Raw genomic sequence first — 56,530 nt, 5'->3', positions numbered from 1 at the left:
GCTCTCCTCCTCGTCGACGCCGAGGAGAGCGGCCGGTTCGGGATGGCGTTCGCAGACGTCGGCGGCGGCCAGCAGGTTCGTGCGGGCCATGAGGTTGGTGTACAGGTTGTCGTCGGCGACCGCGCTGTACTCGTCGGGGCCGGTGACGCCGTCGATGTGGAAGACGCCGTGGGGGTCGTGATGGCCGAGCGAACGCCACAACCGCGCGGTCTCCACCAGGAGTTCGACGCCGGTGTCGCGTTCGAAGCGGGTGTCGCCGGTGGCCGCCGTGTAGCGCACGACCGCGTCCGCGATGGCGGCGTTGACGTGGAAGGCTGCCGTACCGGCGGGCCAGTACGCGGACGCTTCGGAGCCTTCGATGGTCCGCCAGGGGAACGCGGCGCCGTCGAGGCCGAGTTGGGTCGCGCGTTCCCGGGCGGCGGGCAGGGTCTGCTGCCGCCAGCGCAGCGCTTCGGCGACGGCGTCGGGGGCGGTGTAGGTGAGCAGGGGCAGGACCAGGGTCTCGGTGTCCCAGAAGGAGTGGCCGTCATAGCCGGATCCGGTCAACCCCTTGGCGGGGATGGCCCGTTGTTCGGCGCGGGCGCCGGCCTGGAGCACATGGAAGAGGGCGAAGCGGACGGCCTGCTGGATCTCCTCGTCGCCGTCGACCTCGACGTCGGCGCGGGCCCAGAAGTCGTCGAGGTACGCCCGTTGTTCGTCGAGCAGACCCTGCCAGCCGCTGTGCGCCGCCGCTGCCAGCGCCGCGTCGACCTGGTCGCTCATCGCGGGCCGGGAACGGACCCCGGACCAGCCGTGGGCGACGACCTTCTCGACCCGCAGCCGCTGTCCGGGATCCAGGACGGAGGTGACGGTCAGCCGGGAGACGTCCACGTCGCTCTCGCTCCTGGTGGTGGTTCCCTCGGGTCCGTCGATGACGTGGTCGGCGGCCACGGCGACCCGGAGGCCGCTGCGGCGGGTGCGGTGCACCAGGCGCAGCCGAGTCCCTGAGGCGAAGTCCTCCTCCGGCTCCAGCGGTGACTTCAGCTCGCTGGCGGCACGCGGATCTCCGCTCGACTCGGGCAGGCTCTCGTTGGCGACGAGTTCCGACTGGATGACCACCCGGGTGCGGCTGTCGACGGGCTCCACCTCGTACGCCACCGCGGCGATCGCCCGCTGGGTGAGGGAGACGAGCCGAGTCGACCGCACCCGGATCCGGGAGCCGGCCGGCGAGATCCACTCGCAGGTCCGCTCCAGCACTCCCGCGCGCAGGTCCAGGGTGCGCTCGTGGTTGACGAGGCGGCCGTAGCGCAGGTCGAACGGCTCGTCGTCGACCAGCAGCCGCAGCACCTTGCCGTTGGTGACGTTGATGACGGTCTGGCCGGACTCCGGGTAGCCGTAACCGGCCTCGGCGTAGGGCAGCGGGTGCAGTTCGTGCACTCCGTTGAGGTAGGAGCCGGGCAGGCCGTGCGGTTCGCCCTCGTCGAGGTTCGCGCGCCAGCCGACATGGCCGTTGGACAGCGCGAACACGGACTCGCTCTGGGCGAGCACATCGAGGTTGAGGTCGGTCTCGCGGACCGCCCAGGGTTCGACGGTGTAGGACCGGTGGCTGATCACGCCGTGCCTCCCAGCTCGGCGAGGTCCTTGACGACCACGTCGGCGCCGTGCGCGTACAGGGCGTCGGTCTGTCCGACACGGTCGACACCGACGACGTATCCGAAGTGGCCCGAGCGGCCCGCGTCCATGCCGGCGAGGGCGTCCTCGAAGACGGCTGAGCGCGCGGCGTCCACGCCCAGGTCCCGTGCGGCGGCCAGGAAGGTGTCGGGTCGCGGCTTGCCCGGCAGCGCGCGCTCGGCGGCGACCACTCCGTCGACGCGTACGTCGAAGAGGTCCTCGGCGTCGATCGAGCGCAGGACGTCGCGGCAGTTGGCGCTGGAGGAGACGATCGCGGTGCGCAGGCCCCGGGCGCGTACCGCCGCGAGGTAGCGCAGGGTGCCGTCGTAGGCCTCGACGCCGTCGGTGCGGATCTTCTCCAGGACGCGTTCGTTCTTGCGGTTGCCGAGTCCGTGGACCGTGGGGGCGCTCGGCGGGTCGTCCGGGCGTCCCTCGGGCAGCTCGATGTCCCGGGAGGCGAGGAAGGTGCGGACACCGTCGGCGCGCGGGCGGCCGTCGACGTACTCGCCGTAGTCGCTGTCGTCGAACGGCCTGAACTGTTCGCCGTCGCGTTCCCGCAGGAACGCGTCGAACGTCTCCTTCCAGGCGGCCGCGTGCACGACGGCCGTCCTCGTGACCACACCGTCGAGGTCGAAGAGGCAGGCCAGTATGTCTTCGGGTAGTCCGAGCTCCGTCATACAGGACCCGGTTCCCCGCAGGGCCGCATCCAGTGGGTGGCGCACGCCACAGGGGGACCTTCACGACAGGTTCCGCCCGATCTTTGGCACACTCGGCTCTGTGCCGCTGACCTTCGAAGACCTCCTCACCCGGGCCCGCGCCCTCACCCGGCCCGGCCACCGTGCCCTGCTCGGCATCGCCGGCAGCCCCGGCGCGGGCAAGTCGACCCTGGCCGAGCGGCTGGTGGCCGCGCTCAACGACTCCGGGGACCCGTGGGTGGCGCACGTCCCCATGGACGGCTTCCACCTCGCCGACATCGAGCTGGACCGGCTCGGGCTGCGGGACCGCAAGGGTGCGCCGGACACCTTCGACGCGGCCGGGTACGCGGCGCTGTTGCGGCGACTGCGCGAGGAGGAGGACGGTGACGTCGTGTACGCGCCCGGCTTCGAGCGGGTGCTGGAGCAGCCGATCGCGGGGGCGATTCCGGTGCCCTCGACGGCTCGGCTGGTCGTGACCGAGGGGAACTACCTGCTCCTCGACACCGGAGCGTGGGCCCGGGTCCGGGCGCAACTGGACGAGGTGTGGTTCTGCGAGCCGGACGAGGAGGAGCGCGTCCGGCGGCTGGTGGCCCGGCACGAGGAGTTCGGCAAGAGCCACGAGGAGGCGGTGGACTGGGTGCTGCGCTCGGACCAACGCAACGCGCGGCTGGTCGCGGCGACCCGTGAGCGGGCGGACCTGGTGGTGCGGGGCGTCGTAGGGTGGCCGGATGGGGCTGGACATCACCGTACTGGCGGCGGACTGGGGCCGGTTGGAGCGGACGCCGGCGGCTGAGCGGGAGGGCCTGTTGTACGAGGCCGGCTGTCCCGAGAGCGACTTCGGTCCGGCCACGGAGCCCGAGGCGGGCTGGGTGTTTCCCGCCTCTCCGAAGGTGCCGTGGAGTGGGCGGTACGAGTTCCGCGGCACGCTCGGCTCGTACAAGCCGCACTTCTGGGCGGCGGACGGCTGGGACAGGGCTCGGGAGTTCGCCGAGCCCGCGCTGCGCGAGCCGCTGGACGGCTTCCTCGTGGGCCTGATCTGGTGGGGAGCGGACGAGGACTCCGCAGACGACGGGGACAACGGAGCCGACGAGGCCGACGGGGCCGACGAGCCGGAGGCCGGCCTCTTCCCCTCGGATCCCGAGCCCTGGCGGCCGCACCGGACACTCGTCCGCCCACCGCCCGCCGTGACCGCGCTCGCCGCCCACTGGGCGCGGGCCGACGCCCTGTTGGAAGGGCTCCGCGAGACCTATGACCTCCACGCCTCACGCCCGGAGGGATGGATCGCGGACTTCGACGCGTTCGACGCCCTGGTGCGCCAGTGGGCCGAGGTGGTCGACGAGACCGCACGGCGCGGCTGGGGACTGCTGGGGCTGCCCGTCTGAACCGGGCGGCCTCCGGCGCGCGATGACCTCAGCCGCCGGCACGGCGCAGTGACAGCGTCGGCTCCGCGTGGGCGTCCTCGGCCCCGATGACGGCCGTGAAGGCGTCCGTCCGTACCGTCAGCCCGTCCTCGCCCCGCCGCACGGGCACCGTGCATGGCTCCTCGGTGCCGTACCGCACCGCGAAGCCATGCAGGTCGTCCGGTGCGTCCGTGATCGGGCCGGCCTCCAGGGCCGTCGAGCTGACCAGGTGCCGCCAGCCCGCGTCCGGGTTGCCGTAGCCGCACGGGTCCTCGGCGAGGGCGAACGCGGCCTGCTCCTGGGTGAGTTCGGCACGGGCGTCGAAACCCGGAGTTGGTTGAGACAGGACAGTAGAATCGCACGCCTGCCTGATGTCCACCTGTGCCGTACCGGCGGGCTCGCCGTGCCGGACCGGGAAGGGCAATGTGGCCATCCAGTACCACACGGCCCGCTTCCGGCTCGTGCCCCAACTCGCCAAGGTGCTCAGCGTCCCGACCCTCGCCGTACGGAAACCGGGCTCGGTGTGGACCGAGCTGCCCCGGCCTGCGGACGCCGGCGCTGCCCCGGTCGGACACGTCCGTCTCGGATACGCCCGCGCCTCCACCGCCCGGCAGTCCTTGGACGCACAGCTGGACTCCCTCGCCGAAGCCGGAGTCACCCGCGTCTTCTCGGAGAAGATCTCCACCCGCGCCACCCAGCGCCCCGAGTTGGAGGCCGCCGTCAGGCTCGCCGGAGAGATCCGTTCCTCCGGCGTGCGCGTCACCCTCGTCGTCCACACCGGCCGCCGACCAGCGCGAGCACGGCAAGATGCGCGACCAGACCCATGACCCGCAACTTCACGATGCACGCCGCTTGCTGCAAACCGAGGGCTCGCCCTCGGTTTTGCAGCAAGCGCTCGACGGTCGTACGGTCGAATCAAGGCGAATGAACGCTCGTCTTTACGTGGCGTGGATCGAGCTGAAGGAGATCACCATGCGCCTACCGCTCCTGTCCCCGGCGGAGCTGACCTCAGAGCAGCTCCGCCTCTACGAGAACTACGAGAAGATGACCGAAGCCGAGGAGTACCAGGGTTTCGAGGTCAAGAACTCCGACGGCGCCTTCGTCGGGCCCTGGGGAGTCATGCTGCACTTCCCTCAACTCGCGGTGCCGCTGGGCCAGTTCATCGGTGTGGCCCAGAAACTGGACGGCATCAGCGAACGGGCGCGCCAGGTCGTCATCCTCACGCTCGGAGGACGCTTCAACGTCGCCTACGAGCTGTACGCGCACACGGCACTCGCCGTTCGCGCCGGGCTGCGCCCGGACCAAGTCGCAGCCCTGAGCGCCGGTGCGCGGCCGGCCGACCTGAGTGAGGACGAGTTGCTCGCCGCGGATATCGCCTGCGCGCTGACCCGCGGTGGACCGGTGCCGGGGCCGCTGTACGACGCGGCGGTCGCGAAGCTGGGGCAGGACGGCTTCGACGCGGTGGTGTTCATCACGATCCACTATCTGGCGCTCGGCATGCTGCTCAATGCCTACGACGTGCCGACCGGGCGCCCCGTGACCCCGATCGCCTGAGGAGAACTGATCATGCCGAATACCGATGAACTCAAGGCCATGCTCGACAACCCGGACGACTTCGGCACCTTCGGCCGCTTCGTGGAGACGCCGGTCGAGGAGATGCCGCCGCAGATGCGCGAGGCGTTCGACTTCACCGAGAAGCTGCGCGGCCTGGTCCCCGGCCCGCACAAGATCTGGGCGGCGAATCCGTCGCTGCTCACGACGATCGCGCCGATCGGCGCCTACTTCCAGACGAAGTCAACGTTGTCGAAGGCTGAGATCGAGATCGCGACCTGCGTCGTCTGCGGACACTGGAGGTCCGCGTACAGCAGCTACGAGCACGAAAAGATCGCCGAGGCCCTCGGCAAGCTCGACCCCGCCAATGTCGAAGCCCTCATCGCGGGCCTGCCCACGGTCTTCGACGATCCGCGCCAGCAGATCGTCTACGAACTCTCCTCCACCCTGGCCGCAGCACGCGTGGTGCCCCAAGGGCTGTTCCGCCGGGCACAGCAGCTTCTCGGCGACGCCGGCATCAGCGACGTCACGGTCCTGATGGGCTGGTTCACCGCGGTCTCGCTCACCCTGATGGCGTACGACGTCCCGTCGAACGCCACCGGACTCGACCAGTAAACAGAGCACTGCAAGTCAGCTCTTTCAGAGTAAAAGTAAGGAGTTCGCCATGGCCATCGCGCCGCTTCCCAAGGTCACCCTGATCCCGGTCGCCCATTTCCCGGAAAAATTCTTCCTTGAGAACCTCGTCGTGCGCGCCGACGGCTCCGTGTTGATCACCGCCGTGCTGCAGAAGCAACTGTGGTACGTCCCAGGCCCAGCCCGCACACTCACCGACCCAGTACTCGTGCACACCTTCGACCACCCGGTCACCGGCATCGTCGAGGTCGAGCCCGACGTATACGTACTCAGCCTCACCGAGGCCTACACCACGCACGAGTCCCATCTGATCCGGCTCGACCTGAGCAGCTGGACGCCGGGCGCCACGGTCGATCCGGTGATCATCTTCGATTTCGACGACCGGGTGCGCGGCCTCAACGGCGCCTGTCTGCTCGGTCCCGGCGTGCTGGCCCTCGCCGACTGCTTCGCCGGCCTGATCTGGCGCGTCGACCTGGGCCCGGGGGCGCACAGCGCGACCGCCCGGGTCTGGGCGGAGCACGACACCATGGGCGACGATCCGGACGGCGGGATCCCGTGGCCGCCGCAGCCGGGCGTCAACGGCGTGCGCTACGGGCCGAGGACCGGCTACCTCTACTACACCTCCACCGCCCAGAAGGTGTTCATGCGCGTCCCGGTCGACCCGGTCACACTCGACGCGACCGGAACCCCGGAGTTCGTCGCAGCCCTCACCGACGGCGACGACTTCTGCATCGACGAGGAAGCCGGCTTCGCCTACGTCAGCCGGCACCGCGCCAACACCCTCGACCGGGTGCCGCTCGTCCCGCGCCGCGGCAGCGAGGTTCGCCACCTGGCCGGAGACCCGTTCGACCCGGTGATCGTCGGTCCCTCCAGCGCCTACTGGGGCGCCGAACCCGGAGACGAAGGCAAGGTCATGTACGTCACCACCGACGGCGGCACGACCGCCCCGCCCGAAGGCGTCGTGCGCAACGCCGCCCTGCTGCGCGTCGAACTCAGCCCCCCTACCGAGCCCCGATGAGCAACGTGCCAAGCCAGAGGGAGCATCCTTTCACCCCGCGCAGCACCATGCCGGGTTCTCCCGCGCACACCGGGAGCGCTGCGTTCCACCGCGCGAGCTCTCAAAGAATCCAGACACTCGGCCGAACTCGACGCAGAAGGACTGGTCATGCCCCGCGTCAGTCAGCAACACAAGCACCGTCAACGCACAGAAATCCTGCAGGCGGCCCGGCGATGCTTCGTGCGCAACGGCTTCCACCGCACCTCGATGCATGACGTATGCACCGAGGCGGGTCGGTCCCCGGGGACGGTGTACCAGTACTTCTCCAGCAAGGACGAAATGATCCTCGCCGTCGCGACACAGAACCTCGCCGACGTCACCGAAGCGCTGCACACCGCCGTGCGCTCCGGCGGAGCCCAGACCGAGCCCGGGCAGGTGATGGCGACGCTGCTGGACGAGGTCACCGCCCGGCACACCAACGACCAACTGGCCACGGTGGCACTCATGGTCTGGTCCGAAGCCCTGCGCAACCCGGAACTGGCAGACCGGCTCCGGCAGGCCGGGGCCACCATGACCCGAGACCTCGCCGAACTCGTACGCGAACGCCAGACCGCAGGCGCCGCGCCCGCTCTCCCGGCCGAAGCAGTCGCCAAGGTGATCCTCGCGGTCCTACCGGGATACCTGCTGAACCTGGCACTGCTCGACCCCGGCGCGCCGGACGACTTCCCCGGGATCCTCCGGGCACTGTGGCCGAACCACACATCCCCGGGGGATCAGACTTCACCCGTTGTCCGACCCGGAAACTGAATGAATCAGCACCCAGATCGCATCTCCGTCTCCGAAGCCGAAGTTGCAGGTCGTGGGCGGTGGCCGTCCGCGCCATCGTCGGCAGGCGCAACCTGCTCAACCTCGTGGCTGTGGTCGCCGACTGCCAGGACGGTCCCGGGCGGCCTGTTGTCGGCGACGGTCGATCGGATCATCGCGGCGGTGTGGAGCTTCTACGAGGGCGATTGTTGCCGAGGAGTACGAGCGCGGTCTCCCGCCGGTGCAGATGCGGCCGGGCGGTGCCGGCCGGGCATCGGGGTTGTAGTCAGGTCCGTGCGTCGGCGTGGTGGGTAAGCGGGGTACGGGGTTTGTGCCGTGCGGCAGGTGATCGGTGTGAACGGTGGCGGCGGTCAGCCGTGGCACGGCGTGAGCGAGGAGAAGTGGCAGAAGCGGCTCACCGACACCGACCGGCGCGCCCTGTCCCCGCTGTTCTGGACCCACGTGAACCCCTACGGCCGGTTCGAGCTGGACATGAACTCCCACCTCGCCCTCGCCGCCGCGGCGGCCACGCTCCCCGGCCTCCGAGCCCCGCCCGATCGGCGGCGGACGGTAGCGAGTTCCCGCTCGACTTGCTCGCCGACGAGGAGTAGACGGGACACAGGTCGACGTGTGGTTCGAGCCCAGCGTTTCCCCGGGCGCCGCCGGTCTCCTGCCGGAACCTCCTGGCAGCTACCCGGGCCGGACTCCAGAACCTGATGTGGAGGTCCATGTACAGGAGCTTTGGCCGAAATCGCGAGGTCCGGTTCACGTCGACCGCCTGGAGCAGCGCCCACACCGTGCTCGGCCAGTCCCCGATCGGGTGCGCGCCCGGCGCGAGGGTGTAACGGGCGTACGGCAGACCGGAGTCGCGGACTCTCAGGTTCGGGTAGCCCGGGTTGTCGTCGACGTACACCCGCTCCCGCAGATGGAAGGCGAGGCTGCGGCGCACCGCCTCCGGCAGTCGGGGGTCCTTGGTGCGCTGCCAGGCGAGCGCCAGCAGGGAGGTGACGCCGAGGGAGGTGTCGCCGATGTCGTCGACGCAGTCGGGGTGTTCGAGGTTGCCCCCGCCGTGAGCCGGGCCAGTGCCTGCTCGGTGACGTCGGCGAGGACGGCGTCGTACGCCCGCGGGGTGTCCGGAAGGTCGTGCAAGGGACCGCGCTGGTGCGTGAGGTGCACGGGGATCAATCCTTCATGCCTGGGCTGGCCATGGCGTGGTTCGTCGGGGTCACACGTCAGGTGCGGGCCGGCGGGCGTGCAGTGCGACGGTCAGTGTGTGCGGGCCTTGTCCGCCGATGTAGACGCGGGTCCCGGTCGTCGCATCGGTGCCGCCCGCCACGGTGTAGTCCTGACCCGGGTCGTACCGCAGTACGTCGCTCCGGTCCGGCCCGGCAAGCGGTTCGCCTGCCTCGACGTCGGCCTCGACCCGGATCTCGTCGTCACCGACCCGGTAGGTCATCGGCCCGGTCGTCAGGCACCAGCGTCCGTCGCCGATCGGTACGGCGCCCTCTGGCACGCCGCCCGGCCGGAAGGTCAGTTCGAGGGCCCAGGGGACCCGTGGTCCGCTGATGTCGATCCGCAGGTCGGCGCCGTCTTCCCTCAGGTCCACCTCGACGCGGGTCGTGTGGGAGACCTCGTCCCGAGGCCGGTCCGGGAAGGCCATCGCGGCCGAGAAGCGTCCCTCGTCCGCGATGCGGTAGGCGCCGTCGTCCTGTCGCCGGTCCGGCGGGAGCGGCAGGTAGTAGGCGGCCGTGAGAGTTTCGGTGAGCCGGTACCGGTTGGCGGCGGGCTGTTGCATGTCGGCGGCGCGGAACGGGCCCAGGTCGAAGAACCCCCGCGAGAGGCGGACCGCGTCGAGGACGGCGTCGCCGGCGATCTGGCGCAGGAAGGTGGGATTGCAGGCGAGGCCCGAGCGGATGCGGCGGTGCTCGGGCACGTCCGAGCCGCCGTACACCACCGTGTGCGCGGTGGCCGAGGCGTGCGCGGCGAGGCGTGCGGTGGTGATGTACCGGTCGCGCGGAAGTGTCTCCGCGGCCGGGGCCGGCAGGGCGCGGCACAGGTCCGGGGTGAGGAGGGTCTCGGCGAGCAGGTCGGGGTCGTCGATGCCACCGGCGGCCGCCAGCCGCGCCGCCCGGCTGAAGTCGCCCCGGCCGGTGCGGACCGCGAGCAGCCGGTAGTGCGGCAGGTAGGGCGCCAGCGGGAACGGCTGGTTCTGGTCCTGCCGTCGCGAGTGGACGGTCTCCACCGTGCCGTCCGGCCTGATGAGGTCCAGGGTGGTGGCGAGATTGTGTTCGACGGCGTGCAGCAGGTCGGCACGGCCGAGGACGTCGGCCAGCAGCAGCAGCGAAGGGTTGGACACGTGGGCCGCGTAGTTGGCGCTCCGTTCCGAGTACAGGCCCTCCGCGTCGATGTCGACGCCCTCGGAGAGCCACTCCTCGATGCGGTCGAGCAGCCGGTCGTCGGGGAACGACCGGTGCAGCCGGGCCAGCGCCGCGCACAGCTCCCAGCGGTGGTTCGGGGTGTGCACCCCACCGGTCAGGAGACTGCCGGAGGCGGCGCCGGCGATCTCGGCGAGCGCGGCCGTGACGTCGCGCAGTTCCGGCCCCGCGCCGGCGGCGAGGATGTGCGCGTCGCACACGTCGTTGACGGTGAACGCGGAGTCCGGGGGTGACTGCACGTTGTCGCCGCCGGCGAAGAGGCCGGTGGTGGTCTGCGCGGCCTGGAGGGCGCCGAGGTGGGTCATCGCGGCGGCGACGGCCTGCCTGCTGCCGTGCAGCGCCGATTCCGTGGAACGGTAGGCCGCGACCAGGGTCTTCACCCGGCGTGCCAGAACGCGGTGGGTCACACCGGTGGGTTCCTCGTCCGGGCCGGCCGCCAGCGGGGCGGCCAGCCGGTCGGCGGCGCGGGCCACCGCGCGGACGAACTCGTGGTCGAGCGGGGTGGGCAAGGTCAGTCCTTCAGTCCGGCGTTGATGTCGGCGCTCATGACGTAGCGCTGGAAGACCATGAAGATGAGGATCAGAGGGATCATGGAGATGACCGATGCGCCGAGCAGTACCGACCAGTTGATGTTCTGCGCGCCGACGATGCTCTGGATGCCGATCTGCACGGTGAACTTGTCGGGGTCGTTGAGCATCAGAAGCGGCCAGATGTAGTCGTTCCACCGCCACTGGAAGGACAGGATGGCGAGTGTCAGCATGATGGGCCGGGACAGCGGCACCATGATCCGCAGGAAGATCGACAGTTCGCGGGCGCCGTCGATGCGTGCGGCTTCCACGAGTTCGTCGGGAACCGTCAGGAAGAACTGGCGGAACATGAAGCATCCGGTCGCGGTGAGTACGGCCGGGAGGATGATGCCGGCGAACGAGTTGTAGAGGCCGAGGTTGCGGACCACCAGGAACTCCGGGGCGAGCATGACCTCGGACGGCAGCATCGTGGTGGCCAGGATGCAGATGAAGAACACCTTGAGCCACTTGTTGTCGTACTTGGCCAGCGCGTACCCGGTGCAGCAGCTGACTCCCACCGTGAGGATCGTCGTGATCACGCACACGATGGTCGTGTTGATGAAGTACTGGGAGAAGTTGGCACTGCGCCACGCGGTCAGGTAACCCGACAGGGTGGGGTTGTGCGGAACCAGCGTCAGCGGATAGGAGAACAGGTCGCTGGCCGGTTTGAGGGAGCTGAGGATGAACCACAGCACCGGCAGTCCGTAAAGGCACGCCAGGATCCACAGCAGTGTCGTCGCGGGCACCGCCCGCCGGAGCCCACCGCTGCCCGCCCGGCGGGGCCGCTTTTTGGAGACGGCCCGTCCGGGATCGGCATCGACCGGGCGGGGCATGTCTGTGGTTGTCATCGGTTCTCCACCCGCCGGTTGACGATCAGCTGGATGATCGCGACGGCCATCAGGATGAGCATGAGCACGAATGACGCGGCGCTCGCGTAGCCGATCTGGCCCCGTTTGAAGCCGGTCTCATAGATGTACTGGACAAGCAGGTTGTTCGACGTGCCGGGTCCGCCGTTGTTGAGGGCGACGAACACCGGGTATTCCTTCATCGCGTTGATCGTGTTGAGCAGGATGACGATGAACGAGGTGGGCGCGATGCTCGGCAGCGTGATGCTGATGAACTGGCGCCACGGACCGGCGCCGTCGAGCGAGGCCGCCTCGTAGTACGACACCGGTACGTTCTTGATCGCCGCGATGAACAGCAGCATCGAGAAACCCGTCCAGGCCCAGGATGCCGCCATCACCACCACGATCAACGACAGGTCCGCGTTCGACTGCCACGGAACGGCACTTCCGCCGAGCTTCTCGATGACGTAGTTGACCAGTCCGAAGTTCTCACCGAACAGCCACCGCCACAGGACACCCACGACGATGGGCGACAGAAGCCACGGGATGAAGAAGACGACGCGGGCGACCGACGCGCCCTTGGCGTGCTTGCTCACCAGCAGGTTGGCGGTGAGCAGCGAGACCGCGAAGTTCAGCGGTACGAAGAGCACGGCGTACAGCAGCGTCCGGGTCAGCGCGTCGTAGAAGGTGGAGTCCCCGAACAGGTTGTGGTAGTTGTCCAGTCCGATGAACTGGAACACCCCTACACCCGTGTAGTTCGTGAAGGAGTAGACGAGCCCGATCACCGCCGGCCAGACGAAGAACAGCGCGAAGAGCACCACATTGGCCGCGATGAGGACGAGCGGCGCGAGGGTGTAGGTGCTGCGTCTCCTGGGCGGCCTCACGGACACGTCCGAGGCGCGTTTTGTCATCTTCCTGACTCCGTGCTGGTGGGAGGGGTTCCGGTGGGCTCACGCCATGAGCCCGGCATCACGTGGTCGGCCGAGGCCGGGCGGCGGTGTCTTGATCCCGCCGCCCGGGCCTGCCGGCCTACGCTCAGCCGCCGACCTGCTGGTTGTAGCCGGCCACGATGTTCTGCAGGGCCTTGTCGGCCGACTGCTGACCGTTGATCGCCTTGCCGAGCTCCGTCTTGGTCGGGTCCTCGGTGAGGCTCTTGCCCTTCAGCACCCAGTTCGTCTGCGCGCCGTTGAAGTAGCCGGAGATCGGGGCGTAGAGCGGGATCGACTCGTTGTAGAGCTTGAACGCCGCCTGCGCCGCCTCGGACTTGAAGGGGTACTTCGGGTTCAGACCGCTCTCGACCGGCAGGAACCCGGACGCCTCACACAGCGCCTGGTAGTGGGCCGGCTCGTACAGCCAGGACAGGAACTTCGTCGCGGCCTTGGCCGCGTCGCCGTTGTTGTTGAAGCCCACCGTCATGCCGCCGCTGTTGACATCGCTGGCCTGCACCGGCTGCGCCGGAGTCGGGACGCTCGCCCAGTCGAACTTCTTGATGCTCTCCGCGAAGGCGGGAACCTGCCACACGCCGGACCAGTAGGCGACCACGTCACCGCTCTGGAACATGGCCGACGGGTCGGCGCCGCTGGTCCACACCGACTTCGGCATGGTCTTGTCGTCGTTCAGTCCGACGAAGTAGTTCACGGCCTTCTTGGTCGCCGCGTCCACCGAGAACTTGCCGGAGGAGTCCGCGTGGACGTACTTCCCGCCCATCTCGTACACCATGGCGCGGAGCCGGGACGGCGACTGGTCGAACGTGAGGGAGTACTTGGCGCCGGTCTTCTCGCGGACCTTGTTCGCCGCCTTGATGAAGTCGGTCCAGGTCCAGGTCTTCTGGGGCGAGGCCGGGACGGAGACGCCGGCCTTCTTGAAGAGCGACTCGTTGATGAACAGGCCGGACGCGGTGACGTCCGAGGGGATGGACAGCACCTTCCCGGACGAGTCCTTGGCGAGGAAGTTGGCGTTGATCTTGTTGCTCTTGTTGTTGGCGATGGAGCTGAGGTCGATCAGCTTGCTCGACCAGATCGGGTCCAGCGCCGGCACGGCCGCCACGTCGGGCAGAGAGTTCGCCTGCGCGGCGTTGTGCAGCTTCGTCGCGTAGCCGTCGTAGGGGAGGTTGACGAGCTTGACGTTGACGCCGGTTTCCTTCTTGTATTGCGCCACCATCTTCTTCCAGCCCGCGTCCTGCCCCGGAACCGTGGAGATCCAGAACGTCAGCGCCTTGGAGTTCCCGCCCGAGCCGGATCCCGACCCCCCGCAGGCGGAGAGCAGCAGGGCACCTGCCGTGGCCACGGCAGCAAGGGGAACCAGGCGGCGTATGCCGCCGCGGCCGAGTCGGCGGGAGCGCCGCACACCTACAGTGGTCATCTTCGATCCTTTTTCGTCGCAGGGGACGGAGCACGGCGCCGACCGAAGCGGCACGGGTGCATGGTGCAGGAATTTTCGCTTTCCGGGGGCACGGCCTCGCCCGGCCGCGTCGCCTTGACGGGTGGGGTCCCCGGCCCTCACGGCCGTGGCCTCGCGAGCACGCCCTCGCGTGGCTGCCGTACCTCACGTACGGTCGGGACGCTCACCCCAAGCCGGTGTCCCGACCGACTTAGAAAGCGCTTGTCCGGACATTGGCAGACCAAGTCGGAGGCCGTCAATCCTTAGTCCGCGCGGCTTCGGTCACGGTTTGGACTCCCCGGGCGACCGCGAGCCGGGCGGCACCCACGACCGTGCCCAGGTCCCCCACGGTGCTGCTGACCACCTCGGTGGGCCAGCTCAGCCGTGCCAGTTCGGCCCGCACCCCGGGCAGGAGCTGCGGGTCGGCGCCGGTGCTGCCGCCCAGAACGACCAGTCCCGGGTCGAGCACGGCGGTCACGGCGGCGGCGAGGCGGCCCACGTCCACGGCATGCCGGCCGACGACGGCGCGGGCGGCGGCCCGGCCCTCCCCGGCGAGGGCGAAGAGACGTTCGGCGGTACGGGGGCACGGGCCGTCGGAGTCCTGCCAGACCTCGGCCGCCCGCCGCAGCAGCGAGCGTGCGCCGATGTACTCCTCCAGCGCCTCCTGCCGCGGCTCGCGACCGTCGTCCCACGGGTACGGCAGTCGGGCCAGCTCGCCGGCCGCGCCGTTGGCTCCGCGCAGCACCAGGCCGCCGACCACGATGCCGAGGCCGACACCGACGCCGATCCGCAGGTAGCCGAAGGTGTGACGGCCGCGGGCGGCGCCTTCGTACAGCTCCGCGAGCGCCGCGCAGTTGACGTTGTTCTCGAGGTGGATGGGCACGCCCGGCGGCAGCGCGACGGCCATGGCGTCGAACACGGGGCCCGCCTTGGCGGTCGCGGGACGCATGCCGGTCCCCGGCTGCTGCGGCGTGGTGACATCACCGACGGCGACGACGATGGTGCGCAGCGGGGCACCCTCGGGCAGCGCGTCGAGGGCCTGTCGCACCACGTCGGCGGCGTCCTCCCGGGAGCCGGTGACCTGGGCGAGCAGGGTGCCGTCCAGGGCGCAGCCGCGTACCCGCGTGAACGCGGGGCCGAGGTCGACGGCGAGTACGGTCCCGGCGGCCGGGCCGAGACGGTAGACGGCGGCGGAACGGCCCGTGCCGCTGGAGGCGGTGCCGGAATGGGCGGCGAGCCGGGCGCTCTCCAGCTCCGCGACGGCGGAGGACACCGTCGGTTTGGACAGTCCCGCCAGGGTCGCGAGCTGCGGCCGGGTCGCGGTGCCCGCCCCGGCCAGCACGGCGAACACCGCGCTCGCGCTCTCGGTCAGGCGAGAGGCTCTCGCCACGTCGTGTTCCACAGTTCTCCCGCACGGGTCATGGGCCGCGCTCCCGGAGCGATCGTCCCCGGGACGCGGCGATGGGATGCCCTGGCGTCGCGGTTCCCGCCCCGCGGCGACCCGGTGGGAACGCTGCGGTGGTCGAGTGCGTGACGCCTCTTGACACGCACTGTACTTCGTTAGTTAACTTCCTAACGAACGTCACGGTACTCGCCTGCCGTGCCCGTCAGAAGCCCGTCCCGGGGCTTCCCTAGTTCATCAACTCCCCTTGCCCCAGGCACGGTTCGCCTACCGTCGCAGCCAAGCGCAACGACGAAAGAGGACCCGTGCCGGACGCTCCCCCCTCATGCCCTCTCGTGGTCGGAATCGACGTGGGCGGCACCAAGACGCATCTCCGCGCCTTCGCGGGGGACGACCTGGTCGCCGACCACGTCCGCCCGAGCAGCGGCTGGCGGCCGCACGACCCCGTGGCCGCGGCTGGCTGGGTCGCGGCACTGGTCGCCTCCGCACTGCCGACGGGCGCACGCCCGTCCGCCGTCGCCGTGGGTGGCCACGCCTGCGAGACGCCCCGGCAGTGCCACCAGATACGCACCGCGCTGCATCTGCACTTCGACGCGCCCGCGCTCGTCATGGGCGACGCCGAACTTCTCGTACCCGCCGCCGGTCTCGATCAGGGTGTCGGCCTGGTCGCCGGTACCGGTTCCGTCGCGGTCGGCCGCCTCGCCGACAACGGCCCCGTCCAGGTCGGCGGCTGGGGCGCGGTACTCGGGGACGAGGGCGGCTCGGCGGGTCTCGTCCGTGAGGCCGTACGGTCCGTCTGGGCGGCCCACGACCGCGGCGAGACCCCCGACGAACTCGCCAAGGGCCTGGTCGCCGCGTTCGGCGTCGACGAGGTACCGGCACTCGGCGCGGCCCTGGAGCGGGCCACCGACGTCTCCGCCGAGTGGGGCCGGCACGCACCCGTGGTGTTCACCGCCGCCGAGGCCGGCTCACCCCTCGCCGCTGCGGTGATCGCCGACGGCGGCCGCTCGCTGGCCGCGCTCGTGAGACGGCTCGCCGACCGCGGGGTCACGGTCGAGGACGTCGTGGTCGCCGGCAGCACCGTGCTCGCCCAACCCGCCCTGTACGAAGCCTTCGTGACATCCCTGGCCACGAGCGTGCCCGGGGCCCGCCCGAGGCCCCTGGACGCACCGCCGGTCGACGGCGCGGTCGCGATGGCCCGTTCACTCGTATGACATGTGGCGGACGCCGGTTCCTCCCTGGTCCGACACAACTCGCCCGTAGATCTTCGCTCGTAGAACTCGGGAAAGCGCGTTCGACGCGTACGTCACGTGCCGCACCATGAGTCACGATCGATCGCTCCACCTCCTTCCCGCGGCCTTACGGCCGAACAACTCGAGAGAGGCAGACGTATGCCGTCATCAGCCGGGCACCCCTCCCCCTCGTCGGTCCGTGAACGCGCCGTGAACCGCAGGGGGTTCCTCAGGACCTCCCTGGGTGCCTCGGCCGGTGTGCTGGCCGCGCCCACCCTCGTGACCTGGCTGGCCGCCACGGACGCGAAGGCCGCCGCCGGTGCCGCCGCGTTCGTGGACGACTACAAGACCAACGTCATCGCGAACCTGACGCCCGAGACCAACGCCGTGGTCCGCGTCCTCGGCGGCATGGCCGACGTATGGAAGACCGGCGGCGCCTGGAACACCGGCACGCCGCTGATACCCGAGGTGCTGCGCGCCAACATGCGCTACTGCGCCCGGCTCACCTCGGCACGCACCGAGGCGCAGGCGAAGGAGGCCTTCCTCTACGACCGCCAGCACCAGAGCTACGCGATGATCGCGGGCCTCGGTCCGCTGGCCGACCTGTACAGGACAGGCGCCAAGGCGGTCACGTCGATCACCGGCGCGCCCGACGGCACACCGCCCACCAAGATCGACGACGCGGTACCGGCCGACGCCCCGGCCGGCTCCGCGCTCGGCGCGGGCGCGCACGACTCGGCGCTCGGCAAGGTCGCCGAACTGGTCGACACGGTGCGTGGCCCGTTCGCCTCCGGCAACCCCGGCAAGTACGCCTTCCAGTACCCGCGTCCGTGGCGCATGAACGAGGACAGCGAGGTCGTCGACACCGGGAGGACCGACGCGCTCGGCTTCCCCGTCTACGACTCCGAGGTGATCGTGGCGACACAGCTGCTGCGTCAGCGCAACACCTCTCCGGTGGACGACGGCGGCTTCCCCAGCGGCCACACCAACGCCTTCCACCTGGCGGCACTGGCCTACGCGTACGCGGTGCCGGAGCGCTTCCAGGAACTGGTGACGCGCGCCTTCGAGCTGAGCCACACCCGGATCATGTCGGGCATGCACTCGACGGTCGACGTCCTCGGCGGCCGGATCATGGCCACCGCCCTGGCCGCCGCCACCCTGGCCGACCCGGCGAACGCGGACCTCAAGGCCGCGGCACGCGCCCAGGCCCTGGCGTACTTCCGGCAGGAGACCGGCACGACGGCGGACACGCTGTACGCGTACGCCCACTCCGACGGCTCCGACGCGTACGCGGACCGGGCCGCCAACGCCCGTGCCGTCAAGCCCCGATTGACGTACGTGCTCACGCGGCACGGCCAGGACAAGCCGCTTGCCGTACCGAAGGGCGCGGAGGCGCTGCTGGAGACGCGACTGCCGTACCTGACCGCGGCCCAGCGGCGTGAGGTCCTGCGGACGACCGCGCTGCCCTCCGGGTACGTCCTGCTGGACGGCTTCGAGCAGTGGGGCCGGCTGAATCTGTTCGCGGCGTCCGACGGTTACGGCGCCTTCGACTCCGACGTGAGCGTCACGCTCGACGCGGCGGCCGACGGCTTCGAGGCGGCGGACAGCTGGCGCAACGACATCGGCGGGCCGGGCGGTCTGACCAAGCGCGGCACCGGCACGCTGACCCTGACGGGGCACAACCGGTACACGGGCGGCACCGTGCTGGCTGACGGTGTCCTCGTCGCGGGGTCGGCGCACGCGCTGGGCCACGGTGACGTGGGGGTGCAGGGCGGCACTCTCGAACTCGGCAAGTCGCTGCGGGTTCACGGCACCTACACCCAGGATTCCGGCACGCTGGAGGTGACCCTGCGCTCGGGCCAGGAGCCGGTCCTGGAGGTGACGCGCCGGGCGGTGCTGGGCCGGGGCAGCACGCTGTCCCTGCGGCTGGACGCCGACCGGCCGCCGACCGCCGGCCGCACGGTCCGCGTGCTCGGGGCCCCGGTGCTGCGCGGGCAGTTCGACCGCGTCGAGCTGAACTCCGACCGCCTGCGGGCCGTACCCGTCTACACGGCGGAAGGTCTGTCGGTACGACTCCTGAAGCGGTAACGCCCCGGGTGGCGGGAGCTGGTGCAGAGTAGGCGCATGACACGCCGCTCGATCGCTCCCGCCACCGCCCGCCCGGTGTCACCGCGGGGCGGATGATGGCGCGCGTGACGCACACGGTCCTGGACCCGAAGGCAGCTGTCGAGGCGCCCGGCGAACGTCCGCCGGGACGGCCCGGCAGGCGATGGCTGGTGCCGTTGCTGGTGGTGCTGCTGCTCGGCCAGATGGCCGCCGCGATGGTGACGACGGCCGTGCAGCAGACGCCGACCATCGACGAACCGGTGTACGTCGGCACGGCCGCCGAGTACCTGCACGACCACCGCGTGCGCCACAACCCGGAGCATCCGCCGCTCGGCAAACTGGTCATCGCCACCGGAGTGGCGCTCGCCGACCCGCACGTCGATCCGTCCTTCACCGGGGGCCAGAGCCTCCTCGGGCAGCATCTGTTGTACGAGTCCGGCAACGACCCGTGGCGGCTGATGCTGTGGGCCCGCCTCCCGGTCATCGCGCTGACCCTGCTGTTCGGCCTCGTCGTCTTCGCCTTCGCCCGCGAACTCGCCGGGCCGGTGGCCGGGTTGGTCGCGCTCGCCCTCTACGCCTTCTCCCCGGACATCGTCGCGCACGGCTCGCTGGCCACGCTGGACGTCCCGGCGGCCGGCTTCCTGCTGACCTCGGTGTGGCTGCTGTGGCGGGCACGTCGGCGTCCGCGGCTGTTCCTGCCGCTCGCCGGGGTGGCGCTCGGCGCGGCCCTGGCCACGAAGATGAGCACGCTGGCGGCGATTCCGGTGCTGCTGGTCCTGGCCGGGGTGTCGGTCTGGTCCGCTCCGGCCGCCCGGCTGTCGGGCCGTCGCCGGGCGCTGCTGAGGGCGGCCGTGGGCGCCGCCGTGGTGGCCCTGGTCGCGGTGGCCGTCGTCTGGGCGGCGTACCTGGCCGTCGATCCGCGGCTGCGCTGGTCGCCCGTGCAGTACGTGCCCGTGGTGCACGGGAAGCGCGGGCTGCTGGTCCAGCTGATGCCGTTCCCGGAGGCGTACCGGGACGGGATGCGCATCCAGTTCGGTCTGGAGAACCACCCGTGGGAGGGCTTCCTCTTCGGCAAGGTGTACACCGGTTCCCTCTGGTACTACCTGCCGGTCGCGCTGCTGGTGAAGACCCCGCTCGGGATGCTGGCCCTGTGGGCCGCGGGCGCCGTCGTGGTGTGCGTGGTACCCCGGCTGCGGCCCACGGCGCCGTATCTGCTCGTGCCCTCCGCCGTGCTGCTGGCCGTGGCCATGGAGGGGGCCCGCGACTTCGGCACCCGCTACGCCGTCCTCCTGCCGATGTTCCTGGCGGTGGCCGCGAGCTGTGTCGTCGCCGTGCGGTGGCGGTGGGCGCCCCTCGTCACGGGGGCGCTGGTGCTGTTCGTCGCGGTGAGCTCGCTGCGGGCGTACCCCTACTATCTGCCGTACTCCAACGAGGCGTTCGGCGGTCCGGCCGAGACCCGGCTGCACCTGCACGACTCCAACGTCGACTGGGGTCAGGACCTGGGCCGGCTCGCCGACCGGCTGCGTGAGCGGTACCGGGGCGAGCGGATCTGGCTCGTGTACAAGGGCAGTGGTGTGCCGTCGTACTACGGCATCGACGCGGCCGATCCGCGTGAGGTGCCCGTGCGGGCGGTGCGCGGACTGCTGGTCGTGTCCGACTCCTCGGCCGCCAAGGCGACCGGACGGCTGGCCGAGTTGATCGACGGCAGTCGTCCCATCGACGAGGTCGGTCACTCGATCACGATCTACCGGCGGTGATCCGCTCCCAGGGCCTGTCGTTCGGATCGGGCCGCGGGAAAGCAACGGTGTCTCCTGGCCGACCTGAGGGCCGGCGTCCGCGGCGTGATCCGAACGACAGGCCTCAGTGCGTCACGTGCTCGAATCCCTCGGCGCTCACGTGGGTCATCACCCGGCTGGCCACGTGGTAGCGGCCGTTGGGCACGGCCGAGGACCTCGTGATGTGCACGGTGAGGGGGCCGGCCCACTCGTATCCCTTGTGCTCCGCGTGCCGCATCAGGGTGTCGGTGAGCTCCTGGCCGACGCTGCTGTCCCGGCGGGTGAGCTCGTCGTGCACGCCGTCGGCGAGTACGACGTCGTAGGCGTTGGGGACCACCACCCGGGACTCGCTGCACACGACCACGTTGCTGTCGCACTCGTGCCGCAACGCGTCGAGGAGTTCGACGGGGTCCTTGTCGACGACCCGCGCCCACATCGCCTCCCACCGGCTCTCCAGGGCATGTTCCAGCACGCTGATCACGCTCATTTTTTTCCTCCTTGAGGTCGCCCGGCGCGGCTCCTTGTGTCGACCGGAACCGCCGTGCGGGTTCCCGGTCGGCGCGCGCGTATCCGCCCCTGTTCGCCGGCGGCCGGATGACGCCGCACAAGCCCTGGTCACCGGGGTGGGTGGGCTATGTTGAACTTCCGTGGGAGAAAAAGGAGGCGCACCGGTGCCATCGCCGCAGCAGGCACGCGCACAGGCATCCTCGATCACCTCGGGAAAGACCGCACCGGAGGCGGAGGCCTCCCCGACGTCCCAGCTCAGGACGCTTTTCGACCGGCCCCGGCTGTCCCCGGGACAGCGGCGCATCGCCCAGTACCTGATCGAGCACATCACCGAGGCGGCCTTCCTGTCGATCACCGATCTCGCGGAGCGCGTCGGCGTCAGCCAGCCCTCGGTGACGCGGTTCGCCGCGGCGGTCGGCTTCAGCGGATACCCCTCGCTGCGGGAGAAACTCCAGGCGATCGCGCTCGGCGCCCTCGCCGGCGGCCCCGCGGCGGCGGAGGAGAACGGGAGCAACGAACTCCAGGCGGCCATCGACGCCGAGATCGAGAACCTGGAGAACCTGCGGCGGGACTTCGTCGATCCCGACCAGGTGATCGGCGTGGGCCGCGAGTTGTCCCGCTCGACCCCGCTGACCGTGCTGGGCCTGCGCATCTCGGCGTCCCTCGCCGAGTACTTCGCGTACGCGGCGCGCCGCGTCCATCCCGACGTACGGCTGGTGACGCGGGGCGGCAGCGTCGCCTACGACGCGCTGCTCCAGTCGCGGGAGGCCGGCGGCACCTGGGTCCTGGCGTTCTCCATGCCCCGGCACGCCCAGGAGACCCTGACCTCCGTACGCGTCGCGCGCAGCGCCGGGTTGAAGGTCGCGCTGATCACCGACCTGGCACTCGGGACGGTGGCCGACGAGGCGGACGCCGTGTTCGCCGTCGGCACCGGCTCCCGCCTGGTCTTCGACTCCTACGCCGCCCCGGGTGTGATGGCCGCGGCCCTGCTCCAGGCGATGACCGACGCCGACCCGGAGCGCACGCAGGCACGGCTGGAGGAGTACGAGCAGATCTCCGACCAGCACCAGTTCTTCCTCCGCGAGTAGCCCCGCTTCCACCACATCAGGACACCGCAGGACACAGCGGAACCCTTCGTGACATATCACTCATGAATGTTTTCATGCGTCTTGCAAAGCAGACCGCATATATAAATACTGCTCACGGATCGCACCCCGGGCCGTACCGGGACACGTTCCACACCGACGGACACCCGAAGCCGCCGTCTCCTACCCGCGTCGGCGCCCAGGGTGTCCGGGCCGGGCATCGCCTGCGCGAGCGCCCGTTCGCGGCCCCGGCCATCCCCTAGGCCGGGGCCGCCCACTGAGTCGGACCACCCCACACGACGCCGCACACCGGGAAAGCGATGACCATGCCCCTGACGAGCACGCGGACGACCACACGTATCGACCGGGACTGGCCGTGCCAGGTCAAGGCCCCCGGCAGTTACGACTGGGAGCGCTCGGCGGCCAAGTGGCTGCGCGAACTGGTGCCGGCGCGCTACGCCAGCTACCCGGCGCTGATCCGGCACCCGGTGCTGCTCGCCCGGCACGCGCAGATCCAGGTCCAGCACGAGATCCGCGTCGCCCGCACCGCCCTGCAGACCGCCCGGGCCGATCTGCCCTCGCTGGGCCTGCCGGAGTCGGTCATCGAGCACACGATCAAGCTCTACGCGGCGGAGGTCCTGCAGCTTCAGCACATCGCCCGCAGCGTCCGCGCGGTCACCCAGGCGCTGGTCGACCACACGCCCGGTCGCTGACGGCCGGGGCCCGGGACGCCCGGCTTGCGCCCGCGGCGGCATGACTGACGGCTCATGTGGCACCCGTCGTGAACATGAGCACCACCCAAGTACGGCGGAGCGAGCCGATCACCACAGTTCTCACCTGGCAGGTACGCCCGGGCCACCAGCGCGAGTTCGAGGAGTGGACACACGGGATCGCCGACTGTGCCAGACGGTTCCCGGGCAACGAGGGCGTCTCGTGGCTGCGCCCCGAGGACGGTCACCGCTATCACACGGTGCTGCGCTGGTCCGATCCCGGCCGGCTCACCGCCTGGCTGGAGTCGGACGAGCGCGCCGGCTGGCACGAGCGGATCGAGGGCATCGCCACGGAGATCGGCAGCGAGCGCCAGTCGACGACCGGTATGGAGGCCTGGTTCAGTCTGCCCGGCACGACCGTGCAGGCCCCGCCCCGGTGGAAGATGGTGCTCACCACTTTCCTCGGCGCCTATCCGTTCACGGTGCTGATCCAGTGGCTGGTGACTCCCTCCACCACCAGCTGGCCGCTGCCGCTGCGCGCCGCCGTGTTCCCACTGGTGCTGCTGCCCCTGCTGACCTACCTGGTGATGCCGTCGCTCAGCCGCCTGCTGCGGCTGTGGCTGTTCCCACCACCGGGCCGTTGATGTCGTATACGGTCGTACGCGGGCAGGTCGGCGGGCCCGGCGCCGCGGCCTGACCGGAACGTGCGATCTGTGGGCACAAGACCGCGATCGAAGCCGTGCTCATGTGCAATGCTCGACCTGTGACGAGCGACCCCGCCGGCCCAGCCGAGCCCGGTACCGTGCCCGAGATGGTTGCACTGGCCAAGGTTGTTGCCCGGCAGCGGGCCGAGATGGACCGGCTGCGGGACCAGGCAGTCACGTCCGCCGTCCTGGAACGGGCCAAGGGCGCGCTGATGGCGCTGAGCAGGTGCAACCCGGACGAGGCCGTCGAGGAGCTGCTGCGGCGGGCCAAAGCCGCGGACCGCACGCTGGCGGAGGAGTGCTGGATCACCCTGGGCGGCCTGGTGCCCCCGTTGCGTGGCCCTGTGCACGAGTCCCGGTCCGCCCTCGCCGTGTCCGGCGTCCGGGCCGCCCACCACAGGGCCGACGCGGACGCCGACGCCGACGCCGACGGCACGAACGACGGCACGAACGACGCCGATGGCGCGGACGAACGCTTCGCCACCCTCAGCCGCCTAGGTGAGGCCCTGGTCGGCGTGCGCACCCCGCAGGAACTCGCCCGGTGCCTGCTGGAACACCTCGCGCCGGACGCCGACGTCGACGGGGTCATGCTCTACCAGCGACTGGCCACCGGAGGCCTCGAACTCATCGGGTACGCCGGCATCGACGACACCCTCGCCGCCCAGTGGTGCCACGTGCCGCCACTGACCGGGGTGGCCGCGCTCGACGCGCTGCGGGCACGGGAGCCGCAGTGGCTGGAGGACATCGAGGCGGACCGGGAGCGGTATCTGCTCATCGGGGATCCACCCGAGCGCTGGCGCTCCCGGGCCTGGCTGCCCCTGCCGGCCGGGGACACGGCCGACGTCTGTATCGGCGTCCTGCGCACGCGCGACGGCTCCTTCACGCCGCCGGTCCGAGAGCTCCTGCGGGCGGTGCCAAAACTGTGCGCCGGACGGCTGCGCGCGTTCGGCACCCGGCAGGTACAGGCCGCCGACGCGACCGGCTCCGCACAGGCGGTGTTCGGTTCGCTACCGGGCGCCGCGGTCCTGGTGAGCCCGATGCGGGCAGCGTCCTCGGCGATCGAGGACTACCGCATCGACGCGGCGACGGCGGAGGCGGTCGACATCGTCGGCCGCACCGGGGACGATCTGGTCGGCCGCAGGATCCTGGAGTGCTTCCCGAGCATGGCGGGCGAGGAGCTGTGGCAGGGCTGCTTGCGCACCCTCGCCACCGGGGAGCCGTTCGAGAGCGAACCGTTCGCCCACCAGGAGGTCATGTCCGGGATCACGGAGCTCGCCATGTACGCGGTACGGGCGGCCCGGCTGGGCGACGGACTGGTGGTCACCTGGATCCGGCGCGAGTCCTCGGACCGGCAGGAGCAGCGGCTGGCGGACGTGCAGCGGCTGGGCAATCTGGGCTGGGCGAACTGGAACCTGGTCACGCACGAGGGCAACTGGTCGTCCCAGGTCTTCGCGATCTTCGACCGGGCCCCCGGTCAGGGGACGATCCCCCTCGCCGAGCTGTCGGCCCACGCACTGCCCCAGGACGCGCCGTCCCTGGCCCGCGCCATCCGGGAGCTCGTACACGCGGGACGCCCGTTCGACGTGCCGTTCCGGATCCGGGCGGGCGGCGGGGTCCGGCATCTGCGGGTCGTCGCCGAGGCGCTGACGGACGTCGACGGCACGCCCGTCGAGGTGCACGGCTTCATCCAGAACGTCACCGCGCAGCGCAGCGTGGAACTCGCCCTCGTGGAGAGCGAGCAGGAGGTCCTCACCCAGCACGGTGTGCTGCGCGCCGAGCGCACCCTGGCAGCCCGGCTCCAGCACGCGCTGCTGCCGCTGCCCACCGAGCCCGTGCGGCTTGCCGGGCTTCGGGTCGAGGTCGTCTATCTGCCCGCCCAGACGGGGCTGCACGTCGGCGGCGACTGGTTCAGCACCATCGAACTGCCCGACGGCGACGCCCTGTTCGTGCTCGGCGATGTCGCCGGTCACGGCATAGGCGCCGTCGCCACGATGGCCCAGCTCCGCTTCACCGCCAAGGGCATGGTCATCACCGGATCGTCACTGACCGGCGCGCTGGCCCGGCTCAACACCCTGCTGCTGCACTCCCGTGACTCCCACGGCACCGCGACCATGGTCCTGGCCCGCTACAACCCGGCCGAACGCCGTCTGGTGTGGGCGCAGGCGGGCCATCCGCCGCCGCTGCTGCTGCGCGACGGGGAGGTGCGCTACCTGGACCGCCCGCGCGGCATGCTGCTCGGTGCGAGCTCCTCGCCGGTCTACGCGGAGACGGAGTGCCTGCTGGAGCCGGGCGACCGGCTCATCCTGTACACCGACGGTCTGGTGGAGCGGCCCGCGGAGAGCATCGACCTCGGCCTGGAGCGGCTGGCGGAGGCTGCCGCCGCCCACCACACCGACGGCCCGGGCTACCTGGCACCGCTGCTCGCCGCCCTGATCCGGGACGACCCGCGGGACGACGTCTGCGTCGTCGACATCCGGGTGCCGACCGAGCCGGAGTGACGGGCGGCACCGCTCCGGCCGTGCCCGCCGCGGTTCAGTCGTCTCCACGGTGCCGCCAGTACCAGAACACGCCCACGACGAGGGCCAGCAGGAATACGGCGGGCAGCACCAAGCCCGGGATACGGGAGCCGCTCATCGGCGTGGCCTTCGTTCAGGACGTACAGGACCCCTGGAAGGGGGGTGCCCATGCTGGCGTCCGCCGATCCGTCGTCGCCGTCATTTTCCCCAGGCGTTGCCCGGTGTTCGAGTACGGCCGCCGGAACGTCAGTCGGCCGGGTGACCGGGCGGGATCGTGTACGCCTCGTCGAGTCGCAGCAGCGGTCCGTCGTCCGCGCCCTCCCGCTCGCCGGACGCCACCGGGTCGAGGACGAAGCCGACGTGGTCGCCCGCGTCGGCGCTCAGCATGACCGTGCCGACGTACCAGGCCGCCGCGTCCTGAAGGACGATCGCTCCTTCCGGCCCCTCCTGCCAGCGGACGTGCTCGAACTTGTCCGTACGGTCGCCGGTGCGGGAGCCGAACAGCTCGGCCAGTTCCCGTTGTTCGCGGGTGAGCAGATGCACGCAGAGGTGTCGGGCCGAGCGGGCCACCCGGTAGGTGTGGTTCATCCTGGACAGCCACACCACGAAGCGCGCCGGGTCGATGGAGCACTGGGAGGAGAAGCCCACCAGGCATCCGGCCCGCTCTCCGTCCGCGGTCGCGGTCACCACACACATCTCCGGGTTCAGCCGGTCGATGAACGCGTCCATGCCCGCCATACCCGCTCCGCCTTCGTTCGTCCCGTCACGCGCGGCCGATGTCGTGGCCTCGGCCCGTCACGGCACGGGTACCACGGCATCGGGAGTCACATGCCGGGTCGGAGCGATCTCTTGGCGTCCGCAGTCTCCTCCTCCATCTCAACGCCTTCCGCTCCGCCTTCTCTTCTGCCGTCTCATTCGTTGTCCGTCATCCGTTGTCCGTCATCCGCCGGCCGTACGGGACTCCAGGTCGCGTCGGGTGTCGTCGCCGTAGACGCCGGTCTCGTCGCCGCGGATGCCGTACCAGAGCTGGAAGCGGGCGACCGCCTCGGTCAGGGTGGCGTCGTAGCGGCCGCTGGTGGAGCCGTCCGCGTAGACGTCCGGGATGCGCAGCAGGCGCTCCTGGAGGTCGGTGACCTCGGGGCCGTCGGCTCCTTCACGGAGGGTTCCGGCGCCGTCGGGATCGGCCGCGCCGCCCGAGGTGGTCGGCGTGGGCGCTGCCGACGTCGGGGCGGCTGGTGAGGGGGCCGGCGCCGCGGTCGCGTCGCTGCGGCCGGGCAGCAGGAACGCGCAGCCGAAGCCGACCACCGCGGCGGCGGCGACGGCACCGACGACGGCCGTACGGCGCAGGTGCCGCGGCCGGTCGCGGGGAGCGTCATGGGGGGCCGGGCGGCGGTCGGGGCCGACGGGTGGGAGTTCCTGCGTCTCCTCCTCGACGTGCGGCGACGCCTTGGGCACGGCCACCGCCTCGTAGGTGCCGTGCTGCTCCGGGTCGTAGATGCCGTTCTGCTCCCTGTACTCCCTGATCAGTTCGGCGAGGGCGTCGGTGCGGCGCGGGCGCAGCACTCGGATCGGCTCCAGCGGCGGCTTGTCCTGAGGCGGGCCCTGGTCGGGCGGTGTCGGCATGCTGCTCTCCTTCCGTCCCTGCGCAGGGACCTGCGGCATCCCCCGGCAAGGGATACGTGGCCATCGGGTGAGGAGTTCAGCGTCCGCCACCTCGGTCGACACAGAGCACTCAGTTCCCTCAACTCCCTGCACTGAGTGCCATCCGACCCGGCCAGGTGTTACGTTCCCGTACATGAGCTCCAGCAGCGCGGCGGCCCGCCGCGGCGAGAAGGCGGAGGCGGCGGCCGCGAAGCCGCCCATGCGGGACGCGCTCGTCGGTGCGGCCTTCCGGCTGTTCCTGGAGCGGGGGTACGAGCAGACCACCGTCGACGACATCGTGGCGCTCGCCGGGGTCGGCCGCCGGTCCTTCTTCCGCTACTTCCCCTCCAAGGAGGACGTGGTCTTCCCCGACCACGAGCGCTGCCTGACCGACATGACGGACTTCCTGGCCTCCGGCGACGACACGGAGGAACCCGTGGGGCGGGTCTGCGACGCGGCCCGGCTGGTGCTGCGGATGTACGCCGAGAACCCGACCTTCTCCGTCCAGCGCTACCGGCTCACCAAGAAGGTGCCGGGCCTGCGCGCGTACGAGCTGTCCGTGGTGTGGCGCTACGAGCGGGCCCTCGCCGAGTACCTGCGGGCGCGGTTCGCGGGCCGGCGTGACGGGATCCTGCGGGCCGACGTGATCGCCGCGGCCGTGGTCGCGGCCCACAACAACGCACTGCGGTCCTGGCTGCGTTCGGACGGGCGGAGCGACGCGGGCGCCACGGTGGACCACGCCCTCGGGTACGTGCGGTCGACCTTCGGCGCGACTCCGGTGACGCTCGTCGCCGAGCAGCCCGAGGACGTGGTGGTCGTCGTCTCCCGGCGCGGGGCTCCGCTGTGGCGGGTGGTCCAGGAGATCGAGACCACGCTGGGGCGCGGCTGACCGATCTCGGGGTACGGAGTGCCTTTACGAGTGACACTCAGTGCCATACGCTGAGGGCGTGCACGGTGGCACGGTAAGCCGGGCACGTGCGTGCACGGTGATCCGCGCACGAGGGATTCCGGCCGAGCGCAAGGAGTTGACCAGCGTGTACCACCCTTCAGGAAGCGTTGCTCGTCAGACAGCCGGTTCCACGGCGGGCCTCCTGGATCCCAGGATCCCGGCCCCCCGGAGCGCCGACAGCGAGGCCATCCTCTTCCAGCGCTGCACCTGGTGCGCCACCGCCATGTACCACCGGCTGCTGTGTCCGGTCTGCCAGGGCAGCGACCTGCGCACGGAGCGCGGCGAGGGCACGGGGACGGTCCGCCATGCCACCGTGGTGCACCGCAACACCCCCGCCGCACGCAACGTGTCGCTGATCGAGATGGCCGAGGGCTTCGTCGTACGCGGCCGGGTCATGGGCCCGCTCATCGGCATCCACAGCGGTGACCGGGTGCGACTGTCCACCGCGAAGGACCCGGTGCGGGGCGAGCCGGTCTTCCAACTGCTCGACGAGCCCTACCGCGCCTGGATCTGACGGACCGTCCCCCGGCCTGGCCGGCCCGGGAGCCTCCCTCGCGCAGACCCCGCGCATCCCGCGTGCAGACCCCTCCCGCTACCCCCGCCACACCCCCGGCACCAGGTCGCGCACCCGTACCGGCAGCCCCGACTCGAAGCACTGGTTGGCCGCGAGACCGACGGCCAGCGCGAGCGCGCCGTCCCGTTCGGTGGCCGTCGGGTGGGTTCCCGCCCCGGTGTCCGCCGGCTGCCCCGGGTCCACCGGCCCGAAGAGGGCGTCCAGCATGCGCGGGTCGCCGCCCCCGTGGGCCTCGTGGGCGGTGACGAGCGGGACGTCGACCGGTGGCCGCCACAGCGGACGAAGGGTGAGACGGGCCCCGCCCGCGTTTTCGGCGGCCGTGTCTCCGTGCACGGCGCCGCTGCCCGAGGTGATCCGGCTCCGGGGCGGCTGCCAGCGGCTCTCCTCCACCTCCAGCTCCAGCCGGCCCGCACTGCCGTTGAACATCACCCGGTAGCCCTCCCAAGGGGAGTAGGCGGTGAGGTGGTACGTCATGGTCGCGCCCCCGGCGTAGCGGACGAGGACGGCCATGTCGTCCTCGATGGTCACGGGGCCGTCGAAGACGTTGCGGTCGCGGACGTACCCGTTGTCGGGTTCGGCGTCGAGGTAGAGGGCGCGCAGGGTGTCGTCCGCCGTGAGGTCCAGCGCGAAGGGGTCGTCGGCGGCCGGCGCGGCGCCATGGGCGCGGTCGTAGTCACGGCGCAGTCCGTGGCGTCGGCCCGCCTCAGGGCCGTAGAAGCCGAGTCGCCCGTAGCCGAAGACCTCCTGCGGCTCGTCGGCGAGCCACCAGTTGACCAGGTCGAAGTGGTGGCCGGACTTGTGCACCATGAGGCCGCCGCTGCGGTGCTTGTCCCGGTGCCAGCGGCGGAAGTAGTCGGCGCCGTGCCGTACGTCGAGCAGCCACTCGAAGTGCACGGACAGGACCTCGCCGATCGCGCCGTCGGCGAGCAGGGCGCGGACCTTCTCGTGGGCGGGGTTGAAGCGGTAGTTGAAGGCGACGGTCAGGGAGTTTCCGGTGTCCCGGACCGTGTCGAGGATGCGGGCACAGCGGTCCGCGTCGACGGTCATCGGTTTCTCGGTGACCACCCGGCAGCCGGCGTTCAGGGCCGGGACGATGAAGCGGTCGTGCTCGGCGTCGACGGTGGTGACGACGACCTCGTCGATGTCCTCCTCGGCCAGCATGTCACCGAAGCGGTCGGGCTCCCACGGCGTGGCGGCGGGTTCGCCGGCCGCGGCCAACAGCCCGTTGTGGAAGGCCATCCGGGTGGGACTGGGATCGCAGAGGGCGGCGACGCGGTGGCCGGGGCGTTCGGCGAGGGCCCGGGTGAACATCTGGGCGCGGTGGCCGGTGCCGACGACGGCGGCGCGGTGACGGGTGGTTCGGCTCATGGAAAGCGCTTCCCCCAGGGTGGGTCCGACTAGTCCTCGACACCCCCGCCGACTCGATCGCGTCGTCGGCCGCCGACAACTTCGGCGCCACAGACAACCCACAGCAACCCTGCGCCGTCCTCTGTGACGCGAGCGGCCTCCGTGACGAACGGGGCGCCGGCGCCTGCGAGTTGTGCATGGCGAATTGCGCTGTGAGTTGTGAGTTGCGAGGAGGGGACATTGATCCGTGCCCGGCGAATATGTGTGACCGCCGTGGCGGTACTGGCGGCCCTTGCGGGGTCGCCCGGACTGGCACAGGCTCAACAGCCGCCCGGAGCGGTGCCGTCGAGTGCCGCGACCGCCGACGGCGGGCTTCCGCCGGGTTGGCGGATCAGCGGGGAGGGCGCCGCGCGTGAGCTGGTCTGGCGTGCGCCGAAGCCCGTGCCCATGGGAGACGCGCGCGTCGAGTTCCATACCGGCGACCGACTGCTCGGCCTGCCGACGGCGGGGAAGGACGGGCGGACCTTCCGGCTGGACCTCGACGAGGCCCGGTCGGCTGACCTGACGGACCTGCAAGTGCTGGCTGGTGGACGCCGGTTGGACGCGTCCACCGATACGAACGGCAAGCTCCGCGAGCGGGACTCCCGGGCTGCCGCCCAGCCGCCCGCCCCGCTCCCGGCGGGCGCCGTCGACCCCGGGAAGCCGGGCTCGTACCGCACGGTCAGTGGGGAGTACGAGCTCGACGCCGTACGGCTGCCCGGCCTTCCCGCGCCGGTCGAGATGCGCGCCGAGGTGGTCGCTCCCAAGGGGGCCACCGGCAGCCGCCCGCTCGCGCTCTTCCTGCACGGCCGCCACCCCACCTGCTACAAGCCGGGGGGCACCGAGGACGACGTGAACATCGACTGGCCCTGCCCGGCCGGTACGACGGAGATCCCCAGCCACAAGGGCTATCTGCGCGACCAGAAGCTGCTGGCCTCCCAGGGCTATGTCACGGTGTCGATCTCGGCCAACGGCATCAACGGCCAGGACGGGGACCTCGAGGACGCCGGCGCCCGGGCGCGCTCCTCGCTGGTGCGGCGGCATCTGGGTCGCTGGGCCGACTGGACCGCCCACCCGGCCACGGCACCGGCCGTCGTACGCGCAGCGCCGAAGGCCGACCTGTCCCGCGTGCTGCTCGTCGGGCACTCGCGCGGCGGCGAGGGCGTGAACCGGGCCGCCCTGGACAGCCTCTACCCGCCGCCCGCCGACCAGGACGGCTACCGCGGCCGGGTGCGCTGGCACGTGCGCGGAACCGTGCTCATCGGACCGACGATCTTCGGCCAGAACCCGGTCGCGGACGTGCCGTCGATGACGATCCTGCCCGGCTGCGACGGTGACGTCTCCGACCTCCAGGGCGAGGTCTTCGTCGACGGGACCCGCGGGGTGAGCCGGGGCACCGCCCTGCACAGCGCCGTGTACATGATCGGCGCCAACCACAACTACTTCAACAGCGAGTGGACCCCGGGACAGTCCGTGGCACCCTCCTGGGACGACTTCTGGGAGGACGAGGAGCAGCCCCGGGACCCGGTGTGCTCGACGGGCACCCGGACCCGGCTGACCGCCGACCAGCAGCACAGGGCCGGCGCCACCTACATCGCCGCCGCGGCCCGGCTGTTCGTCGCCGGGGACGACAAGGTGCGCCCGCTGCTCGACGGCTCGGGCCGCCGCGCCCCCTCGGCCGACCCCGCCCGCGTCCTGACGCACGCCGTCGGCGCCGAGCGCGGCGCCGGGTTCCTGCCCGACGGACCGGTCACCGTGACCGGCGGCCGGCTCTGCTCGGCGGTGGACCCCGATCCGGCGGTCGCCTGCCTCGACCCCGAGAGCCCCGCGGCCTCCCCGCACTTCGCGCGATGGGACACGGACCGTGAGACCGCGCGCCGTGCCGTGGCGCTTCGGTGGTCGTCGCCCGGTTCGGTGACGCGGGTGCGTCCCGCCGCGCCGCTGTCGCTCACCGGTGCCAAGGACCTGGCCCTGCGGGTGATCGTGCCGCCGAACACCACCGGGACACAGCTCGACGTGGCCCTCACCGACTCCTCCGGCCGACGGGCCGTCCTCGGACGGGTCCGGGTCGACGGACTCCCGGGCAGCGACCGTACGACCTCCTACTGGGCGCGCGAGGTGCGCGTACCCCTCAAGGCCGCCGCACGGGCGGGGCTCGACCTCAAGCACGTCAAGTCCCTTGAGCTGACGCCGCGTTCGGGCTCCGGGCAGGCCTGGCTGATGGACGCGTGGGGTTGGCGGCCCGGCACGCCCGCGGTCCGGGAGGCCGCGCTGCCGCGCGTCGACATCGGCCGCGCCTCGGTGCTGGAGGGCGACTCCGGCGTCCGTACCTACCGCGTTCCGGTGCGAGTGGCCGGACAGGGCAGCGGTCAGGTGCGCGTGTACGTCATCGACCCGGTCACCGGCAAGGCCGAGGACCGGCTCGTGACGGTGCGGCCCGGTGGCCGTGACATCGACGTACCGGTGCGGGTGGAGGGCAACACCCGCTACTCGTACGAGCGGCAGTACGACGTCGCGGTGAAGGCGGTCCGCAACGCGGTCGTCGGCTCGCCCCACGGCGGGGTCACCGTGCGGAACGACGACCCGATGCCGACGGTGAGCGTGACGCCGCTCGCGGACCGGGTGACCGAGGGCCAGCCCCTGAGGTGGCGGCTGTCCCTGTCCGAGGCCGCGGACGTGGAGATATGGCCCTTCTTCATGGCGACCCCGGTCACCGGGGGCCCGGAGCTGTCCACCAAGGACGTCGACCCGCAGTGGCTGACGGACACCTTCGGCATCGACCCGGACCCGGAACGCCCGCTGTCCCAGGCGGACGGCCTGTATCTGCAGGCGGGAGTGCCGGCCGGTGAGACCAGCACGGAGGTGACCGTGCCCACCGTGAAGGACACGGTGACCGAACCGGCCGAGTCCGTGCTCTTCCGGATCGGCGACGACTCGGGGCAACCCCAGGAGGGCGGACCGGAGCTGACCGGCACGGTGCTGGACGCCCCGTAGTCCGACGACCGCGTGGGGCGGGCCGGCCGGCTCGCCCCACGTGTCACGGCGCCAGGGTCACCCGGACGCCGACGGTCCCGTCCACACCTCGACGCAGCCTGCTGCCGAGCAGGGTGAGGCGGCCGAGGATCCCGTACTTGCGGGCGAGGAGCTTGCGGTAGCGGGCGACGGTCGCCGCGTCGGTGATCTCGGCGGTGGCGGGGATCTGGTCGCCGGTCGGGTTGCCGCGGGCGTCGCAGGGGCCGACGAGAACATCGCCGCGCGCCCTGATCCGCTTCACCTTCCACGAGTCGGCCAACGTCCACACACCGAGCGTGCCTCCGTCGCGCACCACCCACACCGGGGTGGCGACCGAGGCTCCGTTCCTCCGGTAGCTGGTGAGCAGCAGGTACTTGCCCGCGCCCAGGCGTTCGAGCGCTGTGTCGTCCATGGCGGCAGTCTAGGCATCCACCGGCCGTCGAGGGAGAGTCGGGGCGACCGCGGCAGGGCCGGTCACGCTCGGTCGAGCGCGGCCGCCATCCGCCGTACCGCCTCCTCGATGATCTCCGGCGAGGTCGCCAGATTCAGGCGTACGTGCCCCGCGCCGCCCGTGCCGAAGGGGAGCCCGGAGCTGAGGGCCACCCGGCCGCGGCGCAGGAAGGTGTCCGCCGGATCGTCGCCGAGACCGAGGGCACGGCAGTCGAGCCAGGCCAGGAACGTGGCCTCGCCGGGACGACAGGTGATCGCCGGGAGACGGGCGGTGAGCAGGTCGGTGAGCAGGCGCCGGTTGTCGTCGAGGCCGGCGAGCAGGGCGTCCAGCCAGGGGGTGCCGTCGCGCAGGGCGGCGGTGTGGGCGAGGACACCGACGTGGCTCGGCCCGTGCCCGACCTCTTCGGGCAGCCGGGCGAGGTCGGCGGCGGCCTCGGGTCCGGCGACGGCGAGCGCGGCCTTCAGTCCCGCCAGGTTCCACCCCTTGGACGCCGACATCAGCGACAGCCCGTTCTCACCGCCCGGCACGCTGAGGTACGGCACGAAGTCCACGTCGGCGGCGAGGACCGGCGCGTGGATCTCGTCGGCGACGACGCGGACGCCGTACCGGTCGGCCAGGGCGGCGACGGCGGTGAGCTCGTCGGCGGTGTGCACGGTGCCCGTCGGGTTCTGCGGGCTGCACAGCAGGTAGGCGGCCGACCGTCCGCCGGCGACCACCCGCTGGAAGGTCTCCTCCAGGGTGTCGAGGTCGATGCGGCCGTCCGCGCCCAGTGGGGCCTCGGCCACCCGCCGGTCCATGTGCTCGATGAACTGGAAGAACGGCGGATACACGGGCGGGTTCACGACCACCGGATCGCCCGGCCCGGTGACCAGCTGGATCATCTCGACGACGCCCAGCATCACGTCGGGCACGATCGCGGTGTGGTCCACCGCGAGCCCGCCCCAGCCCCACCGCCGGTCGGCGAACGCGGCGAGCGCCTCGGCGTACCCGGTCCCGGCGGGATAGCCGGTGTCACCGAGCGCGAGGGCGTCCGTGACCGCGCGGACGACGGGTTCGGCGAGCGGTACGTCCATCTCGGCCACCCACAGCGGCAGCACGTCCTCGGGGTAGGTGCGCCACTTCATGCTGGTACGACATCGGAGACGGTCGAGGGTGAGAACGCGCAGGGGATTCGGTTCACCGGACGGTTCGTGCGGGATCCTGGTCATGGGCACAAGATAGGGGGCTGTGGTGTGACCTGGAGTGAGGGAAACGGGGCACGAGGAGCGACGTCGGTGCCGGCGGACGGACTCCGGGAGGTCGCCTGCGACGAGTCGGGGTCGGACGGGGAGAACCTCACCGGCGGGAACACCGACGTGTTCGCGCACGCGAGTGTGCGGCTGCCCGTGGAGCACGCCGCGGCGGCCGTGCAGGAGATCCGGGACCGGATCCGCTCCCCGGCGGAGGAGTACAAGGCGAACCATCTGCTGCGGGAGAAGCACCGGGCGGTGCTGGAGTGGCTGCTCTCACCGGCCGGGCCGATCCACGGGCACGCGCATGTGCACCTCACGGAGAAGACGTTCTTCGTCGTGGACCGTGCCGTCGACCTGCTGCTCGGCCCCGGATCGGGACCGGCCGTCACCCTGTTCCGCGCGGGCCGGGGCGTGTTCGGCGACGAGCGGTGGCGGGAGTTCCTCGCGGCGGCCAACCAGTTGCTGCGGGTCAGGAACGACGGGGAGCCGCAGGCGCCCGTCGAGGTCTTCTTCCGTGAGGTGGACGCCCTGCGGCAGGCACCCGCCGGTACCGGCGTGTCGGACGTCCTCGACCGGCTCGCGGCGGCCCGGCCCCGAGCCGACGCCTACCGGGCGGGCCTGGGGGACGGCCCCACCCTGGTTCCGGTCCTCAATCCCCTGCTGCCCGCCATCGTCGCCACGGCCGCCCACTGGAGCGCGAGCGGCAGCCCGGTCCGGCTGGTCCACGACCGGCAGAACATGCTGACGCCGGAACGTATCGCCTGGATCACGACGATGACCCGCCGGGCGGGGGTGGGTCTCGCCGGGCTCGAACTGGTGGAGGCACGCCGAGATCCGCGGGTGCAGGTCGCCGACTTCCTCGCCGGCATCGCCCGCAAGATCGCCTCGGACGAGCTGAACGGGCGTGGTGATCCCCCGCTCACCGCCCTGCTGCGGCCCTATGTCGGTACCACGTCGGTGTGGGGCGACGAGCGCAGCTGGGTGAGTCTGGCCCCGGCGGACGAGGACAGATCCCCCGTGCCGTGAACGCGCCCGGCTCCGCCCACGTATGGAAGGAGGGTGCTCAACCACGGGAGCACCCCGCGGTGTTGACCGTGAGTTCGGGGTTCGGGAGCCATGCATGAGGCACGCACGACGACGGGTCGTCCGGCGAGTGACACGGCTGGCGGCAGTCGGCGGACTCCTCCTGGGAGGGACCATGGTCACGCGGGCCATGGCCAGTGAGACTCCCGCCACCAGCGTTCCGCGGACCTACGCGCAAAAGGCCGGGGACATGGGTACGGGTCTCGTCTCACGGCTCGGTCCGTCCCGTACGGCGGGCACCTGGATCGGCTACGACGGCCGACCGGTGGTCGCGGTCACCGACAAGGACGCGGCGGCCGAAGTCCAGAAGGCGGGCGCCAAGGCGAAGGTCGTGTCGCACAGCATGAACGAGCTCAAGTCGGCGACCACGACGCTGCGTTCGGCCCCCAGGGTGGCGGGCACGGCGTGGGCGATGGACTACCGGACCAACCAGATCGTGGTACGGGGGGACAGCACGGTGTCGTCCGACGACTGGTCGCGGATGACACGGATGGCGAGCGGCATCGGCAGCTTCGTCCGTATGGAACGCACCGAGGGCACCTTCACGCCCCGGGTCAACGGCGCGCAGGCGATCCTGTCGACGGGCGGACGCTGTTCGGCGGGCTTCAACGTGACCAACGGGCAGAGCGACTTCATCCTCACCGCCGGGCACTGCGGCCCCACCGGCTCCATCTGGTTCGAGGACTCCAAGGCCACCCAGCGGGTGGGCAAGACGGTCACCCAGAGCTTCCCGGGCAACGACTTCTCCCTGGTGCAGTACGCCGACGGGAAGGCGGGCGACGGCTCCGCGGTGGTGTCCGTCGGGGACGGCAAGGGGGTGCAGATCACGGGCGCCGCCGATGCGACGGTCGGCCAGCGGGTGTTCCGCAGCGGCAGCACGAGCGGGCTGCGGGACGGTGAGGTGACGGCGCTGAACGCGACGGTGAACTATCCCGAGGGCACCGTCACCGGCCTGATCGAGACGAACGTGTGCGCCGAACCCGGGGACAGCGGCGGCCCGATGTTCTCCGAGGGGATCGCGCTCGGGCTGACCTCGGGCGGCAGCGGCGACTGCACGAGCGGCGGTACGACGTTCTTCGAGCCGGTGACGAAGGCGCTGGCGGATCTCGACGTCAAGTTGCTCGTGGCGACACCGGCCGCCGGCTCGGGCTCTCCGGCGCCGACCGCCTCGGGGGCGCAGGGCGCGGCCGGTTCGACCTCGCCCGGCTCGTCGACCCCGGTGGCGGGAGGCACGACCGACGAGCCGCTGCTGTCCCGGCTCACGGACAGCAGGAACGTGGGACCGGGACTGCTGCTCATCGCGGGCAGCCTGGTCGCACTGGCGGCCACCCGGTACATCCGCTCCGAGCAGGACCGCAAGGCGTACCGGCAGTACTACTCGGCCACATGGAACTGACCTCCGCCACGGCGGGTGAGGCATCATCCGATGGTCAGCAGGACGGTGGCCGCGGCGGCTCCCAGCAGGCCGGCGGTCTGTCGGGGGGTGATCTTCTCGTGCAGCAGGGCGAGTCCGAGGACGACCGGGAGGGCCGGGTACAGGGAGGCCAGGACCACGGCGACGGCCAGCATCTGCCGCTGGGCGGCGAGCAGATACAGGACGAGTCCGAGGGCGGCCCCCGCCCCGACCAGCAGCGCCTGCACCAGCGACGCCGGTGTCATCCTCAGGCGCCCGGCGTGGCGGGCTGCGCCTGGCAGCAGGACGAGGACGGCGGCGACCCGGCCCGCCGCCACCGGCCACAGTCCGCTGGACGCGCCCGCCTGGGCGAGGGCGATGTACTGCACGCCGACACCGACGCTGGCCAGCAGGCCGTCCGCCGCTCCGCTCCCGACGCTCCCGACGGCCCCGCTGTCCATGCCGCCGGAGACCAGCCAGAGCGCGGGCACCGTGACGGCGATGCCCACCCAGGCCAGGAATTCGGGCCGGTCACCGAGGAGCACCCCGCACAGCACGGACAGGGCGACGCCGGTGACCGCGCTCACGGGCACCACGACGCTCATCGCCCCGTGGCTCAGGCCGCGGTTGAGGAAGTGCATGGCGCTGGCGCTGCCGACGCCGGAGAGCGCGCCCCAGAGGAGGTCCACCGAGCGGACGGAGTCGGCGGGCAGCAGCAGCGCGGCCACGCAGGCGAGCACGAGGCCGCCCAGTTGGCCGAGGAAGGTGACGGCGGCGAAGTGGACACGGCGGGACAGCAGGCCGCCGCCGAAGTCTACGATGCCGTAGGTGACGGCCGAGGCCAGAGCGAGGAGAGGGCCCATTCGGTCAGGGGTGCCCTTGGAACAGGGACCCATACCCGGCGGTGGCCTCAGACAGGAGCCTCAGGCGGCGTCGGAGGCGGTGTTCAGGCCGCCTTCACCGGCTGGGGGGCCGCGGTGGCCCACTCAAGGACGAGGCGCCGATATTCCTCACGCTGCTCGCCCGTCAGTGTCCCGCCCGACCGGAGCCATAGGGCCCTGATCTCCTCGTTGACCGCGTCAGCCGATCGTTCGGTAGCGGGTTCAACACTGGTGGACATGATGTGAAGCATACGGATCCGGAGGTGAAGGCGATGTGAGTAATCACGAGCTATCCGGACATTTGGGATCGTGTCACTGATCACGCCCATCTGCCAACCCCCGCCCCGGACTTCAGGCCGCCACCGGGCCCAGCACCAGCACCTGGATCGCCAACACCGCCGCGCCACGGGCCCAGTCGTGAAAGTCGGACACCTTGGTCTCCAGGCCGACCGGGGCGGCCAGCGGATGCCGGTTGGCCCGGACCGTGTCCTCCACCACCTTGCCGGCCACGTCCATCAGGCCGACGCCCTCCCCGGCGAGCAGGATCTTCTGCGGCAGGACGAAGTTGGCGATCTGGGCCACCAGGACACCGAGGGCGCGTGCCGCCTCGTCGATGACCTGGGCGGGCATGAGCTCTCCGGCTGCGGCGAGGGCGAGGATCTCCTCGTAGGTGTGGTCGCGGCCGGTGGCGGCCCGTACCTGGTAGCGGATGTTGGGGATGGTGAGCAGGGAGACGGCACTGCCGCGTTCGCCCTCGGGCGTGAGCGGGCCGTTGGGGTTGATGATCCAGTGGCGGCCGAAGCCGCGGTCCTCCTCGGCATAGGGCACGCGGGTACCGCTGAGGACGAGGCCGTAGCCGATGCCGGCGCCGATGGTGAGGACCACGAAGCGGTCGAGGTCCCGGCCGGCGCCGAACCAGGTCTCGGCCTCGACGAGGGCGGCGACGTCGTTCTCGACGACCACCGGAAGGCCGGTGCGCTCCTTGACGAGGGCAGCCAGCGGGATCTCGTGCCAGTTCAGGAACGCCGACTCCCCCACCACGGACCGGTCCTGCACCAGACCGCCGACGCCGATACCGATCCCGGCGAGCCGGGGGTGCTCGCGGGCGAGTTCGTCGGTCATCTCGGCGAGCAGATCGACGACCCGGGCGGGGTCGTGGGTGGTGAGCGGGCGGTCATGGCGGGCGACGATGTCGCTCCTGAGGGTGGTGACCACGCCGTAGACCATGTCCTCGGTGATCTTGAAGCCGATGAAGAAGCGGGACTCGGCGACGACGTCGAGGGGCTGCGAGGGGCGTCCCTGGCGAGCCTCGGCCTGGGACCCGGCCTCGGGGGCCTCGATCAGCAGGCCCGACTCGATCAGCGGCTTGGTCAGCCGGGTCAGGCTTCCCGGGGAGAGGTCCAGTCGGCGCGCGAGTTCGGTGCGCGACAGCGGGCCGTGGACGAGCACCTCGATCGCCACCGAGCGCTCCCCGGCGCTCAGCGGTAGCCAGCTGGCGGTACCTGCGGTCATGAAGGTCAGTCTCCCCTCGGCTCATTTATTTCGTCATGGAAACAACGTGGCCAGTCTAGGCCCGATCAGGCGTCCTGGAAAAGATGTTCACCCAGCCCTTGACGTATGGATTCTTCCGCCGCAAAAGTAAGTGCCCGAGGACGAGCCGCCGCGGACAAGGGAGTCTCCCGATGACCATCGCCTCCAGTAGCCCTCCATCGCGTCTGCCCCTGGGCGACGCCGAGGGCGCACGGGCCAAGCCGAGGACCAAACGGGCGCGGGCCGGGGAGAGCCGGGGTGACGGACGGCTGGCCGCGGTATTCATCGCGCCGGCCCTGCTGGGCTTCGTGGTCTTCCTGCTCTGGCCGACGCTGCGGGGCATCTACCTGAGCTTCACGCGCTACAACCTGCTCACACCGCCCGAGTGGGTGGGCCTCGACAACTACGTGCGCATGGTGAACGACCCGATCTTCTGGGACTCGCTCAAGGTCACCGTCGAGTACGTGCTGATCAACATCGGGGTGCAGACGGTCTCGGCGCTCGCCATCGCCGTCCTGCTCCAGCGGCTGACGCAGTCGGCGCTGCTGCGCGGGATCGTGCTCACGCCGTATCTGATGGCGAACGTCGTCGCCGGCATCGTCTGGCTCTGGATCCTGGACACCCAGCTCGGTATCGGCAACGAGATCATCTCGGGGCTCGGATTCGACCGGATCCCCTTCCTCTCGGACGACACCTGGGCGATCCCGACCATCGCTCTGATCAATGTGTGGCGGCACGTCGGCTACACCGCGCTGCTGCTGTTCGCCGGGCTCCAGGCCATCCCGAGCGACATGTACGAGGCCGCCAAGGTGGACGGCGCGAGCGAGTGGCGGATGTTCTGGCGGATCACCATGCCGCTGCTGCGACCGGTCCTCGCGGTGGTGCTGATCATGACGGTGATCGGTTCGTTCCAGGTGTTCGACACGGTCGCGGTGACGACCCTGGGCGGACCGGCGAACGCCACCAACGTGCTCCAGTACTACATCTACGGCGCCGCCTTCGGTCGGTTCCAGTTCGGCTACGCCTCGGCGATGTCCGTCGCCCTGCTGGTCGTGCTGAGCGCGATCACCTTCGTCCAGTACCGGCTCACCCGAGCCGGCCAGACCGACCTCGGCTGACGGGCAAGGAGACACCGACATGGCTACCGTGGCAACCACGACGACTGTACGGCCCACCAGGCGCCGGCCTTCCTTCGGCCGGATCATGGCCTGGGTGGTGATGGCCTCGATCGTGCTCATCACCCTGCTGCCGTTCTACTGGATCCTGCGCACCGCGCTGTCCACCAACACCGCGCTCGCCGCACACCCGGGCGATCCCCTGCCCGTGGACCTGACGACCGGTGGCTTCGAGCGGGCCCTGGGTCTGCAGTCCACCGAGGAGGCGATAGCCCAGGGCGGCGCGGGCGGCGGTCTGAAGTTCTGGCGCTATCTGATCAACTCGGTGTTCGTGTCCACCCTGATCACCGTCTGCCAGATCTTCTTCTCCGCCATGGCCGCGTACGCCTTCGCGCGCCTGCGGTGGCGCGGCCGGGAAAGGATGTTCGGGCTGTTCCTCGCCGGGCTGATGGTGCCCGCGATCTTCACCCTGCTCCCGAACTTCGTGCTCATCAAACAACTCGGCCTGGTGGACACCCTGTTGGGCATCTCGTTGCCGACGATGTTCATGACGCCGTTCGCGGTGTTCTTCCTGCGGCAGTTCTTCATGAACGTGCCCCGCGAGGTCGAGGAGGCGGCCCTGCTCGACGGCGCCGGAAAGATCCGGATCTTCTTCCGGGTGATGCTGCCGATGGCGTCCACCCCCATCCTCACGCTGGGCGTCCTGACGTACATCACCTCCTGGAACGACTACTTCTGGCCGCTGATGGTGTCCTACAGCGACAGCTCGCGGGTGCTCACGGTGGCGCTGGCCATCTTCCGCGCGCAGACGCCGCAGACCGGCTACGACTGGTCCGGCCTGATGGCGGCCACGCTCATCGCCGCGCTGCCCATGGTGGTGCTCTTCGGCGTCTTCGCGCGCCGCATCGTCAGTTCCATCAGCTTCACCGGAATCAAGTAAGGGGACTGTCATGCGAATTCGTACGGTCGTGGCACTGACCGGAGCGCTGGCGCTGTCCCTGACGGCCGGCTGCGCCAAGGGGGGCGGCGCGGGATCGTCCGCGAACACGGTGTCGTACTGGCTGTGGGACGCCAACCAGCTGCCCGCCTACCAGGCCTGCGCGAAGGGCTTCGAGAAGGAGAACCCGGGGCTGAAGGTGAATATCACGCAGCTGGGCTGGGACGACTACTGGACCAAGCTCACCGCGAGCTTCATCGCCGGCACCCAGCCGGACGTCTTCACCGACCACATCCAGAAGTTCGGCCAGTTCGCCGACCTCAAGGTGCTCGAACCGCTCGACGACCTGGGCATCGACGACTCGGCCTACCAGCCCGGGCTCGCCGCCAACTGGAGCGGCCAGGACGGGCACCGCTACGGCGCTCCCAAGGACTGGGACACCGTCGCCCTCTTCTACAACCAGAAGATGGTCAAGACCGCGGGGCTCACGGCGCAGGAGCTGAACGCCCTCTCCTGGAACCCGAAGGACGGCGGCACCTTCGAGAAGGCCATCGCCCATCTCACCGTCGACAGGAACGGCAAGCGCGGCGACGAACCGGGCTTCGACAAGCACAACGTCAAGGTGTACGGCCTCGCGACGGCCGGCGCGGGGGACGGCGACGGCCAGACGACCTGGAGCAACTTCGCCGCCTCCGCGGGCTGGACCTACACCGACAAGAAGCGGTGGGGCACCAAGTACCAGTACGACAGCAAGACCTTCCAGTCCGTGATCAAGTGGTACTTCGGCCTTGCGAAGAAGGGCTACATGGCCCCTCTCACGGATTACAGCGCCGGCGCCAATCCGGTGAACGCGCAGGTCGCCGGGGGCAAGGCGGCGGCAGCCTTCGACGGCGCCTGGATGATCTCCACGTACTACGCCGTCAAGGACCTGAAGGTCGGCACCGCCCTCACCCCCGTCGGCCCCACCGGCAAGCGCGCCACGATGATGAACGGCCTGGCCGACTCCGTCACCAAGAACGCTCCCAACAAGCAGGGCGCCCTGAAGTGGGTGAAGTACCTGTCGTCGGACGCGTGCCAGAAGACCGTCGGCGGCTACGGCATCGTCTTCCCGGCCACGCCCGACGGCACGAAGGCCGCGGTGGCCGCGTACAAGAAGAAGGGCATCGACGTCACGGCCTTCACGAAGCCGGTCGCCGACAAGAAGGACTCCGCGACCTTCTCCTTCCCGATCACCAACAACGCGGCCGACGTGTTCGCGTTGATGCACCCGGCCATGCAGGACGTCTTCGGCAACGGCAAGTCCCCGAGCAGCCTCGACCAGACCAACGACCAGATCAATCTGATCCTCGACCAGTGAACCGATCAGTGACACCACCTTTGAAGGGCACGGCACATATGACGTTCTCCCTCGGCATCGTCGGCGCCGGACAGTTCTCGGGCCAGTTCGCCAAGCTGTTCCTGGCACATCCCGGCGTCAGCGACGTCTACGTCACCGACCTGCTGCCCGAGCGGGCCGAGCAGCTCGCCGCCGCCGAAGGCCTCGCGGGCACCTTCTCGTCGTACCAGGCCATGCTGGAGTCGGAGGCCGTCGACGCGGTCGCGATCTTCACCCAGCGCTGGACCCACGGCCCGCTGGTGCTCCAGGGCCTGAACGCCGGCAAACACGTCTACTCCGCCGTCCCGATGGCGATCACCGCCGACGAGATCGCGGCGATCATCGACTCGGTCAAGGCGACCGGGCTGACCTACATGATGGGCGAGACCAGCCAGTACAACCCGGCGACTGTGCACGCCCGCAACCAGATCGCTCAGGGCTCCTTCGGGCGGCTCTTCTACGCCGAGGGCGACTACGTCCACGACATGGACCTGGGGTTCTACGAGGCCTACCAGTACAGCGGCGGCGAGAACTGGAAGGCGACGGCAAGCTATCCGCCGCTGCTGTACCCGACGCACTCGGTGGGCGGGGTGCTGGGCGCCTGGCAGACGCACGCGGTGAGCGTGTCGGCGATAGGGGTGGTCGACGACCGCGGGGACGGGGTGTTCGACAAGGAGGTCAGCCAGTTCGGCAACGACTTCTCCAACGCGAGCGCGCTGTTCGAGGTGGCCGGCGGCGGGTCGTTCCGTACGAACGAGTTCCGGCGGGTCGGCTACCCCTCGCACATCAGGGAGTCCCGTTTCCGGTTCTTCGGGACGGAGGGAAGCATGGAGCAGCTCGCCACGTTCGCGCTGTGGCAGGACAAGAAGGGGGTCAAGGACATCAGCGAGCTGCTGGAGCCCAAGCCCACCATGTCCCCCGACGATCCGTCGCTCCAGCACATCGCGCCGGAACTGCGGGCCGCGTTCACCTCGGGCTCGGCGCCGGTGCACGACCGGTCGCGACTGCCCCGGGAGTTCGACAACCTGCACAACGGTCACGAGGGCAGCCACCACTTCCTCGTCGACGACTTCGTGACCGCCGTCAACACACGCTCGCTGCCGTCGGTGAACGCGTGGGTGGCCGCGCGCTACACCCTGCCCGGCATCGTCGCGCACGACTCGGCGCTGCAGGGCGGAGCCAGGCTGGAGATCCCGGACTTCGGGGACGCGCCCCAGTAGACGCGCCCTGGTAGCGGAGCGGGCCGGGTACCGGATCAGGTGCCCGGCTTGCGGCCGTACACGAAGACGTCGTCGCCGTTCTTCAGGAGCGACCAGTACTTCTTGGCGGTGGTCCTGGTCATGTTGACGCAGCCGTGCGAACCCGGCGGGTTCCACATGCTGAGACCCACCGAGTGGAAGGCCTGACCGCCGTCGAAGAACTGGCTGTAGGGCATCGGCACGTTGTAGATGCTGGAGACGTGGTCGATGTCCCGCCAGTAGATCTTCTTCAGACCGGTGCGGGTCTCGTAGCCGTCGCGGCCCGTGCGCACCGGTACCGGGCCGTAGACGAGCGTCTTGCCGTCCTGTATCCAGCTCAGCTGGAGGGTCAGGTTCACGCAGGCGATGCGGCCCTTGTTGACCGGGCACTTGCCGTCCTTGTTGGGATTGTTCCCGACGGCCTTCTGCTTGTTCATCAGGTCCATCACGCCCCAGGTGACGGAACCCGCGTACCCGGCGTTCGGTGTGATGCCGTGCTTGGTCTGGAAGGCCTGGATGGCCTTGCAGTCGGCGGCGGACTGCTGGCCGTCGACCGGCCGGCCGAGGAACTTCTCCACTTTCTTCTGGTATGGCCCGCTCTGCGTGGTACAGCTCGCGGCCTGCGCGGGCGCGGTGCCCAGCGCGAGCGTGAGCGGTGCCACCAGTGCGGTGATACCGAGTACGACGGCTCCCCGTCTGCGTATGTCCCCCATGGCCTTCCCCTTCATACGGTCCTGCGATCTGTGCCAGCTAGACCGGTGCCCGGAGCATACGGTTGTAGGGCGGCTCTGGCTGCGACGAAACGGTGACATTCGACACGGTCGCGAGGGTGTTGGAGGCGGTCAGGGGTGTCCGGGTCGGGTGACCGCAGCGCGGAAGCCCGTGTTGACCGCGGTGAGGCCGCCGTCGACGGTGAGCGTGGTGCCGGTGATCCAGGACGCGTCGGGCGAGGCCAGGAAGGCGATCGCCGCCGCGATGTCCTCCGGTTCGCCGACCCGGCCGAGCGGATACAGCCCGCGCACCGCTTCCAGGTCGCCCTCCCGGTCCTCCCAGGGCGTCGTCCGGACGGTACCCGGAGCCACCAGGTTGACCCGGACCCCGCGCGCGGCGGCATGACCGGCGAGGGTGCGGGTCAGCGAGCCCAGACCCGCCTTGGCGGCGCTGTACGCGTGGTTGCCGTAGTCCTGGAGGCCGTTGACGGAACCGATGTTGACGACGGCGCCCCGCCCCGAGGCCGCCAGGTGCGGGAGGGCGGCACGGGCGCAGCGGTAGGCGCCGGTGAGGGTGACGTCCAGGTCGCGTGCCCACACGTCGTCGGGCTCCTCCTCGAAGAGCGGGGCGTCGGGGGCACAGCTGTAGGCGTTGTTGACCAGGACGTCCAGCCGGCCGAAGGCCTCGACCGCGTGAGCCACGGCCGCCTCGACGGAGGCCCGGTCCGCCACGTCGCAGCCCGCCGCTTCGGCCTTCAGCCCCAGGTCGCACAGCGCCGCCGCGGTCGTGCGGGCCGCGGGCGCGTCCACGTCGGTGACCAGGACCCGCGCCCCTTCCTCGGCGAACCGCCGCACGGTCGCCGCGCCGATGCCGCGGGCGGCGCCCGTGACCAGAACCCCGTACCCCTCGAAACGCGTGGTGTCCGTCATGCGGTCGACGGTAGCGCCGGGCCGATCACCTGGGCAGTACCGCGCGTCCATCTCCGCGTTCCCGGCCACACTCTCACCGGTAACCGGTCGTGTCCGCGGGCTTGTTGACGTCCTGCACCTCGACGAGGTACCGCCAGGCGTCCGGGCGGCTGCCGTCGAGGTCGGTGAAGCCGTACTCCTTGGCGAGGCCGCCGCTGGAGAGGGAGGAACCGTTCCAGCGCGCCACGTCGGGGTCGGCGGCGAGGGCGGCGACCGCGCGGCCCACATAGCGCGGCGTCTCGGAGATGGCGAAGTGGGGGACCTGGTCGAGGGCGTCGCGCCAGTTGTCCTCGCGCACCCCGAAGTTCTCGAGCATCATCTCCGAGCGCAGCCAGCCCGGCGTCAGCGCCACCGCGGTGGCGCCGAGCGGGCCGAGTTCGTGGCCGAGGGCGAAGGCCATGCGGAGCACGGACGTCTTGGCGAGGTCGTAGAAGAAGTTGACGCGGTAGGTGTCGCGGTTGTACTCGGTGGTGCCGTCGGTCATCTCGACCACCAGCCCGCCGGGGCTGCGCAGCAGCAGGGGCAGTGCGTGGTGGCTGGTGATCGCGTGCGTCTCCACCGCGAGCCGCAGAAGCCTGAGGCCGTTGTCGAGGTCGTGCTCCCAGACGGGGGTGTCCCAGGCGAAGAGCTTCTCCCCGCCCCAGATGTCGTTGACGAGGATGTCGAGGCGGCCCTGCTCGTCGGCGATGCGGTCGACGAGCACGCGTACCTGCGCGGGGTCGAGGTGGTCGGTCGGTACGGCGATGCCGTGGCCGCCCGCCGCGGTGACGAGGTCCGCGGTGTCCTCGACGGTCTCGGGGCGGTCGTACTCGGAGCGGCGGGCGCGGGTGGAACGGCCGGTGACGTAGACGGTCGCGCCGGCCGCTCCGAGCTCCACGGCGATCCCGCGCCCGGCTCCCCGGGTCGCTCCGGCGACCAGCGCGACCTTGTCCTTCAGTGGCTGTGACATGTCTTGCCTCCCAGATGCCCGGCTGTTGTGTCGAGCATCGGGGGTAGGCCGGACATCCTCTGTCGCCTTTTCAGGACGGGTCACCCGGCTTCCGTGTCAGGTCACCCGGCCGCGCGCGGGCTCCGGTCCGTCAGTGGCTCCCGGGTCCGTCAGTGGCCACGTGCGATCCACTCGTCGAGGTGGGGAGCCTCCGCGCCGATGGTGGTGGAGTCCCCGTGTCCGGTGAGGACCCTGGTGTCGGGCGGGAGGGTGAGGAGGCGGTCGCGGATCGAGGTGACGATCGTGGGGAAGTGCGAGTAGGAGCGGCCGGTGGCGCCCGGGCCGCCCTGGAAGAGCGTGTCACCGGTGAAGACGGTGGCCAGGCCCGGGTCGTACAGGCAGACCGCGCCCGGCGCGTGCCCGGGGGTGTGCAGCACCCGCAGGTCGGCTCCGGCCGCCTCGATGACCTGGCCGTCGGCGAGCCAGGCGTCGGGGTCGCGGTCGGGGTGGGTCTGCTTCCACAGCGGCAGGTCGTCGGGGTGCAGCCAGATGGGGGCGCCGGTACGGTCGGCGAGGGCGGGGGCGGCGGTGATGTGGTCGTTGTGGGCGTGGGTGCACACGATCGCGGTGAGCCTACGCCCGCCCACGGCCTCGGCGATGGCGTCCGCGTCGTGGGCGGCGTCGATGACGAGTGCCTCGTGGTCGTCGCCGACGATCCACACGTTGTTCTCCACCTCCCAGGTGCCGCCGTCGAGGGTGAAGTGGCCGGAGGTGACGAGGTGTTCGACGCGGGCGGCCATCACAGCACCACCACCGAACGCAGCACGTCCCCCTGATGCATCCGCTCGAACGCCTTCTCCACCTCGTCGAGTTGGATGGTCTCGGTGACGAACGCGCCCAGGTCCAGGCGGCCTTGCAGATGCAGGTCGATCAGCATCGGGAAGTCACGCGAGGGCAGGCAGTCGCCGTACCAGGACGACTTCAGCGCGCCGCCCCGGCCGAACACGTCAAGGAGCGGCAGTTCGAGTTTCATCTCCGGGGTGGGCACGCCGACCAGGACGACGGTGCCGGCCAGGTCGCGGGCGTAGAAGGCCTGCCGGTAGGTCTCCGGGCGGCCGACCGCCTCGATCACCACGTCCGCGCCGAAGCCGCCGGTCAGTTCCTGGATCGCCGCCACCGGGTCGGTGTCGCGGGAGTTGACCGTGTGGGTGGCGCCCATGGCCCGGGCGGTCTCCAGCTTGCGGTCGTCGATGTCGACCGCGACGATCCGTGCCGCGCCGGCGAGACGCGCGCCCGCGATCGCCGCGTCGCCCACCCCGCCACAGCCGATCACCGCGACCGAGTCGCCCCGCCCGACCTGTCCGGTGTTGATCGCGGCGCCGATCCCGGCCATCACCCCGCACCCCAGCAGTCCCGCCACCTGCGGTGCCACCGACGGGTCCACCTTGGTGCACTGCCCGGCCGCCACCAGCGTCTTGTCCGCGAACGCGCCGATCCCGAGCGCGGGCGACAGCTCCTGCCCGGTGGCGGCCAGCGTCATCTTCTGCGTGGCGTTGTGGGTGTCGAAGCAGTACCACGGCCGCCCCCGCGTACAGGCGCGGCACTTCCCGCACACCGCCCGCCAGTTCAGGATCACGAAGTCCCCGGGCGCCACCTCGTCGACCCCCTCCCCCACCGACTCCACCACGCCGGCGGCCTCGTGCCCGAGCAGGAACGGGAAGTCGTCGCTGATGCCACCCTGCTTGTAGTGCAGGTCCGTGTGGCACACCCCGCAGGCCTGCACCTTCACCACGGCCTCACCCGGCCCGGGATCCGGCACGATGATCGTCTCCACCCGCACCGGCTCGTCCCTGCCCGGTGCGATCACGCCGCGTACTTCCTGCGCCATGAGGTCGGCCCCTTCCGTCGGCTCGTGTCCGTCCTTGCCGCGACCCTACGGCCAACTGATCAGTAACGGGGTGGGATCACGAGCCGCCGGCCGATCGTGCCACCCGCGCAGGCGATGGCCAGGACCGGCGAACCTGTGCCCGGCGCCGACGTAGCCTGAACGCTCCGCCCGTCGCAGGCCCGAGGGAGCGCCGTGAGCAACGCAGAGACCGAGACCGACCCGCCCGCGTGGCGGCTGATCCTCGGATATGTACGGCCACACCGGTGGGCGCTGCTGGCGGGTGCGGCGCTGTCGCTCCTCACGGGTGGCACCGCGCTGCTGCTTCCGCTGGTGGCACGGGAGTTGATCGACGACCTGTCGCACGACCGGGCCATCACCGGCACGTTGGTCGTCATGTCGGTGCTGGTGGTCGCCAACACGGCGCTGGGGGCGCTTGGTTCGTACGTGCTGCGGCGCACCGCCGAGTCGGTGGTGCTCGGCGCGCGGCGCGCCCTGTCCTCGTATCTGCTGCGGCTGCGCATCACGGCCGTGGACCGCACGGAGCCGGGTGACCTCATGGCTCGGATCACCGCGGACACCACCCTGCTGCGGGAGGTCACCACCGACTCGCTCGTGGGCCTGGGCACGGGCGGGCTCACGCTCGTCGCGACGGTGGTCATGATGGGCCTGGTGGATCCGGTGCTGCTCGGGGTCACGATGGCGGTGATCCTGGGCGCGGGCACGATCCTCGGCGTGATCGTGCCGCACATCAACCGGGCGAGCCGGCAGGCGCAGGACGCGGTCGGTGTGATGGGGGCCTCGCTGGAACGGATCCTCGGCGCGCTGCGCACGGTGAAGGCGTCCGGTGCCGAGCACCGTGAGGAGCAGACGTTGCACGCGGCCGCCGAGGAGTCGTGGCGGCAGAGCGTGCGGGCCGCCAAGTGGTCGGCCGCGGCCGGCAACACGGCGGGGCTGGCCATGCAGATCGCCTTCATCACGGTCCTCGCGGCCGGCGGCGCACGGGTGGCGACCGGGGCGATCGACGTGGGCACTCTGGTGGCGTTCCTGTTGTTCGTGTTCTACCTCATGTCGCCCATCCAGCAGGTCGTCGGCGCGATCACGCAGTACCAGACGGGTGCCGCGGCGCTGGCCCGGATCCAGGAGGCGTTGCGGCTGCCCGCCGAACCGGCCGTCCAGCCCGCGCCGTTGCCCTCGCCCGGCGCGCGGCCGGCCGCCGTCGCCTTCACCGACGTCCGCTTCCGGTACGCCGATGACCTGCCGTACGTCCACCACGGGGTGACCTTCGACGTGCCCGCGCAGGGCATGACGGCGTTCGTCGGCCCGTCCGGCGCGGGCAAGACCACCGTGTTCTCGCTCATCGAGCGGTTCTACGACCCCGAGTCCGGCGCGATCACCCTCGACGGCCGCGCACTCGAGGAGTGGGAGCTGTCCCGGCTCCGTTCCGCGATCGGCTACGTGGAGCAGGACGCTCCGGTGCTGTCGGGCTCGCTGCGGGACAACCTGCTGCTGGGCAACCCGGAGGCGGACGACGACACGGTCACGCGGGTGGTGAGGACGACCCGGCTGGACGGACTGGTGGACCGGCTGCCGGGCGGTCTGGACACCCTGGTGGGACACCGCGGCACCAAGCTGTCGGGTGGCGAGCGGCAGCGGGTCGCCATCGCCCGCGCCCTGTTGCGCCGCCCGCGGCTGCTGCTCCTCGACGAGGCGACCTCGCAGCTGGACGCGGTGAACGAGGCGGCGCTGCGGGACACGGTGGCCGACGTGGCCCGGACGACCACGGTCCTGGTCGTGGCGCACCGGCTGTCCACGGTGACGATGGCGGACCGGATCGTGGTGATGGACGCGGGCCGGGTTCGCGCGGTGGGCACCCACCGTGAACTGGTGGGCGCCGACCCGCTGTACGCGGAGCTGGCGGCGACACAGTTCCTGGCGACCGCGGGCTGACACGGGTGACCCGGGCGGCGGGACCCACGGTGCCGGCGGGCCGGTCCCGGACCCAGGCACCGCGCGCCGCTCACTCGTCGGCCGCGGCACGCGGACTGCGCTTGCCGAGCCCGCCGGGGCGGAGGAGTCTCTAAGTGAGAGGTCCGAGCGGCCCGCTCCCCGGCGGGCCGCGGCCTTCGAAGGAGGTTCATCATGGGCACCGCGACAGGCTCCGGATTCGACACCGAAACGTTGCGCCAGGCCGTCGAAGGGCCGAGGGAGGAGACTCTGGTGTCGCTCTACGCCGACGACGCCGAGATCCGGATCGTGGACCGCAACACCCAGCCCAGTCATCCCATGGTCCTGCACGGCCATGACGAGATCGCCGCCATGTACCACGAACTCTGCAGCCGCGAGATGACGCACAAGATGGAACAGATCGTGGCACAGGGCGACCGGGTCGCCTTCAGCGAGTCCTGCGTGTACCCGGACGGAGTGCACGTCCTCGCCGAGTCCATGCTGTCGCTGCGGGACGGGAAGATCGTCGAGCACACCATGGTCCAGGCCTGGGACGAGTAGCCGACGCAGGTCAGGGCCTGTCGTTCGGATCAGGCCGCAGGACAGCAACGGTGCTTCCCGGCCGACCTGAGCAGCCGACGACAACGCGGCAGATGTGCGTGCGGACCCCACGTCTGCGTCGTCCGAACGACAGGCCCTAGGCTGGTCGCGGGCCGTGACTGGCGCTGAGGTGGAGCACCACCGGGGAGCGGCCCGCGAACAACTGCCGTGCGCCTGGGCGATCCCGTCGACTCAGCTCAGGAGTGGATCATGCCCCAGGCCCGGCTCATGGACGGCACCGCGCTCGCCCGACGGACCGTGGAGGAGACCGCCAAGCACGCGGCCGACCTCACCCGGCGCACGGGGCAGCCGCCCTGTCTGGCGACCGTGCTGGTCGGCGAGGACCCCGCCTCCGTCACCTACGTGCGGATGAAGCAGAACCGCTGTCGCACGGCCGGTGTCGAGTCGCGGCACGTGGCCCTGCCCGCTGCCACCACCACCGAGGAACTCGTCGGCACGCTACGAGCCCTTTCGGACGATCCCGGTGTGCACGGCATCCTGCTGCAGCATCCGATGGGCGGGCACATCGACGAGCGGGCCGCGTTCGAGGCGATCGCCCCGGAGAAGGACGTCGACGGCGTCACCTTCGCCTCCTTCGCGACGATGAGTTTCGGCCTGCCCGGGTTCGTGTCCTGCACGCCCGGCGGGATCATGCGGCTGCTCGACGAGTACGACGTCGACCCGGCCGGCCGGCGGGCCGTGGTCGTCGGTCGCAGCGCGATCCTGGGCAAGCCGGTCGGAATGCTGCTGCTCGCCCGCGACGCCACGGTGACGTACTGCCACTCCCGTACCCGGGACCTGTCCACGGTCGTCCGCGAGGCGGACATCGTGGTCGCCGCGGTGGGCCGCCCCCGCCTGGTGCACGGCCGGGACCTGAAGCCCGGCGCCGTCGTGATCGACGCCGGCTACAACCCCGGGAACGTCGGCGACGTCGACTTCGACTCGGCCGTGGAGCGTGCCTCGTTGATCACGCCGGTGCCCGGCGGCGTCGGTCCGATGACGATCGCCACGCTCCTGGAGCAGACCGTGGCCGCCGCCGCCCGGCAGCTCGGAGCGTGAGCGGCGGGTGATCAGCGCCTCCGGGCGCCGTACTCCCTCACGTCTCCCGCCCTGACGCCGTACCAGGGCCTGCGGCGCCGCCTGCCGGCCGGAAGCCTGCTGGGCGGCGCCGCTGTGGCCGCGGTCCTACCGCTGGGGCGTCTCGCCCGGCGGGGACACTAGGTCAGCGTCCACTTCTGGTTGTCGGCGCCGTTGCACGACCAGAGCACGAGTGGCGACCCGTTGGCCGTGCCGTTGTTGTTCGCGTCGAGGCAGAGACCGGCGTGGACGTTGGTGAGCGTGCCGTCGGTGCCCACGGTCCACTGCTGGTTGGCCTGGCCGTTGCAGTCCCAGATGACGACCTTGGTGCCGTTGGTGGTGCCCAGGTTGTAGGCGTCCAGGCACTTGGTGCCGTACAGCACGAGTTCCTTGCGGGAGGTGTAGGTCCAGGACTGGTTCTGGCCGCCGTTGCAGTCCCACAGTTCGGCCTGGGTGCCGTTGGTGATCGTGCTGTCGTAGATGTCGAGGCAGCGCCCGGACTGCTTGCCGACGGCCAGGGTGCCATTGGCGCCGGGCAGGGGCCGCACGGTGATCGAGTCGATGCCCGACGCTCCCGAGAAGGCGAGCGTGTTGGCGGAACCCTTGGACAGGGAGGCCGCGACGGAGATGGTGCCCGGGCTCGATCCGGTCGGCGGGAAGGAGACCTTGGTGGCGGTCTGCCCGTTGACCTGGAGGGTGGCCGTGCGGGCGGTGGAGGTGTTGTTGGTGTAGGAGACGTCGACGGTCTTCAGGCCGGTGCTCCCGGCGACCACGCCGGTGAAGCTCGACGTGCCGGTGTACGTGCTGCTCGCCGCCTCGGTGCCGCCGGTGACCGTGAGCATCACCGAGCCGCCGGCCGGGACGGAGGCCGTGTAGCTCGTGCCGGACGTGCCGACATCGGCGCGCGCCCACAGGTCGCGGACGGTCGCGTTGGCGTTGGTCAGGCCGAGGTCGGACCAGCGCACGGTGATGTTCCTGGCGGCGGAGGTGCGGTTGAGCAGGACGACGGCGCGGTTGCCGGTGCCGGACAGGACCTTGCCGTAGACCTGCGCCCCGGTGGTGTCCTCGGCGACCTTGACGCCCTGCAGTCCGCGGGTGTCCTGGTCGACCCCGACGACCTCGGGGTTCTTCAGGATCGCGGCGGTCTCCGCGGTCATGGTGGACAGGTCGTTGCCGGCCAGGAGCGGGGCGCCGGAGATGGCCCACAGGTTCATGTGGGTGCGGTTCTGGGCGGCGGTGAAGCCGTCCATGCCGACCATCAGCATGTCCGGGTCGTTGTAGTACCCGGTGTGCTGGGCAGTGGGGTGCGCGTTGGCGTCGTAGTTGGCCAGCAGGCTGGTCATCGACGGCTTGTTGCCGTAGAAGATGATGTCGGTGTTGGTCCGCCACATCGCGCCCTGGCCGGGGGCCCAGTTCCACGGGTTCTGCTTGCCCCAGTTGCACAGCGACAGGGTCAGCGGGCGGCCGGTGGTGGCCGTGGCCTTGGTGGTCGCGTCACTGATGGCCTGGTACGTGGTCTTCGCGTCGAGGCCCTCGGCGTCGCCGCCGCACCAGTCGACCTTGACGAAGTCGAAGCCCCACTTGGAGAACTGGAGCATGTCCTGGTCGTAGTGGCCCTCGCTGCCCGAGCCGGGGGCGGCGGGGCGGCCGGTCGGGTAGTAGTAGCCGCAGCCGTCCTTGCCGGCGTCGGTGTAGATGCCCGCCTTCAGGCCCTTGGCGTGGATGTAGTCGGCGATGGCCTTCATGCCGCCGGGCCACTCGGACTCGTCGATGGTGATGTTCCCGGCGCTGTCCCGGGTGCCCTGCCACCAGCCCTCGTCGATGTTGATGTACTTGTACCCGGCCGTCGGCAGGCCCGCCGCGACGAACGCGTCGACCTGCTTCTTGATCACGTTGTAGTCGATCTTCGCGGCGAAGCTGTTCCAGGAGGCCCAGCCCATGGGCGCGGACGCCACCGGTATCTGACGGGTCGTCGCCGCCTGTGCCGGGGTGGGCTGGGCGAAGAGCAGTGCGGCGGTCGCGGTCAGGGCGAGCACCAGGGCGCGTACGGCGGCGGCTCTGCAACGGCGTACGAGGCGTCTGCCGGTCGATGGCGGTGGGGGAAACATGCGGCTCCTTCACGGGGGGAACGACACCATACGTTCGACATACCGAACTGTGCCCGGTGATCCGAACGGTGTGCGGGCCGAACGTAGAGCCACGGGCCGCCCAAGTCAACGGAAGCGGCAGGCGTGAAGTCGCCGGTGCTGTCGGGTCGTTCGCCCCGAGGAGGGTGCGACGGCGCCATACTGACCTTCGTGCGCGTAGCGATCATGACGGCGGGATCCCGGGGTGACGTGGCCCCGTACACCGGGCTGGGACACGGTCTCGCCCTGGCCGGACACGAGGTCACTCTGGTCACTCACGCCCGCTTCGAGCCGTTGGCGGCACGGGCGGGGCTTCGCTTCCACCCGCTGCCGGTGGACCCGAGGGTGGAACTGGAGTCCTCGCGCGGGCGGGGCCTGCACCGCAGCGCGACCGGGGTGGGAAAGCTGGTGCGGGTGGTCGCGATGGCGCGGGCGCTGGCCGGGCGGATGACCGACGATCTGGTGGCGGCGGCCCGGGCGAGCGACGCGCTGCTCCTGGCCGCCCCCCTCGCCCCGCTGGGCCACGCCGTCGCCGAGGGCCTGTCCCTGCCGAGCCTGGGCGTCCATCTCCAACCCCTCGCCCCCACCCGGGAGTTCGCGCCGCCGATACTGGGCGTCGGCTCCTGGGGCTCGGTCGGCAACCGGGCCGCCGGGATGGGCGTGAACCTGGCCGTCGAGCAGGTCTTCGCCGCCGCCGTCCCGGAGGTGCGCGGCCGCCTCGGCCTGCCCCGCACCCGCCCCGGCGCGGCCCTGCGGTCCCGGGAGCGGCAGCGCTGGCCGGTGTTCCACGGCTTCAGCCCGCTGGTGGTCGCCCGGCCGCGCGACTGGCGGGCGGGCCTGGATGTGGCGGGCTACTGGTGGCCGTACGACGAGGACGCCCAACTCCCGTCCCGGCTACGGGACTTCCTCGACGCCGGCCCCGCTCCGGTCTACGTGGGGCTGGGCAGCGCGACCGTGCCCGACCCGGAGCGACTCAGCGCCGACGTCGTACGCGCCCTGCGCACGGCCGGGCTGCGCGGGGTCATCCAGCGGGGCTGGGCCGGGCTCACCGCGACCGGCGACGACATGCTGACCGTCGACGAGGTCCCCCACTCCGTGCTGTTCCCCCGGATGGCCGCCGTGGTCCACCACGCGGGCGCGGGCACGACCGCGGCCGGCCTGCGGGCCGGGGTTCCCGCCGTGCCGGTACCGATCCAGTTCGACGAGGGCTTCTGGGCCGCACGCCTGGTCCGCCTGGGCGTGGCACCCCGCGCCCTGCCCTTGCGCCGACTGACGTCCGACACACTGGCCTCGACCCTCGTCCGAGCCACCGGGCACTCCGCATACCGGGCGCGGGCCGAGGCACTGGGCGCCCGCATCCGCGCCGAGGACGGCGTCGGGCCCGTGCGGGACGCGGTGAGCCGACTGACGGACCAGGCCTACTGACCGGGCGCTGTGGGGCCGGACACGCACGCGAAGGACGGCCACCGATCACGCGGCAGCCCTCGTCCGAGCCACCA

The 56,530-nt window shown here is 71.0% G+C and carries 49 protein-coding genes, 2 pseudogenes and 1 riboswitch (1 of these 52 only partly in view); of the genes and pseudogenes, 27 read left to right on the top strand and 24 right to left on the bottom strand.

All coding sequences use genetic code 11. The features are described from left to right. A protein-coding gene (locus AB0H86_RS12625; protein WP_362436371.1) for a glycosyl hydrolase family 65 protein crosses the window boundary here: on the bottom strand, positions 1-1,593 show its 5' portion. 765 nt of this gene lie to the left of the window's left edge; the window shows 1,593 of its 2,358 coding nt (coding positions 1-1,593); its start codon is at positions 1,591-1,593; its stop codon lies off the left edge, out of view. Next, positions 1,590-2,327 carry a beta-phosphoglucomutase family hydrolase gene (locus AB0H86_RS12620; RefSeq protein ID WP_362436369.1) on the bottom strand — a complete coding sequence of 246 codons (738 nt, stop codon included), beginning with the start codon at positions 2,325-2,327 and terminating at the stop codon, positions 1,590-1,592. Before AB0H86_RS12620 ends, AB0H86_RS12625 begins: the two co-directional genes overlap by 4 nt. A 100-nt stretch (positions 2,328-2,427) precedes the next feature. Here AB0H86_RS12620 and AB0H86_RS12615 point away from each other — a divergent pair, with 100 nt between their 5' ends. Both AB0H86_RS12615 and AB0H86_RS12610 read left to right on the top strand, forming a co-directional pair. Further along, the gene (locus tag AB0H86_RS12615) at positions 2,428-3,138 is read left to right on the top strand and encodes a nucleoside/nucleotide kinase family protein (RefSeq protein WP_362436367.1); all 711 of its coding nucleotides are present in this window, start codon (positions 2,428-2,430) and stop codon (positions 3,136-3,138) included. Next, on the top strand, positions 3,074-3,727 hold the full coding sequence (locus AB0H86_RS12610) for a hypothetical protein (protein WP_362436365.1): 654 nt from the start codon (positions 3,074-3,076) through the stop codon (positions 3,725-3,727). The genes AB0H86_RS12615 and AB0H86_RS12610 overlap by 65 nt, the downstream gene beginning before the upstream one ends. Positions 3,728-3,755: 28 nt before the next feature. On the opposite strand, the pseudogene AB0H86_RS12605 reads toward AB0H86_RS12610, so the two are convergent. Next, positions 3,756-4,070, bottom strand: a pseudogene (locus AB0H86_RS12605) (hypothetical protein); the annotation flags it as partial. A 100-nt stretch (positions 4,071-4,170) separates the two neighbouring features. On the opposite strand from AB0H86_RS12605, the gene AB0H86_RS12600 reads away from it, so the two are divergent. The 5 genes from AB0H86_RS12600 (at position 4,171) to AB0H86_RS12580 (ending at position 7,733) form a co-directional block, all read left to right on the top strand. Then, entirely contained in the window at positions 4,171-4,572 is a 402-nt protein-coding gene (locus AB0H86_RS12600) for a recombinase family protein (protein ID WP_362436363.1), read from the top strand. Then, on the top strand, positions 4,553-5,299 hold the full coding sequence (locus AB0H86_RS12595; protein WP_362436361.1) for a hypothetical protein: 747 nt from the start codon (positions 4,553-4,555) through the stop codon (positions 5,297-5,299). Before AB0H86_RS12600 ends, AB0H86_RS12595 begins: the two co-directional genes overlap by 20 nt. A 12-nt stretch (positions 5,300-5,311) precedes the next feature. Next, a complete protein-coding gene (locus AB0H86_RS12590) occupies positions 5,312-5,911 on the top strand; it encodes a carboxymuconolactone decarboxylase (RefSeq protein WP_362436359.1) in 600 nt (199 codons plus the stop codon). 49 nt (positions 5,912-5,960) lie between these two features. Then, the gene (locus AB0H86_RS12585; protein ID WP_362436357.1) at positions 5,961-6,947 is read left to right on the top strand and encodes a hypothetical protein; all 987 of its coding nucleotides are present in this window, start codon (positions 5,961-5,963) and stop codon (positions 6,945-6,947) included. 147 nt (positions 6,948-7,094) lie between these two features. Beyond that, positions 7,095-7,733, top strand: coding sequence for a TetR/AcrR family transcriptional regulator (locus AB0H86_RS12580; protein WP_362436355.1), 639 nt, complete (start codon positions 7,095-7,097; stop codon positions 7,731-7,733). 763 nt (positions 7,734-8,496) lie between these two features. Here AB0H86_RS12580 and AB0H86_RS12575 read toward each other — a convergent pair. The 6 genes and pseudogenes from AB0H86_RS12575 to AB0H86_RS12550 form a co-directional block, all read right to left on the bottom strand. Next, positions 8,497-8,906 (bottom strand): annotated as a pseudogene (locus AB0H86_RS12575) (hypothetical protein); the annotation flags it as partial. Between the two features lie 49 nt (positions 8,907-8,955). After that, entirely contained in the window at positions 8,956-10,674 is a 1,719-nt protein-coding gene (locus AB0H86_RS12570; protein WP_362436353.1) for a hypothetical protein, read from the bottom strand. A gap of 2 nt (positions 10,675-10,676) precedes the next feature. Then, positions 10,677-11,579: a carbohydrate ABC transporter permease gene (locus AB0H86_RS12565; RefSeq protein WP_362436351.1), complete on the bottom strand. Its 903-nt coding sequence runs from the start codon at positions 11,577-11,579 to the stop codon at positions 10,677-10,679. Beyond that, the gene (locus tag AB0H86_RS12560; protein WP_362436349.1) at positions 11,576-12,487 is read right to left on the bottom strand and encodes a sugar ABC transporter permease; all 912 of its coding nucleotides are present in this window, start codon (positions 12,485-12,487) and stop codon (positions 11,576-11,578) included. Before AB0H86_RS12560 ends, AB0H86_RS12565 begins: the two co-directional genes overlap by 4 nt. Before the next feature lie 124 nt (positions 12,488-12,611). After that, positions 12,612-13,937, bottom strand: coding sequence for an extracellular solute-binding protein (locus AB0H86_RS12555; RefSeq protein WP_362436347.1), 1,326 nt, complete (start codon positions 13,935-13,937; stop codon positions 12,612-12,614). A gap of 274 nt (positions 13,938-14,211) precedes the next feature. Beyond that, on the bottom strand, positions 14,212-15,345 hold the full coding sequence (locus AB0H86_RS12550; protein WP_362436345.1) for an ROK family transcriptional regulator: 1,134 nt from the start codon (positions 15,343-15,345) through the stop codon (positions 14,212-14,214). 317 nt (positions 15,346-15,662) lie between these two features. Between AB0H86_RS12550 and AB0H86_RS12545 the strand changes: the two genes are divergently transcribed. The 3 genes from AB0H86_RS12545 to AB0H86_RS12535 all read left to right on the top strand — a co-directional run bounded on the left by AB0H86_RS12545 (position 15,663) and on the right by AB0H86_RS12535 (position 20,452). Next, positions 15,663-16,571 (top strand): BadF/BadG/BcrA/BcrD ATPase family protein, encoded by a 909-nt coding sequence (locus AB0H86_RS12545; RefSeq protein ID WP_362436343.1) that lies wholly within the window; start codon positions 15,663-15,665, stop codon positions 16,569-16,571. 177 nt (positions 16,572-16,748) lie between these two features. Beyond that, positions 16,749-18,677 (top strand): phosphatase PAP2 family protein, encoded by a 1,929-nt coding sequence (locus tag AB0H86_RS12540; protein ID WP_362436341.1) that lies wholly within the window; start codon positions 16,749-16,751, stop codon positions 18,675-18,677. A 92-nt stretch (positions 18,678-18,769) separates the two neighbouring features. Further along, positions 18,770-20,452, top strand: coding sequence for a phospholipid carrier-dependent glycosyltransferase (locus tag AB0H86_RS12535; RefSeq protein WP_362436339.1), 1,683 nt, complete (start codon positions 18,770-18,772; stop codon positions 20,450-20,452). Positions 20,453-20,555: 103 nt separating this feature from the next. Here the strand turns inward: AB0H86_RS12535 and AB0H86_RS12530 are convergent, their stop codons facing one another. Then, positions 20,556-20,957 (bottom strand): DUF3662 domain-containing protein, encoded by a 402-nt coding sequence (locus AB0H86_RS12530; RefSeq protein ID WP_362436337.1) that lies wholly within the window; start codon positions 20,955-20,957, stop codon positions 20,556-20,558. Between the two features lie 160 nt (positions 20,958-21,117). Between AB0H86_RS12530 and AB0H86_RS12525 the strand changes: the two genes are divergently transcribed. The 4 genes from AB0H86_RS12525 (at position 21,118) to AB0H86_RS12510 (ending at position 25,974) form a co-directional block, all read left to right on the top strand. Next, positions 21,118-22,065, top strand: coding sequence for a MurR/RpiR family transcriptional regulator (locus tag AB0H86_RS12525; protein WP_362436335.1), 948 nt, complete (start codon positions 21,118-21,120; stop codon positions 22,063-22,065). A gap of 317 nt (positions 22,066-22,382) precedes the next feature. Beyond that, positions 22,383-22,775: a hypothetical protein gene (locus AB0H86_RS12520; RefSeq protein WP_362436333.1), complete on the top strand. Its 393-nt coding sequence runs from the start codon at positions 22,383-22,385 to the stop codon at positions 22,773-22,775. 74 nt (positions 22,776-22,849) lie between these two features. Then, positions 22,850-23,416, top strand: a complete 567-nt coding sequence (locus tag AB0H86_RS12515; RefSeq protein WP_362436331.1) for an antibiotic biosynthesis monooxygenase — start codon at positions 22,850-22,852, stop codon at positions 23,414-23,416. A 167-nt stretch (positions 23,417-23,583) separates the two neighbouring features. Then, positions 23,584-25,974 carry a SpoIIE family protein phosphatase gene (locus AB0H86_RS12510; RefSeq protein WP_362436329.1) on the top strand — a complete coding sequence of 797 codons (2,391 nt, stop codon included), beginning with the start codon at positions 23,584-23,586 and terminating at the stop codon, positions 25,972-25,974. 264 nt (positions 25,975-26,238) lie between these two features. Here AB0H86_RS12510 and AB0H86_RS12505 read toward each other — a convergent pair whose 3' ends face one another. Further along, positions 26,239-26,730: a flavin reductase family protein gene (locus AB0H86_RS12505; protein WP_362436327.1), complete on the bottom strand. Its 492-nt coding sequence runs from the start codon at positions 26,728-26,730 to the stop codon at positions 26,239-26,241. 201 nt (positions 26,731-26,931) lie between these two features. Continuing rightward, complete coding sequence (locus AB0H86_RS12500; RefSeq protein WP_362436325.1) at positions 26,932-27,615, bottom strand: peptidoglycan-binding domain-containing protein; 684 nt, start codon at positions 27,613-27,615, stop codon at positions 26,932-26,934. Positions 27,616-27,787: 172 nt separating this feature from the next. On the opposite strand from AB0H86_RS12500, the gene AB0H86_RS12495 reads away from it, so the two are divergent. Together AB0H86_RS12495 and AB0H86_RS12490 are read left to right on the top strand one after the other, a co-directional pair. After that, the gene (locus AB0H86_RS12495; RefSeq protein ID WP_362436323.1) at positions 27,788-28,522 is read left to right on the top strand and encodes a TetR family transcriptional regulator; all 735 of its coding nucleotides are present in this window, start codon (positions 27,788-27,790) and stop codon (positions 28,520-28,522) included. Between the two features lie 145 nt (positions 28,523-28,667). Further along, positions 28,668-29,096, top strand: coding sequence for a zinc ribbon domain-containing protein (locus AB0H86_RS12490; RefSeq protein WP_362436321.1), 429 nt, complete (start codon positions 28,668-28,670; stop codon positions 29,094-29,096). A gap of 78 nt (positions 29,097-29,174) precedes the next feature. Here the strand turns inward: AB0H86_RS12490 and AB0H86_RS12485 are convergent, their stop codons facing one another. After that, on the bottom strand, positions 29,175-30,524 hold the full coding sequence (locus AB0H86_RS12485) for a Gfo/Idh/MocA family oxidoreductase (RefSeq protein ID WP_362436319.1): 1,350 nt from the start codon (positions 30,522-30,524) through the stop codon (positions 29,175-29,177). A 219-nt stretch (positions 30,525-30,743) separates the two neighbouring features. Between AB0H86_RS12485 and AB0H86_RS12480 the strand changes: the two genes are divergently transcribed. After that, complete coding sequence (locus AB0H86_RS12480) at positions 30,744-33,536, top strand: hypothetical protein (protein WP_362436317.1); 2,793 nt, start codon at positions 30,744-30,746, stop codon at positions 33,534-33,536. Positions 33,537-33,579: 43 nt separating this feature from the next. Here the strand turns inward: AB0H86_RS12480 and AB0H86_RS12475 are convergent, their stop codons facing one another. Together AB0H86_RS12475 and AB0H86_RS12470 are read right to left on the bottom strand one after the other, a co-directional pair. Then, positions 33,580-33,966 carry a PPOX class F420-dependent oxidoreductase gene (locus AB0H86_RS12475; protein WP_362436315.1) on the bottom strand — a complete coding sequence of 129 codons (387 nt, stop codon included), beginning with the start codon at positions 33,964-33,966 and terminating at the stop codon, positions 33,580-33,582. Between the two features lie 62 nt (positions 33,967-34,028). Continuing rightward, complete coding sequence (locus AB0H86_RS12470) at positions 34,029-35,213, bottom strand: aminotransferase class I/II-fold pyridoxal phosphate-dependent enzyme (protein ID WP_362436313.1); 1,185 nt, start codon at positions 35,211-35,213, stop codon at positions 34,029-34,031. Positions 35,214-35,279: 66 nt separating this feature from the next. On the opposite strand from AB0H86_RS12470, the gene AB0H86_RS12465 reads away from it, so the two are divergent. Together AB0H86_RS12465 and AB0H86_RS12460 are read left to right on the top strand one after the other, a co-directional pair. Next, entirely contained in the window at positions 35,280-36,263 is a 984-nt protein-coding gene (locus AB0H86_RS12465) for a hypothetical protein (RefSeq protein ID WP_362436311.1), read from the top strand. 94 nt (positions 36,264-36,357) lie between these two features. Then, complete coding sequence (locus AB0H86_RS12460; protein ID WP_362436309.1) at positions 36,358-37,716, top strand: S1 family peptidase; 1,359 nt, start codon at positions 36,358-36,360, stop codon at positions 37,714-37,716. 23 nt (positions 37,717-37,739) lie between these two features. On the opposite strand, the gene AB0H86_RS12455 is transcribed toward AB0H86_RS12460, so the two are convergent. The 3 genes from AB0H86_RS12455 to AB0H86_RS12445 all read right to left on the bottom strand — a co-directional run bounded on the left by AB0H86_RS12455 (position 37,740) and on the right by AB0H86_RS12445 (position 40,106). After that, positions 37,740-38,576 carry an EamA family transporter gene (locus AB0H86_RS12455; protein WP_362436307.1) on the bottom strand — a complete coding sequence of 279 codons (837 nt, stop codon included), beginning with the start codon at positions 38,574-38,576 and terminating at the stop codon, positions 37,740-37,742. Positions 38,577-38,659: 83 nt separating this feature from the next. Continuing rightward, complete coding sequence (locus AB0H86_RS12450; RefSeq protein WP_362436305.1) at positions 38,660-38,845, bottom strand: hypothetical protein; 186 nt, start codon at positions 38,843-38,845, stop codon at positions 38,660-38,662. 100 nt (positions 38,846-38,945) lie between these two features. Further along, the gene (locus AB0H86_RS12445; protein WP_362436303.1) at positions 38,946-40,106 is read right to left on the bottom strand and encodes an ROK family transcriptional regulator; all 1,161 of its coding nucleotides are present in this window, start codon (positions 40,104-40,106) and stop codon (positions 38,946-38,948) included. A 170-nt stretch (positions 40,107-40,276) separates the two neighbouring features. Between AB0H86_RS12445 and AB0H86_RS12440 the strand changes: the two genes are divergently transcribed. The 4 genes from AB0H86_RS12440 to AB0H86_RS12425 are packed head-to-tail and all read left to right on the top strand — an operon-like array spanning position 40,277 to position 44,771. Beyond that, positions 40,277-41,242 (top strand): sugar ABC transporter permease, encoded by a 966-nt coding sequence (locus AB0H86_RS12440; RefSeq protein ID WP_362436301.1) that lies wholly within the window; start codon positions 40,277-40,279, stop codon positions 41,240-41,242. A gap of 19 nt (positions 41,243-41,261) precedes the next feature. After that, the gene (locus tag AB0H86_RS12435) at positions 41,262-42,179 is read left to right on the top strand and encodes a carbohydrate ABC transporter permease (RefSeq protein ID WP_362436299.1); all 918 of its coding nucleotides are present in this window, start codon (positions 41,262-41,264) and stop codon (positions 42,177-42,179) included. A gap of 10 nt (positions 42,180-42,189) precedes the next feature. Further along, entirely contained in the window at positions 42,190-43,533 is a 1,344-nt protein-coding gene (locus AB0H86_RS12430; RefSeq protein ID WP_362436297.1) for a sugar ABC transporter substrate-binding protein, read from the top strand. A gap of 38 nt (positions 43,534-43,571) precedes the next feature. Beyond that, positions 43,572-44,771: a Gfo/Idh/MocA family oxidoreductase gene (locus AB0H86_RS12425; RefSeq protein ID WP_362436295.1), complete on the top strand. Its 1,200-nt coding sequence runs from the start codon at positions 43,572-43,574 to the stop codon at positions 44,769-44,771. Between the two features lie 35 nt (positions 44,772-44,806). On the opposite strand, the gene AB0H86_RS12420 is transcribed toward AB0H86_RS12425, so the two are convergent. From AB0H86_RS12420 to AB0H86_RS12400, 5 genes are all read right to left on the bottom strand, one after another. Continuing rightward, positions 44,807-45,502 (bottom strand): L,D-transpeptidase, encoded by a 696-nt coding sequence (locus AB0H86_RS12420; RefSeq protein ID WP_362436293.1) that lies wholly within the window; start codon positions 45,500-45,502, stop codon positions 44,807-44,809. Between the two features lie 129 nt (positions 45,503-45,631). Next, positions 45,632-46,429: an SDR family NAD(P)-dependent oxidoreductase gene (locus AB0H86_RS12415; RefSeq protein ID WP_362436291.1), complete on the bottom strand. Its 798-nt coding sequence runs from the start codon at positions 46,427-46,429 to the stop codon at positions 45,632-45,634. A gap of 73 nt (positions 46,430-46,502) precedes the next feature. Next, positions 46,503-47,417, bottom strand: coding sequence for an SDR family oxidoreductase (locus AB0H86_RS12410; protein WP_362436289.1), 915 nt, complete (start codon positions 47,415-47,417; stop codon positions 46,503-46,505). Positions 47,418-47,566: 149 nt separating this feature from the next. After that, positions 47,567-48,196 (bottom strand): MBL fold metallo-hydrolase, encoded by a 630-nt coding sequence (locus tag AB0H86_RS12405; protein ID WP_362436287.1) that lies wholly within the window; start codon positions 48,194-48,196, stop codon positions 47,567-47,569. Next, entirely contained in the window at positions 48,196-49,284 is a 1,089-nt protein-coding gene (locus AB0H86_RS12400) for an S-(hydroxymethyl)mycothiol dehydrogenase (protein ID WP_362436285.1), read from the bottom strand. The genes AB0H86_RS12405 and AB0H86_RS12400 overlap by 1 nt, the downstream gene beginning before the upstream one ends. Before the next feature lie 192 nt (positions 49,285-49,476). Here AB0H86_RS12400 and AB0H86_RS12395 point away from each other — a divergent pair, with 192 nt between their 5' ends. From AB0H86_RS12395 to AB0H86_RS12385, 3 genes are all read left to right on the top strand, one after another. Further along, positions 49,477-51,231, top strand: coding sequence for an ABC transporter ATP-binding protein (locus tag AB0H86_RS12395; protein ID WP_362436283.1), 1,755 nt, complete (start codon positions 49,477-49,479; stop codon positions 51,229-51,231). Positions 51,232-51,423: 192 nt separating this feature from the next. Continuing rightward, a complete protein-coding gene (locus tag AB0H86_RS12390) occupies positions 51,424-51,789 on the top strand; it encodes a nuclear transport factor 2 family protein (RefSeq protein WP_362436281.1) in 366 nt (121 codons plus the stop codon). Between the two features lie 144 nt (positions 51,790-51,933). Further along, a riboswitch (ZMP/ZTP riboswitch) is annotated at positions 51,934-52,015 on the top strand. Between the two features lie 23 nt (positions 52,016-52,038). After that, entirely contained in the window at positions 52,039-52,887 is an 849-nt protein-coding gene (locus tag AB0H86_RS12385; RefSeq protein WP_362436279.1) for a bifunctional 5,10-methylenetetrahydrofolate dehydrogenase/5,10-methenyltetrahydrofolate cyclohydrolase, read from the top strand. Positions 52,888-53,045: 158 nt separating this feature from the next. Here AB0H86_RS12385 and AB0H86_RS12380 read toward each other — a convergent pair whose 3' ends face one another. Further along, a complete protein-coding gene (locus tag AB0H86_RS12380; RefSeq protein WP_362436277.1) occupies positions 53,046-55,013 on the bottom strand; it encodes a ricin-type beta-trefoil lectin domain protein in 1,968 nt (655 codons plus the stop codon). A 204-nt stretch (positions 55,014-55,217) separates the two neighbouring features. Between AB0H86_RS12380 and AB0H86_RS12375 the strand changes: the two genes are divergently transcribed. After that, positions 55,218-56,456, top strand: a complete 1,239-nt coding sequence (locus tag AB0H86_RS12375) for a glycosyltransferase (protein WP_362436480.1) — start codon at positions 55,218-55,220, stop codon at positions 56,454-56,456. Positions 56,457-56,530 lie beyond the last annotated feature (74 nt).

Source organism: Streptomyces sp. NPDC050997 (genome assembly GCF_040660135.1).
In the GTDB taxonomy this organism is placed as follows: domain Bacteria; phylum Actinomycetota; class Actinomycetes; order Streptomycetales; family Streptomycetaceae; genus Streptomyces.
This window is presented reverse-complemented; position numbering and strand designations above follow the sequence as displayed.

Coding starts and splice junctions, on each gene's coding strand:
- AB0H86_RS12620 (WP_362436369.1), bottom strand. CDS start 2,327: ATGACGGAGCTCGGACTACCCGAAGACATACTGGCCTGCCTCTTCGAC.
- AB0H86_RS12610 (WP_362436365.1), top strand. CDS start 3,074: ATGGGGCTGGACATCACCGTACTGGCGGCGGACTGGGGCCGGTTGGAG.
- AB0H86_RS12595 (WP_362436361.1), top strand. CDS start 4,553: ATGCGCGACCAGACCCATGACCCGCAACTTCACGATGCACGCCGCTTG.
- AB0H86_RS12590 (WP_362436359.1), top strand. CDS start 5,312: ATGCCGAATACCGATGAACTCAAGGCCATGCTCGACAACCCGGACGAC.
- AB0H86_RS12585 (WP_362436357.1), top strand. CDS start 5,961: ATGGCCATCGCGCCGCTTCCCAAGGTCACCCTGATCCCGGTCGCCCAT.
- AB0H86_RS12580 (WP_362436355.1), top strand. CDS start 7,095: ATGCCCCGCGTCAGTCAGCAACACAAGCACCGTCAACGCACAGAAATC.
- AB0H86_RS12565 (WP_362436351.1), bottom strand. CDS start 11,579: ATGACAACCACAGACATGCCCCGCCCGGTCGATGCCGATCCCGGACGG.
- AB0H86_RS12560 (WP_362436349.1), bottom strand. CDS start 12,487: ATGACAAAACGCGCCTCGGACGTGTCCGTGAGGCCGCCCAGGAGACGC.
- AB0H86_RS12555 (WP_362436347.1), bottom strand. CDS start 13,937: ATGACCACTGTAGGTGTGCGGCGCTCCCGCCGACTCGGCCGCGGCGGC.
- AB0H86_RS12540 (WP_362436341.1), top strand. CDS start 16,749: ATGCCGTCATCAGCCGGGCACCCCTCCCCCTCGTCGGTCCGTGAACGC.
- AB0H86_RS12535 (WP_362436339.1), top strand. CDS start 18,770: ATGATGGCGCGCGTGACGCACACGGTCCTGGACCCGAAGGCAGCTGTC.
- AB0H86_RS12530 (WP_362436337.1), bottom strand. CDS start 20,957: ATGAGCGTGATCAGCGTGCTGGAACATGCCCTGGAGAGCCGGTGGGAG.
- AB0H86_RS12520 (WP_362436333.1), top strand. CDS start 22,383: ATGACCATGCCCCTGACGAGCACGCGGACGACCACACGTATCGACCGG.
- AB0H86_RS12515 (WP_362436331.1), top strand. CDS start 22,850: ATGAGCACCACCCAAGTACGGCGGAGCGAGCCGATCACCACAGTTCTC.
- AB0H86_RS12510 (WP_362436329.1), top strand. CDS start 23,584: ATGGTTGCACTGGCCAAGGTTGTTGCCCGGCAGCGGGCCGAGATGGAC.
- AB0H86_RS12505 (WP_362436327.1), bottom strand. CDS start 26,730: ATGGCGGGCATGGACGCGTTCATCGACCGGCTGAACCCGGAGATGTGT.
- AB0H86_RS12500 (WP_362436325.1), bottom strand. CDS start 27,615: ATGCCGACACCGCCCGACCAGGGCCCGCCTCAGGACAAGCCGCCGCTG.
- AB0H86_RS12495 (WP_362436323.1), top strand. CDS start 27,788: ATGAGCTCCAGCAGCGCGGCGGCCCGCCGCGGCGAGAAGGCGGAGGCG.
- AB0H86_RS12485 (WP_362436319.1), bottom strand. CDS start 30,524: ATGAGCCGAACCACCCGTCACCGCGCCGCCGTCGTCGGCACCGGCCAC.
- AB0H86_RS12475 (WP_362436315.1), bottom strand. CDS start 33,966: ATGGACGACACAGCGCTCGAACGCCTGGGCGCGGGCAAGTACCTGCTG.
- AB0H86_RS12470 (WP_362436313.1), bottom strand. CDS start 35,213: ATGACCAGGATCCCGCACGAACCGTCCGGTGAACCGAATCCCCTGCGC.
- AB0H86_RS12460 (WP_362436309.1), top strand. CDS start 36,358: ATGAGGCACGCACGACGACGGGTCGTCCGGCGAGTGACACGGCTGGCG.
- AB0H86_RS12455 (WP_362436307.1), bottom strand. CDS start 38,576: ATGGGCCCTCTCCTCGCTCTGGCCTCGGCCGTCACCTACGGCATCGTA.
- AB0H86_RS12450 (WP_362436305.1), bottom strand. CDS start 38,845: ATGCTTCACATCATGTCCACCAGTGTTGAACCCGCTACCGAACGATCG.
- AB0H86_RS12445 (WP_362436303.1), bottom strand. CDS start 40,106: ATGACCGCAGGTACCGCCAGCTGGCTACCGCTGAGCGCCGGGGAGCGC.
- AB0H86_RS12440 (WP_362436301.1), top strand. CDS start 40,277: ATGACCATCGCCTCCAGTAGCCCTCCATCGCGTCTGCCCCTGGGCGAC.
- AB0H86_RS12435 (WP_362436299.1), top strand. CDS start 41,262: ATGGCTACCGTGGCAACCACGACGACTGTACGGCCCACCAGGCGCCGG.
- AB0H86_RS12430 (WP_362436297.1), top strand. CDS start 42,190: ATGCGAATTCGTACGGTCGTGGCACTGACCGGAGCGCTGGCGCTGTCC.
- AB0H86_RS12425 (WP_362436295.1), top strand. CDS start 43,572: ATGACGTTCTCCCTCGGCATCGTCGGCGCCGGACAGTTCTCGGGCCAG.
- AB0H86_RS12420 (WP_362436293.1), bottom strand. CDS start 45,502: ATGGGGGACATACGCAGACGGGGAGCCGTCGTACTCGGTATCACCGCA.
- AB0H86_RS12415 (WP_362436291.1), bottom strand. CDS start 46,429: ATGACGGACACCACGCGTTTCGAGGGGTACGGGGTTCTGGTCACGGGC.
- AB0H86_RS12410 (WP_362436289.1), bottom strand. CDS start 47,417: ATGTCACAGCCACTGAAGGACAAGGTCGCGCTGGTCGCCGGAGCGACC.
- AB0H86_RS12405 (WP_362436287.1), bottom strand. CDS start 48,196: ATGGCCGCCCGCGTCGAACACCTCGTCACCTCCGGCCACTTCACCCTC.
- AB0H86_RS12400 (WP_362436285.1), bottom strand. CDS start 49,284: ATGGCGCAGGAAGTACGCGGCGTGATCGCACCGGGCAGGGACGAGCCG.
- AB0H86_RS12390 (WP_362436281.1), top strand. CDS start 51,424: ATGGGCACCGCGACAGGCTCCGGATTCGACACCGAAACGTTGCGCCAG.
- AB0H86_RS12385 (WP_362436279.1), top strand. CDS start 52,039: ATGCCCCAGGCCCGGCTCATGGACGGCACCGCGCTCGCCCGACGGACC.
- AB0H86_RS12380 (WP_362436277.1), bottom strand. CDS start 55,013: ATGTTTCCCCCACCGCCATCGACCGGCAGACGCCTCGTACGCCGTTGC.
- AB0H86_RS12375 (WP_362436480.1), top strand. CDS start 55,218: ATGACGGCGGGATCCCGGGGTGACGTGGCCCCGTACACCGGGCTGGGA.